Source organism: Sphingomonas sp. Leaf17, assembly GCF_001421505.1.
Lineage (GTDB): Bacteria > Pseudomonadota > Alphaproteobacteria > Sphingomonadales > Sphingomonadaceae > Sphingomonas.
Map to the genome: position 1 here is coordinate 55185 of NZ_LMKL01000009.1, position 56873 is coordinate 112057.

The 56873-nt window shown below is 69.1% G+C and carries 55 protein-coding genes (2 of these 55 cut by a window edge); 22 read left to right on the forward strand and 33 right to left on the reverse strand.

Annotated elements, in window-relative coordinates; all coding sequences use genetic code 11:
• Positions 1-979, forward strand: partial view of a histone deacetylase family protein gene (locus ASE75_RS14085; protein WP_055934706.1) — the 3' portion only. It extends 41 nt beyond the left edge of the window; 979 of the gene's 1020 nt are visible here — the last part of the coding sequence; its start codon lies beyond the left edge, outside the window; it ends in the stop codon at positions 977-979.
• A gap of 7 nt (positions 980-986) precedes the next feature.
• On the opposite strand, the gene ASE75_RS14090 is transcribed toward ASE75_RS14085, so the two are convergent.
• Together ASE75_RS14090 and ASE75_RS14095 are read right to left on the reverse strand one after the other, a co-directional pair.
• Positions 987-2222, reverse strand: coding sequence for a dipeptidase (locus ASE75_RS14090; RefSeq protein WP_055934708.1), 1236 nt, complete (start codon positions 2220-2222; stop codon positions 987-989).
• A gap of 203 nt (positions 2223-2425) precedes the next feature.
• Positions 2426-3130, reverse strand: coding sequence for a phytanoyl-CoA dioxygenase family protein (locus tag ASE75_RS14095; protein WP_443025353.1), 705 nt, complete (start codon positions 3128-3130; stop codon positions 2426-2428).
• Between the two features lie 87 nt (positions 3131-3217).
• On the opposite strand from ASE75_RS14095, the gene ASE75_RS14100 reads away from it, so the two are divergent.
• Positions 3218-4717 carry a M16 family metallopeptidase gene (locus tag ASE75_RS14100; RefSeq protein ID WP_162233749.1) on the forward strand — a complete coding sequence of 500 codons (1500 nt, stop codon included), beginning with the start codon at positions 3218-3220 and terminating at the stop codon, positions 4715-4717.
• Positions 4718-4791: 74 nt separating this feature from the next.
• Here the strand turns inward: ASE75_RS14100 and ASE75_RS14105 are convergent, their stop codons facing one another.
• The 3 genes from ASE75_RS14105 to sucC form a co-directional block, all read right to left on the reverse strand.
• A complete protein-coding gene (locus ASE75_RS14105) occupies positions 4792-5721 on the reverse strand; it encodes an electron transfer flavoprotein subunit alpha/FixB family protein (protein ID WP_055934711.1) in 930 nt (309 codons plus the stop codon).
• The gene (locus ASE75_RS14110) at positions 5718-6467 is read right to left on the reverse strand and encodes an electron transfer flavoprotein subunit beta/FixA family protein (protein ID WP_055934712.1); all 750 of its coding nucleotides are present in this window, start codon (positions 6465-6467) and stop codon (positions 5718-5720) included. Before ASE75_RS14110 ends, ASE75_RS14105 begins: the two co-directional genes overlap by 4 nt.
• A gap of 199 nt (positions 6468-6666) precedes the next feature.
• Positions 6667-7866, reverse strand: coding sequence for an ADP-forming succinate--CoA ligase subunit beta (gene sucC, locus ASE75_RS14115; RefSeq protein WP_055934715.1), 1200 nt, complete (start codon positions 7864-7866; stop codon positions 6667-6669).
• A gap of 178 nt (positions 7867-8044) precedes the next feature.
• On the opposite strand from sucC, the gene ASE75_RS14120 reads away from it, so the two are divergent.
• On the forward strand, positions 8045-8575 hold the full coding sequence (locus tag ASE75_RS14120; RefSeq protein WP_055934717.1) for a sterol desaturase family protein: 531 nt from the start codon (positions 8045-8047) through the stop codon (positions 8573-8575).
• A 24-nt stretch (positions 8576-8599) separates the two neighbouring features.
• Entirely contained in the window at positions 8600-8932 is a 333-nt protein-coding gene (locus ASE75_RS14125; protein WP_200922373.1) for a PilZ domain-containing protein, read from the forward strand.
• A gap of 399 nt (positions 8933-9331) precedes the next feature.
• On the opposite strand, the gene ASE75_RS14130 is transcribed toward ASE75_RS14125, so the two are convergent.
• Positions 9332-10267, reverse strand: a complete 936-nt coding sequence (locus tag ASE75_RS14130; RefSeq protein WP_055934720.1) for a ribose-phosphate pyrophosphokinase — start codon at positions 10265-10267, stop codon at positions 9332-9334.
• A 98-nt stretch (positions 10268-10365) separates the two neighbouring features.
• Here ASE75_RS14130 and ASE75_RS14135 point away from each other — a divergent pair, with 98 nt between their 5' ends.
• The 5 genes from ASE75_RS14135 to ASE75_RS14155 are packed head-to-tail and all read left to right on the forward strand — an operon-like array spanning position 10366 to position 14261.
• Positions 10366-11703: a glutamate--tRNA ligase gene (locus ASE75_RS14135; RefSeq protein ID WP_055934723.1), complete on the forward strand. Its 1338-nt coding sequence runs from the start codon at positions 10366-10368 to the stop codon at positions 11701-11703.
• On the forward strand, positions 11700-12104 hold the full coding sequence (locus ASE75_RS14140) for a DUF1810 domain-containing protein (RefSeq protein ID WP_055934725.1): 405 nt from the start codon (positions 11700-11702) through the stop codon (positions 12102-12104). The genes ASE75_RS14135 and ASE75_RS14140 overlap by 4 nt, the downstream gene beginning before the upstream one ends.
• Before the next feature lie 31 nt (positions 12105-12135).
• Positions 12136-12450, forward strand: coding sequence for an alkylphosphonate utilization protein (locus tag ASE75_RS14145; protein WP_055934727.1), 315 nt, complete (start codon positions 12136-12138; stop codon positions 12448-12450).
• A gap of 7 nt (positions 12451-12457) precedes the next feature.
• Positions 12458-13642, forward strand: coding sequence for an MFS transporter (locus tag ASE75_RS14150; protein ID WP_055934729.1), 1185 nt, complete (start codon positions 12458-12460; stop codon positions 13640-13642).
• A 25-nt stretch (positions 13643-13667) separates the two neighbouring features.
• On the forward strand, positions 13668-14261 hold the full coding sequence (locus tag ASE75_RS14155; RefSeq protein ID WP_055934731.1) for an NADPH-dependent FMN reductase: 594 nt from the start codon (positions 13668-13670) through the stop codon (positions 14259-14261).
• A 109-nt stretch (positions 14262-14370) separates the two neighbouring features.
• On the opposite strand, the gene ASE75_RS14160 is transcribed toward ASE75_RS14155, so the two are convergent.
• Both ASE75_RS14160 and ASE75_RS16085 read right to left on the reverse strand, forming a co-directional pair.
• Positions 14371-15159: a sulfite exporter TauE/SafE family protein gene (locus ASE75_RS14160; RefSeq protein ID WP_082464009.1), complete on the reverse strand. Its 789-nt coding sequence runs from the start codon at positions 15157-15159 to the stop codon at positions 14371-14373.
• A gap of 266 nt (positions 15160-15425) precedes the next feature.
• Positions 15426-15551 carry a hypothetical protein gene (locus ASE75_RS16085; protein ID WP_268796053.1) on the reverse strand — a complete coding sequence of 42 codons (126 nt, stop codon included), beginning with the start codon at positions 15549-15551 and terminating at the stop codon, positions 15426-15428.
• Positions 15552-15707: 156 nt separating this feature from the next.
• Between ASE75_RS16085 and ASE75_RS14165 the strand changes: the two genes are divergently transcribed.
• The 5 genes from ASE75_RS14165 (at position 15708) to ASE75_RS14185 (ending at position 22435) form a co-directional block, all read left to right on the forward strand.
• Positions 15708-16445, forward strand: a complete 738-nt coding sequence (locus tag ASE75_RS14165; protein WP_055934733.1) for an SDR family oxidoreductase — start codon at positions 15708-15710, stop codon at positions 16443-16445.
• Between the two features lie 2 nt (positions 16446-16447).
• On the forward strand, positions 16448-17752 hold the full coding sequence (locus ASE75_RS14170) for an L-fuconate dehydratase (protein ID WP_055934889.1): 1305 nt from the start codon (positions 16448-16450) through the stop codon (positions 17750-17752).
• Positions 17749-18525 (forward strand): SDR family oxidoreductase, encoded by a 777-nt coding sequence (locus tag ASE75_RS14175; protein ID WP_055934735.1) that lies wholly within the window; start codon positions 17749-17751, stop codon positions 18523-18525. The genes ASE75_RS14170 and ASE75_RS14175 overlap by 4 nt, the downstream gene beginning before the upstream one ends.
• A gap of 73 nt (positions 18526-18598) precedes the next feature.
• Positions 18599-19885 carry an L-fucose:H+ symporter permease gene (gene fucP / locus ASE75_RS14180; protein WP_055934737.1) on the forward strand — a complete coding sequence of 429 codons (1287 nt, stop codon included), beginning with the start codon at positions 18599-18601 and terminating at the stop codon, positions 19883-19885.
• A gap of 144 nt (positions 19886-20029) precedes the next feature.
• Positions 20030-22435, forward strand: a complete 2406-nt coding sequence (locus ASE75_RS14185; RefSeq protein WP_055934739.1) for a glycoside hydrolase family 95 protein — start codon at positions 20030-20032, stop codon at positions 22433-22435.
• A gap of 73 nt (positions 22436-22508) precedes the next feature.
• On the opposite strand, the gene ASE75_RS14190 is transcribed toward ASE75_RS14185, so the two are convergent.
• Positions 22509-23363, reverse strand: coding sequence for a fumarylacetoacetate hydrolase family protein (locus tag ASE75_RS14190; protein ID WP_055934741.1), 855 nt, complete (start codon positions 23361-23363; stop codon positions 22509-22511).
• Positions 23364-23505: 142 nt separating this feature from the next.
• On the opposite strand from ASE75_RS14190, the gene lldD reads away from it, so the two are divergent.
• From lldD to ASE75_RS14210, 4 genes are all read left to right on the forward strand, one after another.
• Positions 23506-24648 carry an FMN-dependent L-lactate dehydrogenase LldD gene (gene lldD / locus ASE75_RS14195; RefSeq protein ID WP_055934744.1) on the forward strand — a complete coding sequence of 381 codons (1143 nt, stop codon included), beginning with the start codon at positions 23506-23508 and terminating at the stop codon, positions 24646-24648.
• A 1-nt stretch (position 24649) separates the two neighbouring features.
• A complete protein-coding gene (locus ASE75_RS14200) occupies positions 24650-25480 on the forward strand; it encodes an amidohydrolase family protein (protein ID WP_055934746.1) in 831 nt (276 codons plus the stop codon).
• 74 nt (positions 25481-25554) lie between these two features.
• A complete protein-coding gene (locus ASE75_RS14205; protein WP_055934748.1) occupies positions 25555-26034 on the forward strand; it encodes a hemerythrin domain-containing protein in 480 nt (159 codons plus the stop codon).
• A gap of 20 nt (positions 26035-26054) precedes the next feature.
• Positions 26055-27464 (forward strand): UdgX family uracil-DNA binding protein, encoded by a 1410-nt coding sequence (locus ASE75_RS14210; protein WP_055934750.1) that lies wholly within the window; start codon positions 26055-26057, stop codon positions 27462-27464.
• A gap of 199 nt (positions 27465-27663) precedes the next feature.
• Here the strand turns inward: ASE75_RS14210 and ASE75_RS14215 are convergent, their stop codons facing one another.
• A complete protein-coding gene (locus tag ASE75_RS14215) occupies positions 27664-28458 on the reverse strand; it encodes an aldo/keto reductase (protein WP_055934753.1) in 795 nt (264 codons plus the stop codon).
• Positions 28459-28531: 73 nt separating this feature from the next.
• Here ASE75_RS14215 and ASE75_RS14220 point away from each other — a divergent pair, with 73 nt between their 5' ends.
• The gene (locus ASE75_RS14220; protein ID WP_055934755.1) at positions 28532-29167 is read left to right on the forward strand and encodes a DedA family protein; all 636 of its coding nucleotides are present in this window, start codon (positions 28532-28534) and stop codon (positions 29165-29167) included.
• Here ASE75_RS14220 and ASE75_RS14225 read toward each other — a convergent pair.
• From ASE75_RS14225 to ASE75_RS14260, 8 genes are all read right to left on the reverse strand, one after another.
• Entirely contained in the window at positions 29148-29840 is a 693-nt protein-coding gene (locus tag ASE75_RS14225) for a DJ-1/PfpI family protein (protein ID WP_055934757.1), read from the reverse strand. The genes ASE75_RS14220 and ASE75_RS14225 overlap by 20 nt on opposite strands.
• Positions 29837-31249: a hypothetical protein gene (locus tag ASE75_RS14230; protein ID WP_055934759.1), complete on the reverse strand. Its 1413-nt coding sequence runs from the start codon at positions 31247-31249 to the stop codon at positions 29837-29839. The genes ASE75_RS14225 and ASE75_RS14230 overlap by 4 nt, the downstream gene beginning before the upstream one ends.
• Positions 31250-31627: 378 nt before the next feature.
• Positions 31628-32095: a hypothetical protein gene (locus ASE75_RS14235; RefSeq protein ID WP_235512801.1), complete on the reverse strand. Its 468-nt coding sequence runs from the start codon at positions 32093-32095 to the stop codon at positions 31628-31630.
• An 8-nt stretch (positions 32096-32103) separates the two neighbouring features.
• Positions 32104-32655 carry a demethoxyubiquinone hydroxylase family protein gene (locus ASE75_RS14240; protein ID WP_235512802.1) on the reverse strand — a complete coding sequence of 184 codons (552 nt, stop codon included), beginning with the start codon at positions 32653-32655 and terminating at the stop codon, positions 32104-32106.
• The gene (locus ASE75_RS14245) at positions 32652-33155 is read right to left on the reverse strand and encodes a disulfide bond formation protein B (RefSeq protein ID WP_055934898.1); all 504 of its coding nucleotides are present in this window, start codon (positions 33153-33155) and stop codon (positions 32652-32654) included. The genes ASE75_RS14240 and ASE75_RS14245 overlap by 4 nt, the downstream gene beginning before the upstream one ends.
• Positions 33155-34531: a S41 family peptidase gene (locus tag ASE75_RS14250; protein ID WP_055934761.1), complete on the reverse strand. Its 1377-nt coding sequence runs from the start codon at positions 34529-34531 to the stop codon at positions 33155-33157. The genes ASE75_RS14245 and ASE75_RS14250 overlap by 1 nt, the downstream gene beginning before the upstream one ends.
• 99 nt (positions 34532-34630) lie before the next feature.
• The gene (locus tag ASE75_RS14255; RefSeq protein ID WP_235512804.1) at positions 34631-35797 is read right to left on the reverse strand and encodes a murein hydrolase activator EnvC family protein; all 1167 of its coding nucleotides are present in this window, start codon (positions 35795-35797) and stop codon (positions 34631-34633) included.
• A gap of 1 nt (position 35798) precedes the next feature.
• The gene (locus ASE75_RS14260) at positions 35799-36221 is read right to left on the reverse strand and encodes a 23S rRNA (pseudouridine(1915)-N(3))-methyltransferase RlmH (protein ID WP_055934764.1); all 423 of its coding nucleotides are present in this window, start codon (positions 36219-36221) and stop codon (positions 35799-35801) included.
• 150 nt (positions 36222-36371) lie between these two features.
• Between ASE75_RS14260 and ASE75_RS14265 the strand changes: the two genes are divergently transcribed.
• Entirely contained in the window at positions 36372-37424 is a 1053-nt protein-coding gene (locus tag ASE75_RS14265; protein WP_235512806.1) for a glycosyltransferase family 2 protein, read from the forward strand.
• Positions 37425-37476: 52 nt separating this feature from the next.
• Here the strand turns inward: ASE75_RS14265 and rsfS are convergent, their stop codons facing one another.
• Genes rsfS through ASE75_RS14290 form a run of 5 tightly spaced genes read right to left on the reverse strand, consistent with a single transcriptional unit; the run spans position 37477 to position 40324 of the window.
• Positions 37477-37881, reverse strand: coding sequence for a ribosome silencing factor (gene rsfS, locus ASE75_RS14270; RefSeq protein ID WP_055934768.1), 405 nt, complete (start codon positions 37879-37881; stop codon positions 37477-37479).
• Positions 37882-37889: 8 nt separating this feature from the next.
• A complete protein-coding gene (locus ASE75_RS14275; RefSeq protein WP_055934770.1) occupies positions 37890-38501 on the reverse strand; it encodes a nicotinate-nucleotide adenylyltransferase in 612 nt (203 codons plus the stop codon).
• A complete protein-coding gene (locus ASE75_RS14280) occupies positions 38498-38785 on the reverse strand; it encodes a type II toxin-antitoxin system RelE/ParE family toxin (RefSeq protein ID WP_055934772.1) in 288 nt (95 codons plus the stop codon). Before ASE75_RS14280 ends, ASE75_RS14275 begins: the two co-directional genes overlap by 4 nt.
• Entirely contained in the window at positions 38782-39036 is a 255-nt protein-coding gene (locus tag ASE75_RS14285) for a CopG family ribbon-helix-helix protein (protein WP_055934774.1), read from the reverse strand. The genes ASE75_RS14280 and ASE75_RS14285 overlap by 4 nt, the downstream gene beginning before the upstream one ends.
• Positions 39037-39067: 31 nt before the next feature.
• A complete protein-coding gene (locus ASE75_RS14290; protein ID WP_055934776.1) occupies positions 39068-40324 on the reverse strand; it encodes a glutamate-5-semialdehyde dehydrogenase in 1257 nt (418 codons plus the stop codon).
• 73 nt (positions 40325-40397) lie between these two features.
• On the opposite strand from ASE75_RS14290, the gene ASE75_RS14295 reads away from it, so the two are divergent.
• Complete coding sequence (locus tag ASE75_RS14295; protein ID WP_055934778.1) at positions 40398-41492, forward strand: DUF3667 domain-containing protein; 1095 nt, start codon at positions 40398-40400, stop codon at positions 41490-41492.
• Between the two features lie 16 nt (positions 41493-41508).
• Here ASE75_RS14295 and ASE75_RS14300 read toward each other — a convergent pair whose 3' ends face one another.
• The 9 genes from ASE75_RS14300 to ruvA all read right to left on the reverse strand — a co-directional run bounded on the left by ASE75_RS14300 (position 41509) and on the right by ruvA (position 51634).
• The gene (locus ASE75_RS14300) at positions 41509-41874 is read right to left on the reverse strand and encodes a hypothetical protein (protein WP_055934780.1); all 366 of its coding nucleotides are present in this window, start codon (positions 41872-41874) and stop codon (positions 41509-41511) included.
• Between the two features lie 126 nt (positions 41875-42000).
• Positions 42001-43956, reverse strand: a complete 1956-nt coding sequence (gene ftsH / locus ASE75_RS14305) for an ATP-dependent zinc metalloprotease FtsH (protein WP_055934782.1) — start codon at positions 43954-43956, stop codon at positions 42001-42003.
• Positions 43957-44099: 143 nt separating this feature from the next.
• Positions 44100-45095, reverse strand: a complete 996-nt coding sequence (gene tilS / locus ASE75_RS14310; protein WP_055934784.1) for a tRNA lysidine(34) synthetase TilS — start codon at positions 45093-45095, stop codon at positions 44100-44102.
• Between the two features lie 39 nt (positions 45096-45134).
• Positions 45135-46061, reverse strand: coding sequence for a tetratricopeptide repeat protein (locus ASE75_RS14315; RefSeq protein ID WP_055934786.1), 927 nt, complete (start codon positions 46059-46061; stop codon positions 45135-45137).
• Positions 46062-46195: 134 nt separating this feature from the next.
• On the reverse strand, positions 46196-47146 hold the full coding sequence (locus ASE75_RS14320; protein WP_082464016.1) for a helix-turn-helix domain-containing protein: 951 nt from the start codon (positions 47144-47146) through the stop codon (positions 46196-46198).
• A 113-nt stretch (positions 47147-47259) separates the two neighbouring features.
• A complete protein-coding gene (ptsP, locus tag ASE75_RS14325) occupies positions 47260-49536 on the reverse strand; it encodes a phosphoenolpyruvate--protein phosphotransferase (RefSeq protein WP_055934790.1) in 2277 nt (758 codons plus the stop codon).
• An 87-nt stretch (positions 49537-49623) separates the two neighbouring features.
• Complete coding sequence (gene ruvB / locus ASE75_RS14330; RefSeq protein WP_055934792.1) at positions 49624-50655, reverse strand: Holliday junction branch migration DNA helicase RuvB; 1032 nt, start codon at positions 50653-50655, stop codon at positions 49624-49626.
• Complete coding sequence (locus ASE75_RS14335; RefSeq protein ID WP_055934794.1) at positions 50652-51038, reverse strand: hypothetical protein; 387 nt, start codon at positions 51036-51038, stop codon at positions 50652-50654. The genes ruvB and ASE75_RS14335 overlap by 4 nt, the downstream gene beginning before the upstream one ends.
• Positions 51038-51634 carry a Holliday junction branch migration protein RuvA gene (gene ruvA / locus ASE75_RS14340; RefSeq protein ID WP_055934796.1) on the reverse strand — a complete coding sequence of 199 codons (597 nt, stop codon included), beginning with the start codon at positions 51632-51634 and terminating at the stop codon, positions 51038-51040. Before ruvA ends, ASE75_RS14335 begins: the two co-directional genes overlap by 1 nt.
• 216 nt (positions 51635-51850) lie before the next feature.
• On the opposite strand from ruvA, the gene ASE75_RS14345 reads away from it, so the two are divergent.
• Positions 51851-56527 carry a DUF3320 domain-containing protein gene (locus ASE75_RS14345; RefSeq protein WP_082464010.1) on the forward strand — a complete coding sequence of 1559 codons (4677 nt, stop codon included), beginning with the start codon at positions 51851-51853 and terminating at the stop codon, positions 56525-56527.
• Between the two features lie 27 nt (positions 56528-56554).
• Here ASE75_RS14345 and ASE75_RS14350 read toward each other — a convergent pair whose 3' ends face one another.
• Positions 56555-56873 carry the end of an AI-2E family transporter gene (locus ASE75_RS14350; protein WP_055934797.1) on the reverse strand. It continues 773 nt past the right edge of the window, so only the last 319 of its 1092 coding nucleotides appear in the window; the start codon falls outside the window, past its right edge — the gene reads right to left on this strand; it ends in the stop codon at positions 56555-56557.

Consider the following 56873-nt stretch of genomic DNA (forward strand, 5'->3'; position numbering starts at 1 on the left):
GGCGCGCGAGCTGCACAATGGCGGGTTCACCGCCTATGCCGAGACGCCGGCGCGGGTCGATGCGATGCTGGCCGCGATCGGCCCGACCGAGATGCCGGACGACCATGGCGAGGCCCCGATCCTGGCCGTCCACACCGCCGCCTATGTCGCGTTCCTGAAGACCGCGCCGGCTTTGTGGGCGGCGGCGGGGCGGCCCGGCGATGCGATCCCCTATGCCTTTCCGGTCATCGGGCGGCGGCCGCTGAAGCTCGACCGGATTGACGCGCTGATGGGCCAGCACAGTTTCGACGCGACGACGCCGATCACGCCCGACAGCTGGGCCGCCGCCTATGCCAGCGCCCAGAGCGCGGTCGCGGCGACCGCCGCGGTGCTCGCCGGCGAGGCCACCGCCTTCGCGCTGTGCCGCCCGCCGGGCCATCATGCCGGGGCGGATTATTGCGGCGGATACTGCCACCTGAACACCGCCGCGATCGCCGCGCAGGTCGCGCGCGACGGCGGGGTCGACCGGGTCGCGATCCTCGACATCGACTATCACCACGGCAACGGCACGCAGGATATTTTCTACGACCGGGCCGACGTCTTCTATGCCTCGGTCCATGCCGATCCGGCGTCCGACTACCCCTTCTTCTGGGGTCATGCCGACGAGCGCGGCGCGGGCGAGGGCGAGGGTACGACCCTCAACCTGCCGCTGCCGCACGGCACCACCCTGCCGGCGTTCCGCGCGGCGCAGACGACCGCGCTCGACGCCATCACCGCGTTCGACCCCGGCCTGCTGGTGGTCAGCTTCGGCGCGGATACCTGGGTCGGCGATCCCATTTCGCGGTTCGCGCTGGAGACGCCGGACTATGCGGTGCTGGCGGCGGACATCGCCGCGCGCGGCTGGCCGACCGTGATTGTCATGGAGGGCGGCTATGCCGTCGATGCGCTGGGCCACAATGTCGCGGCGTTCCTGAGCGGATTCGGGGGCGGCTCCGCCTGAGCCACCCCTATCGCACCGCCAGCGCATCCGTCGCGTCGATCGGCGGACGCCCTGCTTGCGCCGCCGCGACGCCCTCCACCCGCGCCATCACGCGCAGGATGTTGGCCTGCGTCAGTTTCGCCAGATCGGTGTCGCTCCACCCGCGCCGCGCCAGTTCGGCGAGCAGGCGCGGATAGCCGTCGACCCCCTCCATGCCGACCGGCGCGGTCCCCTGTATTCCGTCATAATCGCCGCCAAGCCCGACATGGTCGTGGCCCGCCACCTGCGCGATATGGTCGACATGATCGGCAACGGTGGCGACCGTCACGACCGGCATCGGATGCGCGGCGTCCCAGGCGACCAGCGGCGCGGGGCTGCGCGGGCCATAGACGTCGGCGGGCACACCGGCGGTCTTCGCGAACGCGCTGCGCTGCTGGTCCCAGGCCCGCCACGCGGCCGACAGGAACGCGGGGTAGCAATTGACCATCACCACCCCGCCATTGGCCGCGATCGCCCGCAACAGGTCGTCGGGAATGTTGCGCGGCGCATCGGCCAGCGCCCGCGCGCTGCTGTGCGAGGCGATGACCGGCGCGACCGTGGTGGCCAGCACCGCGCGCATCGTCGCGTCGGACACATGCGCCACGTCGACGATCATGCCGATGCGGTTCATCTCCGCCACCACCTGACGCCCGAACGCGGTCAGGCCGCCAGCGATCGGCGCATCGGTCGCGCTGTCGGCCCAGGGCAGGCTGCGGCCGTGCGTCAGCGTCATGTAGCCGACGCCGAGCGCGCGGTACTGGCGCAGCACCGAGAGTCGCCCGTCGATCTGATGGCCGCCCTCCACCCCGATCAGCGACGCGATCCGCCCCGCCTTCGTGATGCGGCGGATGTCGGCCGCGGTGGTCGCCAGCGCCAGGTTGCGCGGGTTGGCCGCGACCATTCGTCGGACGATGTCGATCTGCTCCAGCGTCGTCTCCACGGCTTGCGCACCGGTCGTGGTGGCCGGGATCCACACCGACCAGAATTGCGCGCCGACGCCGCCTTGGCGCAATCGCGGGATATCGGTCTGGAGCGGGTGCGGCAGTTTTGTCGTGTCGGCGTTCAGGTCGAGCGCCTCCGGGCCGGCGGCCAGCGTCGCGCGGATCTCCCATGCCAGGTCGTTATGCCCGTCGACCACCGGCGCGCGCGCGAGCAGCCGGTCGATTCGCGCCGGTATCGCGGGATCCGCCACGCTTGCGAACAACAGGGCGATGGCGAGCGTCACGACCGCGCGCTTTCGCGGCGGCGACCGAGGCGAAGTGGAGGATGTTGTGGTTCGTGACGCGCTCCCGCCAGTTCGCCGCAAGCCGTCGGCGACGATACGGAAACGGGGGCGGGATGATACGGTGGCATGGCGCCATCATGCACGGATGCGGCGTGTAGGACAGCCCCAATGCAAGCGCCGCGATACCGGCGGGGGAGACGACGCTAAACCCCCAGCCAGGCAAGATCGCCGGGTAGCCCGGATGCGCTGAAATCGACCTGGAGCACGCGTCGATGGCCTGCCCCGCTGGCGGCGGCCGACGCATGGAGGATCGGGGTCGCATAGGCCCAGATGTCGCCGGCGCGCGCGGTGCAGGCGACCGTGCCGCAGCGCGCGACCGTATCGGCGATCGCGCCCTCCGCGATACGTCCGAGCGTGTGCGAGCCGGGCGCGATCAGCAGCGGCGCATTGTCGTCGGGCACGTCGTCGAGATGGATGCGCACTGTCAGCATCGCCGCGATGATCGCAAACGGCGGCTCGACATGCTGGATGCCGGCCTTGACCGTCCACGGGCCAAAGCCCGGTGTTCCAACCCGCGCGCGCACCGCGATCGTCCGGTCCTGATGCCAGCCGAGCGCCCAGTTGGTCGCCGCCGTCTTGTCGAACAGGATCGCGCGCACCGGCCGCGCGGGCAAGCCCAGCACGGCCGCCGCGATCCGGCCGGGCGCATGACCGGGACCAAGCAGATCGGCCAGCAACGGGCGACCGTGGAGCCGCAGGCCAGCGCGATCGGCGGGCAGCGTGGCCACGAACCGGTCCAGCGCGGGCAGCATCGCACAGGCGGCCCCGCCGTACAGCGCCGCGCCGTGCGTCGTCAGGTCGAACGACGACGTCATCCCGCGCGCCCTGTCGGCATCGTCACACTGCATCAGCCACCTTCTCGCCGCAAACGCCGCCCACATCTTATCCCGGCGGGACTGGTCCGGCCAGCCGCCGACCGACAGGAGACGATCGCCTTGCCCCTGCGTACCCGATATGCCCGCGCCTTGCGGATGGTCGTCCTTGTCGCCGCCGCCGCCGCCACCACGGTCCGGGCCGATGATACCCCGGCCGCATCCGCCGCGTGGCGGCCGGTGGTCACCGGGCAGTTGAAGAACGGCGTGCGCTACGCGATCCTGCCACGCACCGGCAAGGAGCCGGGCATCGGCCTGCTCCTGCGCAACGCGGGCGGCTTCATCGCCGAGCGGCGGCCGGGCGAGCGCGGTCTGGCGCACCTGATCGAGCATATCGTCTTTGCCAGCCCGGTCCGGGCCGCGCCGGACGACCTGCACCATTTTCCGCGGATCGGCCTGCCGCTGACCTTTCCGGCCCCGACCGCAGGCTCGACGAGCTGGCGCGAATCGAATTATTTCCTGTCGACCCGGACGACCAGACCCGTCGACCTCGATACGCTGCTTGGTTTGTTTCGCGAGGCGGTCGGCGACCTCACTTTCCGTGCCGACGCGGTCGATGGCGAGCGGGCTTCGGTGATGCGCGAAATGGCCGACAAGAAATCCGGCAATGCCATCTTTGCCGATTATATCGCGGCGGTCGCGCCGGGATCGCCGAACGACGTGATCGACGCGCAGAACTCGGACGATGTACCGACCGCGAGCATCGCGACCCTCCGTGCGCTGTATCACCGGCTGTATCAGCCGCGCGCGACGATGATCGTGGTCGTCGGCAATGTCGACGTGGGCCAGACCCGAGCGCTGATCGAACGGCGGTTCGGTGACTGGACCGCGACCGGCCCCACCGCCGTGCCCGCGCCGCCGCCGATGATCCATGCCGACCGCATCGCCCCCGTCAGCGTTTCAAGCCAGGCAGGGGGCCGCCGCACCGCACTGGTCACCGTCACGATGCCGACCCCGGCCGTACCGCGCACTCGCCAGCGACAGGCGGAGGTGACGTTGATGGACCTGCTGGCGGTGCGCGCGGTCGGCGACCGGCTGGCCGCCGCGCAATCGGCATCTCCACCGGGCAAGGTCGGCGCGTTCATCGAGAATGGCGACCCCGGCTTCCGTCAGATCATGCTGTGGGACAATTTTACCGGCGATCAGTGGCGGCCGGCGCTGTCGGGGGTGCGCAGCCTGACGTGCCGGCTGGTCACCGTCGGGTTCTCCGCACCGGAATGGGCGGCCGCGCGGACGAACGTGATCCGCGATCTGGACCAGCGTAGCGCGAACATGGCCGACATGGCGAATGTCGAACTCGCCAAGGACCTGTCGCATGCGGTGGCGGACGGCCGCGACCTGATCCCGCCCGACGAACTGCTGCGTCATGCGCGAGCATGGTTGCCGACCGTGAGCGTGAAGGACGGCAACCGCTGGTGGCGTAGGCAGTGGCGGGCCGGCCCTGTGCATGTCCGGGTGGAGGGACCGGAACTGGCGGCGGTGCCGGACGCCGTGGGCGTCGTTCGGGCTGTTGCCGATCAGGCGGCTGACGATGCCGGTTGCGGCGGGACGACGCGGGGGTGAACCCCGCGTCGTCGGTCGCTGCTGTAGCCGCGCCGGCCGGTCGAAGTTGTAGATCTGCCGCTTTGCGGATTGCTCTACAACTTCGACGTCAGTTCCGGGACGATCTTGAACAGATCGCCGACGAGGCCGATGTCGGCGACCTGGAAGATCGGCGCGTCCTCGTCCTTGTTGATCGCGACGATGACCTTTGAGTCCTTCATGCCCGCGAGATGCTGGATCGCGCCGGAAATACCGACCGCGACATAAACTTCCGGCGCGACGATCTTGCCGGTCTGGCCGACCTGATAGTCGTTGGGGGCATAGCCCGCATCGACCGCCGCACGGCTGGCACCGACGCCCGCACCCAGCTTGTCGGCCAGCGGGTCGATCAGCGCGTGGAACTGCTCGCTTGATGCCAGCGCACGACCGCCCGAGACGATGATCTTGGCGCTGGTCAGCTCGGGCCGCTCGGACTTGGCGATCTCGGCACCCGCAAAGGTCGACAGGCCGGCGTCGCCGGTCGAGGCGACCGCCTCGATCGTACCCGCGCCACCCTCGGTCGCGGCCTTGGCGAAGGCAGTGCCACGCACGGTGATGACCTTCTTGGCATCCGACGACTGGACGGTGGCGATCGCGTTGCCGGCATAGATCGGCCGGGTGAACGTATCCGCGCTTTCGACCGACAGGATCTCGCTGATCTGCATCACGTCGAGCATCGCCGCGACGCGCGGGGCGATGTTCTTGGCGGTGGTGGTGGCCGGGGCCACGAACGCGTCGTGGTCGGCCATCAGCGCGACGACCAGCGGCGCGACATTCTCGGCCAGCGCATGGTCATAGGCCGCGTCGTCGGCGACATGGACCTTGCCGACGCCCGCGATCTTCGCGGCTTCGGCCGCGACCGCGTCGACCCCGTGCCCCGCGACCAGCAGATGGACCTCGCCAATCTGTCCGGCGGCCGTCACCGCCGACAGCGTGGCGTCCTTGACGGTCTTGCCGTCATGTTCGACCCAGACGAGCGTCTTCACTTGGTGACTCCCATTTCCTTGAGCTTGCCGACCAGCGCGTCGACATCGGCGACCTTGATCCCGGCGGTGCGCTTGGCCGGCTCGACCACCTTCAGCGTCGTCAGGCGCGGGGTCACGTCGACACCGAAATCGGCCGGCGTCTTGCTGGCCATCGGCTTCGACTTGGCCTTCATGATGTTGGGCAGGCTGGCGTAACGCGGCTCGTTCAGGCGCAGGTCGGTGGTGATGATCGCCGGCAGCGTCAGGCTCTCGGTTTCTGACCCGCCATCGACTTCACGCGTCACCACGGCCTTGCCGTCGGCGATCTCGACCTTCGACGCGAACGTGCCCTGACCCCAGTTCAGCAGGCCTGCCAGCATCTGGCCGGTCTGGTTGTTGTCGTCGTCGATCGCCTGCTTGCCCAGGATCACGAGGTCGGGCTTTTCCTCCTCGACGATCTTCGCCAGGATCTTGGCGACGCCCAGCGGCTCGACCTTGCTCTCGCTGACGACCAGGATCGCGCGGTCGGCCCCCATGGCGAGCGCGGTGCGCAGCGTTTCCTGGCTTTTCTGCTCGCCGATCGACACGACGACGATCTCGGTCACGCCGGCGCGGTCCTTCAGGCGGATCGCCTCCTCGACCGCGATCTCGTCGAACGGGTTCATGCTCATCTTGACGTTGGCGAGATCGACGCCCGTCCCGTCCGCCTTCACGCGGGGCTTCACATTGTAATCAAGCACACGCTTGACCGGCACCAGCACCTTCATCGAGGGTCCTTCCGCAATTGACTCGTTCTTACGCGATCGTCTCTGCCGCGTACTTGGCTACTTCACGTCGTTTTCGCAAGTCCGGTATGGAAAATCCGGGTTGCCGTAACGGCATTGCCCACCGGCCGTCCGCATCAACGAAAAAGGGCCCGGACGTTTCCGCCCGGACCCTTTGCGATTCGTCAGACGGGGCTGAAAATCAGGCCGCCTTCTGCACCTCGGCGACGATCTTGCGCGCCGCGTCGCCAAGGTCGTTGGCGGGAACGATGGCAAGGCCGGAGGTCGCGAGGATCTCCTTGCCCTTCTCGACATTCGTGCCCTCCAACCGGACGACCAGCGGCACCGACAGGTTCACTTCCTTCGCCGCAGCCACGATGCCCTCGGCGATGATGTCGCAGCGCATGATGCCGCCGAAGATGTTGACCAGGATGCCCTTCACATTGGGATCCTTCAGGATGATCTTGAACGCAGCCGTGACCTTTTCCTTGTTCGCGCCGCCGCCGACGTCGAGGAAGTTGGCCGGGAACATGCCGTTCAGCTTGATGATGTCCATCGTCGCCATGGCGAGGCCGGCACCGTTGACCATGCAGCCGATGTCACCGTCCAGCTTGATATAGGCCAGGTCGTACTTCGACGCTTCCAGCTCGGCCGGATCTTCCTCGGTCTCGTCGCGCAGTTCGAGCAGGTCCTTGTGGCGGAACAGCGCGTTGCCGTCGAACGCCACCTTCGCGTCGAGGACCATCAGCTTGCCGTCGTCGGTGACCGCGAGCGGGTTGATCTCGATCTGCTCGGCGTCGGTCCCGATGAAGGCGTCGTACAGCTTCGACGCGGTGTTCGCCGCCTGCTTGGCGAGGTCGCCGGTCAGTTCGAGCGCCGCGGCCACGGCGCGGCCGTGATGCGCCATGAAGCCGGTGGCCTGGTCGATGTCGATGCTGTGGATCTTTTCCGGCGTGTCGTGCGCGACGGTTTCGATGTCCATCCCGCCCTCGGTCGAGGCGACCATCGAGACGCGGCCCGTGGCGCGGTTGACGAGCAGCGCGAGGTAGAACTCCTTGGCGATGTCGACGCCGTCGGTGACATACAGGCGGTTGACCTGCTTGCCGGCGTCACCGGTCTGGATCGTCACCAGCGTGTTGCCGAGCATGTCGGTCGCGGCCGCGCGAACCTCGTCCTCGGTCTTGGCGAGGCGGACGCCGCCCTTGGCGTCGGGGCCGAGTTCGACGAACTTGCCCTTGCCGCGGCCGCCGGCGTGGATCTGCGCCTTGACGACATAGAGCGGTCCGGGGAGCTTCTTCGATGCCGCGACGGCCTCCTCGACGGTCAGCGCGGCAAAGCCGGCCGGAACGGGCACGCCGAACTTGGCGAGGAGTTCCTTGGCCTGATATTCGTGGATGTTCATGGGGAGTGTGCCCTTTCGTAAAGCCGTCGGGATATTTGCCGTGGCGTAGAGCACAGCGACCGCGAACAATCCACCCCTTACGGTATTGGTCTTGCGTCGCGTTCGCAACAGGCGCTTTTTGGCGGGATCATAACAAGGGTTTGATGACGGGGCGGCGCGCCCGCCCTATATACCTGTCATGTCCATCTGGTTCGGCATCGCCCTGTTCGTCGCCACCGTCATCGGCATGGAGGCGTTCGCCTATGCGGCGCACCGCTGGATCATGCACGGCTTCGGCTGGTTCCTGCACGAATCGCACCACCGGCCGCGCACCGGCAACTGGGAATTGAACGACCTGTACGCCGCGATCTTCGCGGTGCCGTCGTTCGTCCTGCTGCTGGGCGGCGTGCAGCTTGGCTGGTGGGAAGGCTGGGCGTGGATCGGCGCGGGGATCGCCGCCTATGGCGCGATCTATTTCGGGTTCCACGACATCATCGTCCACCGCCGCCTGCCGACCCGCTACCTGCCGAAATCGACCTACATGAAACGGATCGTGCAGGCGCACCGGCTGCATCATGTGGTGGAAACGCGCGAGGGCAATGTCAGCTTCGGTTTCCTCGTCGCCCCGCGGCCCGAGGATCTGAAGGCCGAGTTGAAGCGGCGTCAGCGTGCCGGGGTCAGGGCACCCGCCGCAACCGCATCGAATCACGGTGCGTTTGCCGAAAAGTAACGCTTTGGGGCGCAGGAAATGCCCATGACCTATTTCGCCCCGATCCCCCCCGCCGCGCCGACCGACAGCGACGACCACCGTCGTGCCCTGCGCAAGGCCGTGAAGATGCGCGCGCATCTGCGCGATCGGGGACAGACCCGGTTCGAGATCGACGTCGTGGACCTGTCGATGTCGGGCTTCCGGGCGGAAACCAGCTTTACCCTGTGGCCGGGCACCGTCGTCTGGCTCACCCTGCCCGGCCTCGCCCCGCTTGAGGCGGTCGTCGCGTGGCGCGAGAAGTACAAATATGGCTGCGCGTTCGCCAAGCCGCTGCATCCGGCGGTGTTCGATCACATTGTGGGCCTGAGCCAGCGGTAAGACCGGGCGCAGGCGCGGCCACGCCCGCGCCGATGCGCAAGGCGAAGCCGACGCGCAGCGCCCGGTCCGGCTGGCGGGTTGGCCAAAGGCCGAACCCGTCCGACGGCGGCTTTGCCGGCGTCCTTATATGTGGGACGGGGCAGGAATGAGTCCTGCGCTTACAAAAGCTGGACCACCCCGGATATATTTTCATTCGTCATTGCCAACGCAGCGAAGCAATGACGGGGGCAGAGTTACCTTGTCCTCACCACCGTAATTCTGACGACGAGCCAGTGTCGGGAGCAGATCGGACGCCGGCAAAGCCGTCGTCGGACGGGTTCGGCCTAGAGCCGACCCGTCGGCCGGGCGGTGCGCTGCGGCGTTGCCGCATTGGCGCGGGCGTGGCCGCGCCTGCGCCCCTTAATCAAACAGACTGCTCACGCTCGTTTCATCCGCGATCCGCTTGATCGCCTCGCCCAGCAGCGGGGCGATCGGCAGGTGACGGATGCGGTTGGTCGTGCCGATGCTGTCGCGGTTGCCGAGCGAATCGGTGATGACGAGTTCGCGCAGTTCTGACCCCGCGACCCGCGCCACCGCGCCGCCCGACAGGACGCCGTGGGTGACATAGGCGACGACATCCTCGGCCCCCGCCTCCTTCAGCGCGGCGGCGGCGTTGCAGAGCGTACCGGCCGAATCGACGATATCGTCGATCAGGATGCAGAAGCGGCCCTCGACCTCGCCGATAATGTTCATCACCTCCGATTCGCCGGCCCGCTCACGCCGCTTGTCGACGATGGCGAGCGGCGCGTTGTCGAGCCGCTTGGCCAGCACGCGGGCGCGCACCACGCCGCCGACGTCGGGCGAGACGACCATCAGGTTCTTGCCGGCAAAACGCGCCTGGATATCCGCCGACATGACCGGCGCGGCGTAGAGATTGTCGGTCGGGATATCGAAGAACCCTTGGATCTGCCCTGCGTGGAGGTCGACCGACAGGACACGGTCCGCGCCGGCGACCGTGATGAGGTTGGCGACCAGCTTGGCCGAGATCGGCGTGCGCGGGCCGGGTTTGCGATCCTGCCGGGCATAGCCGAAATAGGGGAGGACGGCCGTGATCCGCCGTGCCGACGCGCGCCGCAGCGCGTCGATCATGATGAGCAGTTCCATCAGATTGTCGTTGGCCGGGAAACCGGTCGACTGAAGCACGAACACGTCCTCGCCGCGCACGTTCTCATGAATCTCGACGAAGACCTCCTCGTCGGCGAAGCGGCGGACGCTGACCTCGGTCAGCGGGATTTCCATATAGGCGGCGACAGCCTGCGCCAGCGGCAGATTGGAATTGCCGGTCATCAGTTTCATCAGGGAGTCCCTCCGCCCGTGTTGCCACGCCCATAGTGACAGCGGCGTGACAGCGGAAGGGCTTTGCCCGCTTTGCCGCGCGGACTAAGGCTTGCCCCATGACCGCCATCGCCCCCATCACCACCCGTTTCGCCCCCTCGCCGACCGGCCGGCTGCATGTCGGCAACATTCGCACCGCGCTGCACAACTGGATGTTCGCGCGGAAGATGGGCGGGCGGTTCCTGCTGCGGATCGACGATACCGATGCGCAGCGCAGCGAGGAACGGTTCACGGACGCGATCCGCGCCGATCTCGACTGGCTGGGAATGACGCCGGATGCCGAGGTGCGGCAGTCGGACCGGTTCGCGTTGTACGAAGCGCGGTTTGCCGATCTGGTCGCGGCCGGGCGGATCTATCCGGCCTATGAAACCGCGCAGGAACTCGATCTGCGGCGAAAAGTGCTGGCCGGGCGCGGGTTGCCGCCGGTGTACGACCGGGCCGCACTGAAACTGACCGACGCGCAGAAGGCGGCGTTCGCGGAGGCCGGGGTCGCGCCGCACTGGCGCTTCAAACTTGACCATGACGCGCCGATCCACTGGGACGACCTAGTGCGCGGCCCGGCGACGTTCGACCCCGCCACGATGAGCGATCCCGTCATCCGCCGCGCGGACGAATCGTGGCTGTACATGCTGCCGTCCGCGATCGACGATATCGACATGGGCGTCACGCATGTGGTGCGCGGCGAGGATCATGTGTCCAACACCGCGCTGCAATTGCAGATGTTCGCCGCGATGGGCGCGACGCCGCCCGCCTTCGCGCATGCCGCGCTGCTGACCGGCGCGGAAGGCAAATTGTCGAAGCGGCTGGGGTCGCTTGGCACCGATCATTTCCGCGAGGTGGGCATCGAGCCGCAGGCGGTGCGCGCGCTGCTGGCGCGGATCGGCACCAGCGATCCCGTCGAGCCGATCGCCGAGCCTGAGCCGCTGATGGCGACGTTCGATTTCGGCCGGTTCGGACGCGCGCCGGCGCGGTTCGACGAGGCCGAGCTGGCGCAGCTGAACGCGCGCACCCTCCACACCCTGCCCTTCGCGGAGGTCGCCGACCGGTTGCCGGCGGGGATGGGCGAGAGCGAATGGCTGGCGGTGCGGCCGAACCTGACCGTGCTGGCCGATGCCGCCGACTGGTGGCGGGTGATCGAGGGGCCGGTCCGTGCGGACGTGGCGGACGAGGATCGCGACTTCCTGGCCAGCGCCACGCGGCTGGCGAGCGCGGTCGACTGGGCCGGCGACCCGTGGCACGCGCTGACGAACGCGCTGAAGGCCGAGACGGGGCGCAAGGGCAAGGCGCTGTTCCTGCCGCTGCGCCGCGCGCTGACGGGACGCGACCATGGACCGGAAATGGCCGCGCTGTTGCCGCTGATCGGGCGGGACCGGGCGGTCGAACGGCTGTCGGCATGAGTCTCGACCGGTTCGTCGCCGCGCAGGACGGGGTGTATCCGGCCGCGCTGGCGGAGTTGCGCGCCGGCCACAAGACCGGCCACTGGATGTGGTTCGTGTTCCCGCAGATCGCCGGGCTGGGGCAAAGCGCGATGGCGCGGACCTATGCCATCGCCGACGCGGGCGAGGCGCGGGCGTATCTCGCCCACCCGGTGCTGGGCGCGCGACTGGTCGAGGCGACGCTGGCGGTCGCCGCCGCGAATGGCAACTCTATTGCGATCCTCGGGCAGATTGACGCGGTCAAGCTGCGGTCGTCGATGACCCTCTTTGCGGCCGTGGCGGACGATCCGACACCGTACCGCGCCTGCGTCGACCGGTTTTTCGGCGGCGTGGACGATCCTGAAACGCTGCGTCGCCTGTGACGCCGCCGACACCATCATTGAGGACGACGACATGAGCGACGCGGACGATTTCGTCTATGACGAGGCAAGCGGCGAATGGATCAGCGCGGCCGATGCAGCGGCAAAGGCCGGGGGCGCGGCCGATGGCGACACGGTGGTCGTGCGCGATTCGGTCGGCAACGTGCTGGCCGATGGCGATCAGGTGACGCTTATCAAGGATCTGACGGTCAAGGGCGCGGGTCAGACGCTCAAGCGCGGCACGCTCATCAAATCCATCCGCCTGACCGGCGACGCGCAGGAAATCGATTGCCGGTTCGACGGGATCAAGGGCCTCGTCCTGCGCGCCGAGTTCGTGAAGAAGCGGTGACCGGGCGATGACCACGCCCGTATCCGACCCGCCCGTCATGGGTCGCGGCCTGACGCTGGCGATGGCGGTCGCCGCCGGTGTCGCGGTCGCCAACATCTATTACAACCAGCCGATGCTGGCGTTGATGGAGGCCGACCTGCCCGGCCGGACAGCCGCGCTGATCCCGACCGCGACCCAGATCGGCTATGCCGCCGGCCTGTTCCTGCTGGTGCCGCTGGGGGATCTGATCGAGCGCAAGCGGCTGATCGTCTGGCAGTTCGTGCTGCTGGCGCTCGCGCTGATCGCCACCGCACTGGCCCCCTCGGCGATGCTGGTGGTGATCGCCTCGCTCGCGGTCGGCGTGCTGGCGACGGTCGCGCAACAGGTCGTGCCGCTGGCCGCGCATCTGGCCGCGCCCGAACGGCGCGGCGCGACGGTCGGCACGGTGATGGCGGGCCTGCTGTGCGGCATCCTGCTCAGCCGGACGCTGGCCGGGTTCGTCGCGGCGCAAGCCGGGTGGCGGGCGATGTTCTGGCTGGGCGTGCCGCTGGCGCTGGGCATGGCGGCGGTGATGGCGTGGCGGTTGCCGCGCAGTCTGCCCGAGCGGACACCGGAAACCCGCAGCTATGGCGCGCTGATGGCGTCGCTGGTCGATCTGTGGCGGACCTTTCCCGCGCTGCGGCTGGCGGCGGTGACGCAAGGGTTGCTGTTCGCCGGATTCGGCGCGTTCTGGACGGTGCTGGTGTTCCGGCTGGCCGAGCCGCGCTTCGCGCTGGGGGCCGATATCGCCGGGTTGTTCGGCATCGTCGGCGCGGTCGGCATCCTCGCCGCGCCGATCGCCGGACGGCTGGCCGACGCGCGCGGACCACGGCTGGCGATCCTGATGGGGGTGGTGCTGGCGCTGGTCGCATGGGGCCTGTTCGGGCTGTGGACCGGGATCGCCGGGCTGGTGATCGGCGTGATCCTGCTCGACTTCGCGGTGCAGAGCGTGCTCGTGTCGAACCAGCACATCGTCTACGCGCTGCGCCCCGAAGCGCGGGCGCGGCTGAACACCATCTTCATGGGCGTGATGTTCCTCGGCGGGTCGGCCGGATCGAGCGGCGCGATGCTGGCGTGGCGCGGTGGCGGCTGGAGCGCGGTCGTCGGCTTCGGACTCGCCGTGACCGGGGCCGCGACCGCGATCCAGCTGGTCGCCGCGCGCCGACGCGCGTAACCCCGAGCGAGCAGGAGAGTATCGCATGGCCGCCGATTCCATTCTCGTCTTCTACGGCTCCTACCGGTCGGACCGGATGGGGATACGGCTTGCCCGCTTCATCGTCGACGGGCTGATCGCGCGGGGCAGCAACGCCGAACTGATCGACGCGCAGGCGATCGGCCTGCCGATGCTCGACCGGATGTACAAGGAACATGCCCCCGGCACCGCGCCGGCGGCGATGGAGACGCTCGCGGGCAAGATCCGCGCGGCGGATGCGTTCGTGTTCGTGACCGGCGAATATAACTGGGGCGTGCAGCCGGGGCTGAAGAACCTGACCGACCATTTCCTGGAGGAATGGTATTGGCGACCGGCGGCGGTGGCGAGCTATTCGGCGGGACGCCTGTCGGGTGCGCGCGCGAACGTGGCATGGCACGGGAGCCTCGCCGAAATGGGCATGGCGGTGGTGTCGAGCACGCTGACGGTCGGGCCGATCGGCGAGACGCTGGATGCGGACGCGAGGGCCACCGGACCGGCGGGAAACGCGCTGACCCGCGCGTTCGGGCGCTTCGCCGACGATCTGGCGTGGTGGACCGAGGCGGTGCAGGCCCAGCGCGCGCGGCGCGATCCGCCCTATTGAGGGGCAGAAAGTGGCGTAGGGGTTATCGTTCCATCCCCCCCCAGCGAAGGCCGGGGGGGGGATGGATTCGCGGGCGTTCTGCTTTTCCGAAAACTCTCGCAGCGCCCCCTCACCCTCCGCCGGTATGGCCGAGCGCGTCGACCAGCAGTTTGCACCCCAGCGCGACCATCAGCAGATAGACGAGGACGTAGAAGCGGCGCGGGTCCATCCGGCGGATGATCCAGACGCCGAGCAACGTGCTGCCGATCGCCAGCGGCAGCAGCGCGGCGGCGACGCTGAGCGTCGCCCCGCCGAACGCACCGAGCGCGACATAGGCCGGCACCTTGGCCCAGTTTACGATCGCGAACAGGACCGAGCTGGTGCCGACATAGGTCTGGTGCGGCAGGCGGCGCGGGGTGACCCACATCTGGAATGGGGGGCCGCCGGCATGCGCGATCTGGCTGGTGAAGCCGGTCGCCATGCCGAAGATGGTACCGACCCAGCCGGGCGAGCGCGAGGCCGCGACCTGTCGCCCGCCGCGCTCGATCCACAGCCGCCACAGCCCGAACCCGGTGGTGATGATCCCAAGCGCCGCCATGACCGCCACGACCGGCAGAATGGCGGCGAACGCCCAGCCGAGCGCAATGCCGATCAGCGCGCCCGGCAGCATCCAGCCGACGATCCACCGGTCCCAGCTATGCCGGAACGACCAGACGCTGACGACGTCCTGCACGATCAGGATCGGCAGCAGGATCGCCGCCGCCGTTACCGGGCTGACCACCTGCGCCAGGATCGGCGTGGCCAGCGCGCCCAGCCCCGACAGCCCGCCCTTGGCCAGCCCCAGCAGAACGACCGCCAGCGTGGCGGCGATCAGGAACCATGGATCGTGGAGCAGGGTGCTGGCGGTCGGGGTCGGCATCGGGTTCCGTCGGTTGGGGCTGGCCTGTTGCCGGGGCCTGATCGGACCGGGGTATGCTGGCGCGCGCTGTCCGGCAGGGAACACGTTTGCAACACGCCTTCTGTTCCCCCGCGCGGGCGGGGGTCCACGGCCCGGCGTATCACCGGCTATTATATGGCCTGGCCCTGGATCCCCGCCTGCGCGGGGAAACGAGAAGAAGGTGGCGCGTCGGCCACCTTCACCGCTCCCCGGCCTCCGCCGGGGAACACCATGTGCTGCGCCCGCCGTTACTTGATGGTCACGATTCCGACCGGGTTGCCCTTTTGCGTGGGGTTGGAGGCGTTGGCCTTGGGGGCCTTTTCGGCCTTGGGCTTGCGGACTTCGCGCGTCTTCTTCTGCTGGCCCTTGGCCATGACGGGTTCCTTGCGCGAGGGGCGGAGATGCCCTCGCAGACCATCAGCCTAGGCCGGTGGCCAGACCGCCGCAATGGCGACCGCCACCCCGTAGTTGAAAGTGGTTTTCATATATGACATCGTGACGCCACAAGTCGACGATGGGAGAGCGGGAACGTGCGATTGAGCGGCAAGACGGCGCTGGTGACGGCGGCCGGACAGGGCATCGGCCGGGCGATCGCCGAGGCGTTTCTGGCGGAGGGCGCGGTGGTCCATGCCTGCGACATCAACGAGTCCGCGCTGACGGGTCTTGCGGGCGCGTTCCGGCTCGACGTGACCGATGCGGCGGCGGTGGCCGCGCTGCCCGACCGGATCAGGCCGGTCGACATCCTCGTCAACGCGGCGGGCTATGTCCATGCCGGCACCATCCTGGATTGCGAGGAGGCGGACTGGGACCGGTCGTTCGGGTTGAACGCAACCGCGATGTACCGGCTGATCCGCGCGTTCCTGCCCGGCATGATCGCCGCCAAATCGGGCTCGATCGTCAACATCGCGTCCGTCGCGTCGTCGCTGATCGGCGTACCCAACCGCTTCGCGTACGGCGCGTCCAAGGCGGCGGTGATCGGCCTGACCAAGGCGGTCGCCGCCGATTTCGTCGGCCAGGGCATCCGCTGCAACGCGATCTGTCCGGGCACCGTCGAAAGCCCGTCGCTGCTGGAACGGATGCGCGCGCAGGCCGAGGCCGGGGCCGAGGATTTCGACGCGGTCCACGCCGCCTTTTCCGCGCGCCAGCCGGTCGGCCGGCTGGGCCGCCCACAGGAAATCGCGGCGCTCGCCGTGCATCTCGCCAGTGACGAAAGCGCGTTTACCACCGGCACGACCGCGGTGATCGACGGCGGATGGTCGGTGCTGTGACCATGACGAACCCCCTTCCCAATCCCCGCATCACCGGCCTGCGCACGGTCGACGTCCGTTTCCCGACCAGCCTGTCGCTCGACGGGTCGGATGCGATGAACCCGGATCCCGATTATTCCGCCGCCTATGTCGTGCTGGAAACCGATATGGGCGGGCTGGAGGGCCATGGCCTGACCTTCACCATCGGTCGCGGCAACGAGATCTGCATCGCCGCGATCGAGGCGTTGCGGGGCGTGGTCGTCGGGCTGGAGCTGGACTGGATCCGCGACAATCCGGGGCGGTTCTGGCGGCACATGACCGGCGACAGCCAGTTGCGCTGGATCGGCCCGGACAAGGGGGCGATCCATCTGGCGACCGGCGCGGTCGTCAACGCGGTGTGGGATCTGTGGGCCAGGGCGGCGGGCAAGCCGGTCTGGCGGCTGGTCGCGGAGATGACGCCCGAGGAGATCGTCCGCGCGATCGACTTCCGCTACATCACCGACTGCATCACGCCCGCCGAAGCGCTGGACCTGCTGACCACGCGGGCGGCGGGCAAGGCGGAGCGGATCGCGACGCTGGAGGCGCAGGGCTTCCCCTGCTACACCACGTCGGCCGGCTGGCTCGGCTATTCGGACGAGAAACTGCGGCGGCTGGCGCAGGAGGCGGTCGATGCCGGGTTCGACTATATCAAGCTGAAGGTCGGCCGCGATCTGGAGGACGACATCCGCCGGCTGCGTGTGGCGCGCGAGGTGCTGGGGCCGGACCGCAATCTGATGATCGACGCCAATCAGGTGTGGGACGTCGATCAGGCGATCGACTGGGTCAACGCGCTGGCGTTCGCGAAGCCGTGGTTCATCGAGGAGCCGACCAGCCCCGACGACGTGCTGGGCCATGCGAAGATCCGCGCGAATATCGGTGACGTGAAGGTCGCGACCGGCGAGATGTGCCAGAACCGCATCCTGTTCAAACAGTTCATCATGGGTGGCGGGATCGACGTCGTACAGATCGACGCCTGTCGCCTGGGCGGCGTGAACGAGGTGCTGGCGGTGCTGCTGATGGCGGCCAAACACGGCCTGCCGGTGTGTCCGCATGCCGGCGGCGTCGGCCTGTGCGAATATGTCCAGCATCTGTCGATGATCGACTATATCTGCTTTTCGGGCACCACCGAGGGACGGGTCATCGAATATGTCGACCATCTGCACGAGCATTTCGTGGACCCCTGCGTGATCCGCGACGCGGCGTACATGCCGCCGTCCGCGCCGGGCTTCTCGATCGAGATGAAGCCGCAGAGCCTTGTGGACTATCGGTTCGTGAAGGCGCGCCTGTGAACCTCGGGCTGGCGGGCAAGGTCGTCATCGTGAGCGGCGGCGGGGCGGGCATCGGCGGGGCAATCTCGTGCGTGCTGGCGGAGGAAGGCGCGATCCCCGTCATTCTCGGCCGCAGCCCGCTGACCCCCGATTTCGAGGCGGCGATCCGCGCGGTTCAGCCGGCCACCGTCTTTATCCACACCGAGATGACCGACGATGCCGCCTGCGCCTCGGCGGTCGAACAGGCGGCGGCGCTGGGGCGCGGTATTCACGGGCTGGTCAACAATGCCGGCGCGAACGATTCGGTCGGGCTGGACAAGGGGACGGCGGCGTTCCTCGCCTCGGTCACCGCCAATCTGGGGCATTATTACGGCATGGCGCATCACTGCCTGCCACATCTGAAGGCCGCGCGCGGGAGCATCGTCAACATATCGTCGAAGGTCGCGCTGACCGGGCAGGGCGCGACCAGCGGCTATGCGGCCGCCAAGGGCGCGCAGCTGGCGCTGACCCGCGAATGGGCGGCGGGGCTGGCCGGTGACGGCATCCGGGTGAACGCGGTGCTGCCGGCCGAGGTGATGACGCCGCTGTACCGCAACTGGATCGAGACGCAGGACGATCCCGACGCCAAGCTGGCGGCGATCACCGCGAAGATTCCGCTGGGCCAGCGGATGACGACCGATCGCGAGATCGCCGATACCGTCGTGTTCCTGATGTCCGATCGCGCCAGCCATACCACCGGCCAGTGGATCGTGCCCGATGGCGGCTATACGCATCTCGACCGGGCGCTGACCTGACCGCGACCTGACCGATACCCCACCGCGGACACGGCACAACGCCGGGCGCGTCTTTCACAATGAGGATGACCGAATGGCGCGCACGCGTTCGATGCTCTGGCCGCTGGTGCTGATTACCAGCCTGTTCTTCCTGTGGGGGATGGCCAACAACCTGAACGACATCCTGATCCAGCAGTTCCGCAAGGCGTTCACGCTCAGCGACCTGCAATCGGGGCTGGTCCAGTCGGCGTTCTACATGGGCTATTTCGTGCTGGCCCTGCCGGCCGGGCTGGTCAGCCGGCGGTTCGGGTACAAGGCGGGCGTGGTCGTCGGGCTGGTGCTGTACGCGGCCGGCGCGCTGTTGTTCTATCCGGCGGCGCAGGCGCAGACCTATGGCCTGTTCCTGCTCGCGCTGTTCGTGATCGCCAGCGGTCTTGCGTTCCTCGAAACATCGGCCAACCCGCTCATCACCGTGCTGGGTGACCCGGCGGGCAGCGCGCGGCGGCTGACGCTGGCGCAGGCGTTCAATCCGGTCGGGTCGGTGACGGGGTTGCTGATGGGCAAATACCTGATCCTGTCGGGCATCGAACATTCCGACGCGGCGCTTGCCGCGATGCCGGCGGCCGAGCGCGCGCGCTTCTACGCGACCGAGACGCAGGCGGTGCAGGGGCCGTATATCGCGATCGGCCTGTTCGTGCTGGCGTGGGCGCTGCTGGTCGCCTTCACCCGCTTTCCCGCGCAGGCGAGCGCGCCGGCGCGCGACGACGGCCCGCATATCGGCTGGCGACAGGCGATCGGCGGACTGTTTGCCAGGCGCCCCTTCCTGTTCGCGGTGGTCGCGCAGTTCTTCTACGTCGGCGCGCAGGTGGGAGTGTGGAGCTACACCATCCGCTATGCGCAGGAGGCGACCGGGATCGGCGAGCGCGGGGCGGCCGACTGGGTCATCGCGGCGACCATCCTGTTCCTGGTCGGGCGGTTCATCGGCGTCGCGCTGATGAGCCGGATCGACGCGGCGCGGCTGATGCTGGTCTTCGCGGTCCTCAACGTCGTGCTGGCGGTGATCGCGGCGAGCGTGTCGGGGATCGCCGGGCTGGTCGCGCTGACCGCGATCAGCGTGTTCATGTCGATCATGTTCCCGACGATCTTCGCGATCGGGGTGAAGGATCTGGGGCCGTATACGCAAACCGGATCTTCGATGATCGTCATGGCGATCATCGGCGGCGCGGTGCTGACGCCGATCATGGGCGCGGTATCGACCGCCGCGACGATCCATCTGGCGATGCTGGTCCCGGCGGCGTGTTTCGCGGTCGTCGCGCTGTTCGCGTGGAGCAGCGTTCGCACCGGGCGGACGGTGGCGGTGACGGCGGGTGGCGGGCATTGATGCAAATGTGCTGCCCCCACCCGTCATTGCGAGCGCAGCGAAGCAACCCAGGGTTGCCCGCTACGCCCTGGGTTGCTTCGCTGCGCTCGCAATGACGGACGAAGCTGATTTGACACTGGCATATCCCATAAAGGCGTACCGCGTATGACCGACATCACCCGCCGTTCGGCGCTGGCCGGACTGACCGCCAGCGGCCTGTTCGCCCTGCCCGCGCGCGGCATGGCCGCTGGCCCCGCCCCGCATGACGGGCGGCGGACGGCGACGCGGCTGTGGTTCGCACAGCCCGCGGCGAAGTGGCTGGAGGCGCTGCCGGTCGGCAACGGCCATGTCGGGGCGATGGTGTTCGGCGGGGTGGCGACCGAGCGGTTGCAGCTGAACCACCACGCTTTGTGGTCGGGGCGTCCATCGCAGACCGACCGGCCGGAAACGCTGGCGGCGCTGCCCGAGGTTCGCCGCCTGCTGTTCGCGGGCAAATATGCCGAGGCGAACGCGCTGGCACAGGCGCGGATGACGACCCCGTTCGACGGCGAGAGCTTCGGGTCGTACCAGATGCTCGGCGACCTGACGCTGGCGTTCGATCACGGCGACGCAGTTACCAACTACGTCCGCGAACTGGACATGGCCGGCGGCTGCGTGCGGGTCGGCTACCGGGTCGGCGCGGCGCGCTATAGCCGAACCGTGCTGGCGTCGTTTCCCGACAAGGCGCTGCTGGTGCGGCTGGAAACGACCGCGCCGGACGGGATGGCGTTCACCGCGACGCTGGCGCGCGGGCAGGATGCCGGCGTCGCGCGCAACGGCGACACGGTGGCGATGACCGGGCGGCCCAGGCCCTATGGCACCGCCTTCGCCGCGCATCTGGCCTGCACGGCAGAGGGTGGTCGTGTGACCGCGCAGGGCGACGGCTACCGCGTCGAGGGCGCGCGCAGCGTCGTACTGATGCTGACCGCCGCCACAGACCTGCACGCGCCCGATCCGGTCGGGCGGTCGCGCGCGGCGCTGACCGCGGTGCGGGGCAAGGCGTGGCCCGCGCTACTGGCCGCGCATGATGCCGATTACCGGCCGTTGTTCGACGCCGTGGCGCTGGAACTTGGGACCGACGCCGCCGACGCGGTGCCGGCGGATGCGCGGCTGGCGGCGATCCGCGAGGGTGCGCCCGACCCTGCGGTGGCGGAGGCGTATTTCAACTTCGGCCGCTATCTGCTGATCGCCTCGTCGCGCGCAGGGTCGCTGCCCGCCAATCTGCAGGGGATGTGGGCGGACGGGTTCAGCCCGCCGTGGAGCGCGGACTATCACATCAACATCAACCTCCAGATGAACTACTGGCCGGCGCAAGCCTGCGGGCTGGGCGCGCTGGCGATGCCGCTGTTCGATCATGCCGAAATGCTGCGCCCGCATGGCGAGCGGACCGCCCGCATCGCCTATGGCTGCGGCGGGGCGGTGGCGCATTATACCAGCAATCCGTGGGGCTATACCGCGCTGGACGGCGACCTGCTGTACGGCCTTTGGCCCGAGGGGCTGGCGTGGCTGAGCCTGCATTTCTGGGAGCATTGGCTCTACACCCGTGACGCCGCGTTCCTCGCCACGCGGGCCTATCCGATGCTGCGCGCCTGTGCCGACTTCACGCTGGACTGGCTGATCCCGCATCCGGTGACGGGCCGGCTGGTGGCGGGGCCGGCGACCTCGCCCGAAAACACCTATGTCCTGCCCGGCGGGAAAACCGGTGCGATCACGATGGGGCCGGCGATGTCGCAGTCGATCGCCTATGCGGTGCTGAGCCGCGCGGCGATGGCGGCGCGGGCGGCGGGGATCGACCCAGCGTTCCAGGCGCGCTGCGACGCGGCGGTCGCGCGGCTGCAACGGCTGCGGATCGGGGCCGACGGTCGCGTGATGGAATGGCCCGAACCGTTCGTGGAAGCGGAACCGGGCCACCGCCACATCTCGCACCTGTTCGGCCTGTTTCCGGGGTATGAAATCGACCCGCACGACACGCCCGATCTGGCCGATGCCGCGCGAAAGACGCTGAGTGCGCGGCTGGCCAAGGGCGGCGGGCAGACCGGGTGGAGTGCGGCGTGGCTGGCGATGTTCCGCGCGCGGCTGGGCGATGGCGATGCGGCCCATGCGATGCTCGACAAGCTGTTCCGCGAGGCGACCGCCGCCAACTGGTTCGACACCCACCCCAGCGGCCAGCCCGAACCGCTGTTCCAGATCGACGGCAATTTCGGCGCGACCGCGGCGATCGTGGAAATGCTGATGCAGAGCCACAACGACTCGCTGCGCTTCCTGCCCGCGCTGCCCGCCGCCTGGCCGGACGGCCGGGTCCGTCGCCTGAAGGCACGGGGTGGGGTAGAGGTGGATCTGGACTGGCAGGGAGGCCGCGCGGTGCAGGCGGTGCTGCGAACCACGCAGGACGTGGACTACCGGCTGGTCGCGCCGCCGGGACAGCGCGTGGCGAGCTTGGACGGGCGTGCGGTGACGGGGGATGCGCCGACGCGGTTGCGCAGCGGGCGGCGGTATGTGGTGCGGTTCGCTGCCCCGTCATTGCGCGGGTAAGCGCGGCGATCCAGGGTAGCCCGCCACGCTCTGGATTGCCGCGCTTGCGCGCGCAACGACGGATGCTCCCCCATCACCCCAGGCTGAACGGCACGACCGTCTGCTGCTGTTCGCCCAGGCCCTGTACGCCGAGGCGCATCGTGTCGCCGGCCTTCAGGAAGATCGCGGTCGGCTTCTGCCCCTCGCCCACGCCCGGGGGCGTGCCGGTGATGAGCAGGTCGCCGGGGTGCAGCGTGATGAAGCGGCTGACATAGGCGATGCATTCGGCGACCGGGAAGATCATCGTGGCGGTATTGCCGGTCTGGCGGCGGATACCGTTGACGTCGAGGAACATGTCCAGCGCCTGCACGTCGCCGACCTCGTCCGGGGTCACCAGCCATGGCCCCGTGGGACCGAAGGTGTCGCAGCCCTTGCCCTTGTCCCACTGGCTGCCCAGTTCCTTCTGGAACGCGCGTTCGGACACGTCGTTTACCAGTACATAGCCGGCGACATGATCCAGCGCGTCGGCCTGTTCGACATAGCGGCAGGTGGTGCCGATCACGATGCCAAGCTCGACCTCCCAGTCGGTCTTCTGCGATCCTTTCGGCAGCATGACGGGGTCGTTCGGCCCGGTCAGGCAGGAAATCGCCTTGGTGAAGAAGATCGGTTCGGGCGGGACGGGCAAACCGGCCTCCGCCGCGTGGTCGGCATAGTTCAGCCCGACGGCGATGAACTTGCCGATGCCGTTCACCGGCACGCCGTAGCGCGGCGTGCCCTCGACCAGCGGCAGCGTGGCCGGGTCGATCGCCGCGATCCGCGCGATCGCCTCGGGCGTGACCGTCGCCGGCGTCAGGTCGGCGATGTGGGCGGACAGGTCGCGGATCCGGCCATCGGCATCGACCAGGCCGGGCTTTTCGGCCCCCGCGGTTCCAAAACGGCAAAGCTTCATCGCCACGCTCCTCGTTGCCCGATCGCCTGCCGGGCGGTGTTTCATATATACAAGTTGTTTTCGCGAAGTGAGGCGCTAACCCATGGCCGGTAACGGGTCAATCGCGCCGCAAGCGTGGGACCGGCAGGAGGAGGTTAGGCCGATGAAGGCTGCATCGACGCTGGATTATCGCGATATCGCCAGGGCCAGGCTGCCCCGTTTCCTGTTCGAATATTATGATGGCGGATCGTATGCCGAGGTGACGTTGCGCCGCAACATCGCCGATCTGGAGGCGATCGCGCTGCGCCAGCGGGTGCTGACCGACGTATCGACGATCAACCTGTCGACGACGCTGTTCGGCCAGCCCCAGGCGATGCCGATCGCGCTCGCGCCGATCGGGCTGGCGGGGCTTGGCGCGCGGCGGGGCGAGGTGCAGGCGGCGCGCGCGGCGGAAGCCGCCGGGATCCCGTTCTGCCTGTCGACCGTATCGGCCTGCCCGATCGACGAGGTGGTGGCGGGCACGACGAAGCCGTTCTGGTTCCAGCTGTACATGATCCGCGACCGCGCGTTCATGCGCGACCTGCTGGCCAAGGCGCGGGCGGCGGGGTGCAGCGCGCTGATCTTCACCGTCGACATGCCGGTGCCGGGATCGCGTTACCGCGACTATCGTTCGGGACTGGCGGGCGCGCCGGGCTTTGCCGGCAACATGCGCCGCGTGATGCAGGCGGTGGCGCGGCCGCGCTGGGCGTGGGATGTCGGCGTGCACGGCCGGCCGCACCATCTGGGCAACGTCGCGCCGGCGCTCGGCAAGAACAGCGGGTTGGAGGATTTCTTCGCCTGGATGGGCGGCAATTTCGATGCCAGCGTGGGTTGGGACGACCTGGACTTCCTGCGATCCGAATGGGACGGGCCGATCGTCATCAAGGGCATTCTGGACGTGGAGGATGCGCGCGAGGCGGCGCGGCGCGGGGTCGACGGAATCGTCGTGTCGAACCATGGCGGCCGCCAGCTGGACGGCGTGCCCTCCACCGCGGTCGCGCTGCCGCCGATCGCCGATGCGGTCGGCGACGCGCTGACCGTGCTGGTCGATGGCGGCATCCGCTCCGGGCTGGACGTGGTGCGGATGCTGGCGCTGGGCGCGAAGGGCGTGCTGCTCGGCCGCGCCTGGGCGTTCGCGCTGGCGGGCGGCGGGCAGAAGGGCGTCGCCCACATGCTGCGGCTGATGGAGGCGGAAATGCGCGTCGCGATGGCGCTGACCGCGCGGACCAGCATCGCCGCGATCGACCGGTCGATCCTGGTCCGCTGACATGCGGATCGACGCGCATCATCACCTGTGGGATCCGGGGCGCGGCGATTATGGCTGGCTGACCCCCGTTATGGGCGGGCTGTACCGGACGTTTTCGGCCGATGACCTCTCCCCGTTGCTGGCGGCGGCCGGGATCGACGGCACGCTGCTGGTGCAGGCCGCGCCGACCGAGGCGGAAACCGACTGGCTGCTCGATATCGCGCGCGCGACGCCGTGGATCGCGGGCGTCGTCGGCTGGCTCGATCTGGAGGCAGCGGACATCACCGGCCGAATCGCGGCGCGCGCGGCCGATCCGCTGTTCGTCGGGGTCCGACCGATGTTGCAGGATCTGGCGCAGCGCGACTGGATTCTGCGCGCGGGCCTGACGCCTGCGTTGGCCGCACTGGCAGCGCACGGACTGGTGTTCGATGCGCTGATCGCGGTCGACCAGATCGACGTCGTCGTCACGCTGGCGGCGCGACACCCGGACCTGACGATCGTGATCGACCATGCGGCCAAGCCGCTGATCGGCGATGCGGCGGGGTGGTCGCCCTGGGCCGACGGCATGGACCGGCTGGCCGCACGTCCCAACGTCGCGTGCAAGCTGTCGGGGCTGCTGACCGAGGCCCCGGCCGGGGCGGATACGGAAATGCTGCACCCTTATGCTGCACATCTGCTTGCAGCATTCGGGGCGGACCGGCTGGTCTGGGGCAGCGACTGGCCGGTGCTGACGACGACGGCCAGCTATGCCGACTGGTGGCGGATCGCCGCCGCCCTGATCCCCGCCGCCGACCATCAGGCGGTGTTCGGCGGCAATGCCGTGCGGCTCTATCGGCTGCGACCCGGCGGGTGAGAGTGAATCGCAGGTGAAACCCGCACGGTCCCCGGACGGTTTGCTGCCCTGACGACATGCAAGGATCGCACGCCATGGCCGAAGCCCGTATTTTTGAAGACCTGAAGGCGGATCACGACCGTCACCGCGACCTGCTGGAGCAGATCGGCACCAGCGATGCGGGTGAGCGCAAGGCGTTGTTCGAGACGTTTCGCGTAGAGGTCAGCGCCCATGCCGCCGCCGAGGAGGAATCGCTGTACGCGACGATGCTGGCCAAGCCGGACCTGCGCGACGACGCACGCCATTCGGTCAGTGAGCATAAGGAAATCGACGATTTTCTGGGTGAGCTGGCGGATATCGACATCGCATCGGACGACTGGATGACCAAGTTCGCCGAGATGCGCCACCGCTATGAGCATCACATCGAGGAGGAGGAGGAGGAGATGTTCCCCGCCGCCGCCGATGGCCTGAGCGATGCGGAGGAGGCCAGGCTGGCCGAGACGTTCGAGGCGCGCAAGCCGGCCGAGCTGGAACGCGCCGAGGCGAACCCGCCGGGTGGCGACGAGCGCGAATGAACCGAAGCGCGACCGCCTGAATGCAGGTCGTCACCCTCGACCGGCCCGATGACTTCGACGGCTGGCGCGCTGCCGCGCGCCGGCTTGTGCTGGCCGGTGTCGCACCCGATGCGGTGACATGGCAGGTCGGCAGCGAGGGCGGCGACCTGTTCGCGCTGACCGGCGATACGCCGCTCGCGGGCAGCGATGCACCGGAGGCGGGCGGCGATACGCCCGCCTTTTCCGTGCCGCGCGCGTTCGTCGATATCGCGGGCAAGGCGGCATTGTCGTCCGACCCGGCGCGGTTCGCCCTGCTGTACACATTGCTGCACCGGTTGCGGACGACGCCGAAGCTGATGGAGGACCACGCCGATCCGCTGGTGCGCTGGGTGGACCTGCTGGCCAAGGACGTGCGCCGCGACATCCACAAGATGCGCGCGTTCGTCCGATTCCGCGAAGTGACCGACGACGACGGCGCGCGCTTCGTCGCGTGGTTCGAGCCGGATCATCATATCGTCCGCGCCAATGCGACGTTTTTCGTCAACCGCTTCGCCAGCATGCGCTGGTCGATCCTGACACCCGAGCTGTCGATCCACTGGGACGGCACGACGCTGGTCGAAGGACCGCCCGCGACCCGGGCGGATGCGCCCGATGGCGACCCGACCGAGGCGGTCTGGAAAACCTATTACGCATCGACCTTCAATCCCGCGCGCGTAAAGATCGGCGCGATGCTGAAGGAGATGCCGCGCAAATACTGGAAGAACATGCCCGAAACCGCGCTCGTTCCCGGGCTGCTGGCGGCGGCACAGGCACGGGAGAGCGGGATGATCGCAAGAGCGCGCGACACGGTGGGCGGCAACAGCATGATCGCGTGGGAGGCCCTGCGCGACGAGGCGACGGGCTGTACCCGATGCCCGCTGTACCAGCCGGCGACGCAGACCGTGTTCGGCGAGGGACCGGTCGACGCCGCGCTGATGTTCGTCGGCGAACAGCCCGGCGATCAGGAGGATCTGGCCGGTCGCCCGTTCGTGGGGCCTGCGGGGCAGGTGTTCGACCGGGCGATGGCGGCGGCGGGGATCGACCGCGCGACGGCCTATGTCACCAACGCGGTCAAGCATTTCAAGTTCGAGCCGCGCGGCAAGCGGCGCATCCACGCGAAGCCCGATACCGGCGAGATCGACGCCTGCCGCTGGTGGGTCGATCAGGAGCGGTTGCTGATCCGGCCCAAGGTCACCGTCGCGCTGGGCGCGACGGCCGCACGGTCACTGACCGGCAAGACCGTCACGATTTCGCGCGAACGCGGCCGACCGCTGACGCTCGCCGATGGCGGGACGGCGTTCATCACCGTGCATCCGAGCTATATCCTTCGGATCCCCGATGCGGCGGCGGCGGACGCGGAGTTTGCGCGATTTGTCGAGGATCTGAAGCTGGCCGCCGGGGCGGTGGGGTAACGCTGTCCCGTCATTGCGAGCGCAGCGAAGCCATCCAGAGCGTGGCGGACGACCCTGGATGGCTTCGCTGCGCTCATAATGACGGAATAGAGCGGGTCAATCTCGCCCCGCACCCTTCGCCGCCTTCGGTCCCCGCCCTCTCCCAACGGGAGCAGGACGGAGGCGCACGGCCCCCCGGCAGGGTGAGGACGACCCGGGGTCAGAACGCCGCGGGATCCGGGCCGATACGCCCGTCGGCATCGTCCAGCGCGTCGATCGCCGCAATGTCCTCGGCCGACAGCGCCACATCCGCCGAGGCCGCATTGTCGCTCAGATGGTCCGCATCCGCCGCCTTCGGGATCACCGACAGGCCATGCGCCAGATGCCAGGCGATCACGACCTGCGCCGTGCTGCGCCCGATCCGGTCGGCGATGGCGACGATCGCCGGATCCTTCAGGACATCGCCCTGCCCCAGCGGGCTCCAGCTCTGCGTGATGATGCCGTGCGCCGTGTTATACGCCTGCAGGTCGCGCTGCTGAAACTTCGGGTGCAGTTCGATCTGGTTAACCGCAGGCGTGACGCCGGTGGCGGCGACGATTGCGTCGATATGCTCGGGCAGGAAGTTCGACACGCCGATCGACCGGGCCTTGCCGGCATCGCGCAAGGCGATCAACGCCCTCCACGCATCGACATACCGGTCCTGCCCGGGCTTCGGCCAATGGATGAGATACAGGTCGACCGCGTCGACACCCAGCAGCGCAAGGCTTTCTTCCAGCGCGGCCGCCGCATCGTCGTGCCGGTCGTTCCACAATTTGGTGGTCAGGAACGCGTCCGATCCCTTGTACCCGTCGCCGACACCGCGCTCGTTGTCATAGATCGCGGCGGTATCGACCAGCCGGATGCCGAGGTCTAGCCCGCGCCTGACGACGTGACCGACCTGTGCGTCGGGGATGAGGTAGGTGCCCATGCCAAGCGCGGGCATGGTGCGGCCATCGTTCAGGGTAAGATCGTGCATCGGGGTTCAACCGATGCGATGCGCGTGTGGTTCCGGTTGACCCCGACCACGCCATCGCGCACATCGCGGCCCCATGTTCGAAAAGATCCTCAGCGTCCTGGCGACCTTCACCATCGCGGTCATTTCCGGCGGCGGCTACATCGGCATCGCGCTGCTGATGGCGATCGAAAGCGCCTGCATCCCGCTGCCGTCCGAGATCATCATGCCGTTCGCGGGCTATCTGGTGTCGACCGGGCAGTTCGACCTGTATCTGGCGGCGACCGCCGGGGCGATCGGCTGCAACCTGGGGTCGATCGTCGCCTATGAGGTCGGCAAGCGCGGCGGGCGGCCGATGGCGGAACGCTGGGGCCGGTATCTGCTGATCGGTGCGGACGAACTGGACAAGGCGGACCGGTTCTTCGACCGCTGGGGCAGTCTGGCGGTGCTGATCGGGCGGCTGCTGCCGGTCATCCGTTCGTTCATCGCGTTTCCGGCCGGGGTCGCGCGGATGCGGCTGGTGCCGTTCCACGTCTATACCTTCATCGGGTCGTGGCCGTGGTGCTTCGGGCTGGCCTGGGTCGGCATGAAGCTGGGCGACAAGTGGAATAGCGATCCGCGCGTGAAGGCGGCGTTCCACCAGGCGGATCTGGCGATCGGGCTGATCCTGGTCGCGCTGGTCGCGCTCTACATCTGGCACCGCGTCAACGGGATCAAGAAAAACCGCGCCTGACCGCCGCGGCGCGCAAGTCCGCCGCGCGGGTCGGGGCCAGCGTATCCATCCGCCGGCGATAGGCCGCCACCCGCTCCGGCCCCGCCTGTTCGGGCGAGCCGGCGGCAAAGGGCGGCTGCGGGTCGTATTCGAAGCCCAGCTGCACCATCCGCGCATGCGCCTCCCCGCGCAGCGCCGCCGTCAGCGTCAGCGCAAAGTCGATGCCCGCCGTCACGCCGCCGCCGGTAACGCGGTTCCGATCCGTGACGGTTCGCGCCCGCACCGGCTGCGCGCCGAACAGCGCCAGATGCTCGTGCCACGCCCAGTGCGTCGTCGCACGATAGCCGCGCAACAGCCGCGCCGCGCCAAGGATCAGCGATCCGGTACACACGCTGGTCACCCACGCCGCCTTCCCGCCGATCGCCGCGACCCAGTCCATTGCCGCATCGTCGGCCATGACGTCGGTCACGCCGATGCCGCCGGGGACGCACAGGACGTCGGCGGCGGGCACATCGTCGAAGGTCGCGGTCGGCAGGATCGCAAAGCCCGCATCGGTCATCACCGGATCGCGCGTCGCCCAGACGAGATCGAGTTTTACGTTGCCCAGCCGCGACAGGATCTGCGCCGGCCCGGTCAGATCGAGCTGCGTGACGTTCGGGAACAGCAGGAAGGCGAGATGCAGGGGTGTGGTCATGGTCGATCGCTCCGGCGGGCATGGTGGACGATCAGCGCCAGCAGGGGCGCGGCGATGGCGCAGTACAGCCCCAGCCCGGCCCAGGGCGACCAGCCGAACCATTCGCCTGGCAATGTCTGCAACTGGCCCGCGCTGAACCGGACTTTCCAGACAAGGCTCCAGACCGGCCAGTCATAGTCGGGGGGCGCAAAGATGTCGGCGCTGGCGATCATCAGGTTCATCGCCATGGCGAGGCCGAGCAGCGCCGCCAATCCGGCCCGTGCGGCACGGCGCGACAGGCTGGCCCACCACGGGGCCAGACCGATCGCGGCGAGGCCGACCAGCGGTATCGCATGACGCGGACCGGTGGAATTGCCGCCATCCCAGTAGAAATAGGCCGCGTTGACGAGCAGCGCCACGGCAACCCCGGTCGCGGCCATGATCGCCAGCGCGCGCGTGGGCCGGGTATCCGCCAGCCGCGCAAGGCCGAACGGCGCGAACAGCACCAGCGCCGGCGCGACCCACACCAACCCGCGATGCGAGCCGAACAGGATCGCCCACAGCACCGATGGTCGCGGCACGCCGAGGCCGAACAGTCCCTGGTTCATCCCCTCGAACCCGACCACGTCCTGATAGCCGAGATGGAACGCGGTGCCGTACGCGAGCAGGTTGTAGAGGCCGAGCGGCACCAGCGCGACGAAGCCGCCCAGCGCGGCGACGCCGATCATCCGCCAGCGCCGAGGGTGCGGCCACCAGTGCGTCACCGCCCAGATCGCGACGACGCCGCCGACCAGCGCCGCCTGATATTCGACCACCACCGCCCAGCCGAGCGCCAGCCCGACCAGCAGCGCGCGCGGCCATAGCCCACGCGCGGTCCACGTCGACCACAGCGCGATCACCAGCAGCGCGGCGACCGGCGCATGGCCCAGCAAGGTGGTCGACCAGCCCCAGACCGGCGTGGCCAGCGCGAACCCCAGGGCCGCGAACACACCCGCCCCCGCGCGACCGGTCAGCGCCAGCCCCAGGTCGTAGAGCAGCGCGGCGGCCAGCGCGGTCAGCAGCGCCGGGCCGATCGCCACCGCGATCCGCTGGCGCAACCGCAGATAGCGCGTGAAGTGCGGCTCGCCGGCCAGCAGGATCTGGTCCGCCGCCGTCTCCCCGGTCGCCATATGGGCGATCGCGACCGCCGGCATCGCCATCAGCGTCATGCCCGGTGCCTTGTCGAGATAGGCGTGTCCGGCAAACCGCGCCTTGTCGATCGTCAGGTCCGCGAATTCGTCGATCGTCGCGTCGCCATCCTCGACCAGGCTGATCGCCGCGAACAGGCGGGTCGCGTTGTTGGGATTGAACTCCCACGATCCGAACCATGCGCAGGACAGCCAGACGAGCGCGAAGATCAGAATGGGCAGGCGACGGCCGGGTCGGGTCATCGTTGCTGTCTGCCCCAGCGAGGGTGGCGTGGGAAGGGCATGTGTGTCGCGCGGCGAGGACTGCCCTCCCCTCGCATGCGATCCCGGATTGCTCCGGTCCTACGGCAGGCAGATTCACCGTGTCCCACGCGACGTGGGGGGCGTATGCACCGACGGCACGCGATCAGCAACAGCGGGGCGGCCAACGACGGTCACCGTGTCGCGACCGTCGCCACGATCGTCACCCCGGATCACGGGCGAATCAGGCACGGGGGGGGGTCATGAGGGCTGGCTGCCGCGCCCGCTGGTTCCGGTCCGGTCGCCCTTACTTCGTGACACCCTCTCCCGATGGGAGAGGGAGGGAGGCGCAAAGCGCCGGAATGGTGAGGGTGTCCCCCATTACGGCAGGACCGGCGCCTGCGACGCCCGCGCCGCGTTCTCGCGCTTGGATTCGCGTACGCGCTGGGCGAAGCAGCCGGTCTGGCCGCCGGCGCCGATCGTCGAGCAGCTGCCGATGCTGTTCGTACCGACGCCGGTCGACAGCGTGCTGTCCGCGCGCGCGGCCCAGCTTTCGTTTTCGGGGGTGATCTGAAGCTCGCGCAGCTCCTTGGGCACGCGAAACTGTTCCTGCGCGCTGCGGCGTTCGCAGATGACGATCTCGTCGCCATCGGTGTTGGTCGGGCAGCGTTCGTTGCCGTACAGCACCAGCACGCCGTTGATCGGCGCGCGCTTCGCGACCTCGCCGGGAGCCTCGATCCGCTTTGCCGCCGGGGCCCCGGGCATCGCCGCCTGTTGCGCGCCGGCCGTTCCGGGCAGGAGCGACAGGGCGGCGGCCATCCCGGGCAACACGAACGGGTTGATCTTCATGACGTCTCCTAAATCCGCTTCGCAGCGGCGATCGCGACCTTGCAGCCCATGCGGATGATCCCGCTCAAAACCGGATAGCCAAACGTCGCCTCCGCGCCATTGGCCAGCGCGTGGTCGCGGTGCTCGACCTCCTCGGCCTGGAAATCGGCGATCGCGGCGGACAGCTCGGGATCGCTGTCGCCCAGTTCGACCAGTTGTTCGGCATAATGCTTGTCGATCTCGGTCTCGACCGCGGCGGTGCAGGCCATCGCCGCGTTCGGCCCCATCGCCGCCGTCACCGCGCCCAGCGCGAAGCCCGCCACGTCCCAGAAGGGTTGCAGTACGGTCGGCCGGACGCCGCGTTCGACGATCATCCGGTCGAAGAACAGCCGGTGCCGTTCCTCCTGCTGCGCCATGTGATGGATCGCGCGCGCGGTCGGATGGCGATCGCCGAAAATGGCGAGCTGGCCCGCATAGATGCGGGTCGCGCCATATTCCCCGGCCTGATCGACGCGGATCATCGCATCGCTGGCGCGGGGCCGGTCGCCGGGCTTCCAGCGGGTCATCGCCCTGGCCGTCATCGCATCGTCCTTCTGTCCGTTCGCATCGTCATCAGGATCACCAACGCGCCACCCAGCGAAAGGATCGCATTATAGCCGGCGAGCGAAATGCCGAACAACCGCCACTGCGCCACGTCGCAGCGGATCAGCGGCGCGTTCAGGATCGAGCGCAGCCGGTCCGCCGCCGTCGCGCCCGACAGGTCGACGGTCGAGGTGCAGGCGGTGAACCCCTGCCACCAGCCATATTCGACGCCCGCATGCGCCACGCCGATCACGCCGCTGACCGCGACCAGCAGCGCGGCCACCACCACCAGCGCGTTCGACAGCCGGCGCGGCATGAGGAACGCCAGCAGCGCCACGACGACCGCCGCATAATGCGGCCAGCGTTGCCAGTGGCACATCTCGCACGGGTACAGCCCGCCGATCAGCTGCGCCCCCCACGCGCCGCCGAGCAACGCGGCGGGCAACAGCAGCGCGATCCAGCGCGCGCGGATCTCGCCCCGGGTCGCGCGGCGGCCGATCACTTGGCCGGTGCCGGCGTCGGCTTCACGACCGGCCGGGTCGCGGCGGCGACCTGCACCGGCCCGCCCAGCCGGGCGACGGTCTTCAGCGCGTAGTAAAGCTGGAAGTCGTCGACGCCCTGTTTCTTCAACTGTTCGGGCGTCATCGCGAAGCGCGGATCGGTCTTGGTATCCTCCTCCAGCACCTTGTTGTCGGCCTTGACCTCGTTGATGAGATGACGGCGCAGATCGGCCTCGCGGAAGACGGGGCGCGTCTTGTAATCCTCGTCGGTCAGCTGCGGCACGGCGATGTCGGGTTCGATCCCGCCCTCCTGCACCGACCGGCCCGACGGCGTGTAGTAGCGCGCGGTCGTCAGGCGCAGCGCGGTCTGCGGCCCGATCTGGAGCAGGGTCTGGACCGATCCCTTGCCGAAGGTCCGCTCGCCCATCACCAGCGCGCGGTGATGATCCTGCAATGCGCCGGCGACGATCTCGGAGGCGGAGGCCGTACCCGAATCGGTCAGCACCACGACCGGCAGGCCGTGCGCGTCGTCGCCGGGCTTGGCATAATAGCGTTCGATGTCGTTCTTCTCGCGCCCGCGCTGCGACACGATCTCGCCACGATCGAGGAACGCGTCCGACACCGCGATCGCCTGCGTCAGCAACCCGCCGCCATTCTCGCGCAGGTCGACGACGTAACCGAGCGGCCGGTGGCCCAGCGACTTGTCGATCGCCATGATCGCCGCGCGCGTGTCGGCGCCGGTGCTTTCGGAGAAGGTGTTGATGTTGATATAGCCGACATCGCCGCGCACTTCCCATTTCACGGGGCGCTGGACGATGACTTCGCGCATCATCGTCACCTCGACCGGCTTGTCGCGGCCGGGACGAACCAGCGTCAGCGAAATCTTGGTGCCGGGCTTGCCGCGCATCAGGCCGATCGATTCGTCCAGCGTGTCGCCGTAGATCAGCTTGCCGTCGATATGCGTGATATAATCGCCCGACTTCACGCCCGCGCGCGCCGCCGGGGTATCCTCCTGCGGGGCGACGACCTTGACCGCGCCGTCCTCCATCTGCACCGTCAGGCCGAGGCCGCCGTAATTGCCCTCGGTCTGGATCCGCAGGTTTTCGTAATCGAGCGCATCGACATAGGAGCTGTGCGGGTCGAGCGCCGCCAGCATCCCCTGGATCGCGCCCTTGATGAGCGTCTTGTCGTCGACCTTGTCGACATAGTCCGCCTTCACCCGGTTGTAGACGTCGAGCAATTGGTCGAACTCGCGATAGGTGTCGGTATCGGCGGCCACCGCCGCGGTCGCGATGCCGACCAGCCCGAGGATCGCGGTCGCGGTAGTCAGTTTGGAACGGGCAGACTTTGGACGGGCAGACTGGGGACGGGTCATCGCGGATCCTGGCATTCGAGAAGTCATGTCACTCTAGCGGCTTCCCCGGCCGTTATCAAAGCAACGATATGGTGAACCGGGGCTGACCCGCCAGGCAGGTCACCCAAGCAGCGCGACGATATCGACCGGGCGACCGCGCCGGCGCAGCTCGACCGTCACCTGTGGATCGTCGCCGGTCGCGGCCAGCCCGACGGCCGCCCCCGCCGTCACCGCCTGCCCCGACTCCACCGACGCGCGCGACAGGCCGGTGAGCAAGGTCGTCCAGCCATCGCCATGGTCGATCACGACGATCACGCCATAGCCGCGAAACGTGCGGGCAAAGCGCACCACGCCCCCCGCCGGCGCGACGACGCGCGCGCCCGGTGCCACCGCGAAACTCAGGCCGCGCGCCCGCACTCCGGCCGCCGACACTTCGTCCAGCCCGGTCACCAGCCGCCCGGCGACGGGCAGGCGATAGGCGGCCGGCGGCATCGGCGGCGGCACGGTGCCGGCGCGCAACGGGCGCGGAATCGGCCCGGGCAGGCGCACGAGGTCGGCGGCGGTCGCGCTCTGGCTGCCGGTCAGGGCCAGCGCATCGACCAGGTCGCGGGCGCGCTCCCCCATCGCCAGCGCACGGTCGGATTCGCTCATCGCCCCGCGCCCCAGCCGCTCGGCGCTTTGCCGGTGCGCCGCCTCGGTCCGCGCCAGCGCCAGCCGATCCGCCTCCAGCCGCGCCCGGCGGCGGCGCAGCGTGGCGGCGGCGGCGGCGGCGGCGGCGTGCAGCCGCTCGATCCGCGCGACCTCGCCGCGCAGCTGGGCGGTGCGCGCGCGGACCACCGGCAGCACGCCGCCCAGCACCGCCCGCACATGCACCAGATCGTCGACCGAACCCGGCTGGACGATCGCGGCCACGGCCGGCCGGCGCGCCAGCGATTGTAACGCCGCGAGCAGCCGCGCGACCGGCGCCTGTCCCTGTCCCAGCCCGGCGCGACGATCGGCCAGCAGCCGGTCGACCATCGCCGCCCGCGCCGCCGCCGCCGCCACGCGCGCCTGTGCGGCGGCGACCTGACCGGCCAGCGCGCGTTCCTCGGCCTGGGCGCGGCCCGCCGCCGTGCGTTCGCGCCGCGCGGCCTGCGTCAACGCGGCGGCGCGGGCGGTGGCGGCGTTCGCGGCCCGGCGCGCCTCCGTCAGCCGCGCCTGCTGATCGGCCAGCGTCGGCGCTTGCGCGGCGGCGTTCGCGGTCAGCAGCACCGCCGCCGTCACCGCCAGCAGGACACCGCGCGTCACCTCACCCTTCGCGGTGATAGGGATGGTTGGCGAGGATGGCGGTCGCGCGGAACAGCTGCTCGGCCAGCATCGCCCGCGCCAGCATGTGCGGCCAGGTCGCGCGGCCGAAGGAAACCAGCAAGTCGGCCTCCCCGCGCGCGGCGTCGTCGAACCCGTCGGCCGCGCCGATCTCGAACCGGCATTCGCGCACCCCGTCGTCGCGCCACCGCCCCAGTTTCTGCGCGAACGCCGTCGATGCCAGCACCTCGCCCTTTTCGTCCAGCAGGATGCGTTTCGTCTGCGGCATCATGTCCGGCACGCGGCCACCGGTGTCGGGCAGTTCGGTGACGCGCGTCGGCCAGACGATCCGCTTCAGATAGCGATCGACCAGATCGGCCTCAGGCGATCGACCGATCCGGCCACGCGCGACGATGTGCAGGAGCATGAATGGTCCGGGATGGAGAAAGGAACGTCTGCCGGACCCTAGCCGCGCGAGCGACGTGCGCGCTACGACCAATCACCGCCATGGTTAACGATTTGTTGGCAGCATGACCGCGATACCCGTCGGCATGACCCCCGCCCGACCGCGCCGACCGTGACGACCAGCCGTGATGCCATGCCCCAGGGCGGGTTGGCGGCCGTGCTGATCGTGCGGGACGAGGCCCGCTGCATCGTCCGCTGTCTGGACAGCGTCCGCCCCTGGGTCGACCGGATCGTCGTGCTCGACACCGGATCGTCCGACGACACGCCCGCGCTGGCCGCCGCCTGCGGGGCGTTGGTGCATCACACCGACTGGACGCACGATTTTTCGGCCGCGCGCAACCGGGCGCTCGATCTCGCCGACGCCGACTGGGCAATGATTCTCGACGCCGACGAATGGATCGAATCGGGTGGCGAACACCTGCGGCCCTGGTGTTCGGCCCCGCCCCGCCTTGGCACCGTGTGTATCCACAGCGGCTATGATCCGGTCGGCGCAGTCGCCACCGGTGCGCCGCCCGCGTCGAACCGCAGCTGGATCACCCGCCTGCTGCCGCGCGGCGTCCGCTATCGGGGCCGCGTCCACGAACAGCCCGTCTCCCCCCTGCCCCGCGCGCGGATCGACCTGCACATCGGCCATGACGGCTATTTCGACACGCAGATGGCGGGCAAGATCGGCCGCAACGCCCCGCTCCTGCTACGCGAACTCGGCGAGCGGCCCGACGATCCGTATCTCCACTATCAACTCGGCACGGATGCGGAGAGCCGCCACGATCACGCGACCGCGTGCGACCGGTACGCCACCGCGCTGGCGCTGACGCCGCCGGCCGCGAACTGGCGACACGAACTGGTCGTCCGGTATCTGCACTGTCTGGGCGAGGCCGGGCGGATCGACGCCGCGCTGACGCTGGCCGAGGCGGAGATGCCGGTATGGGCGGAGTCGCCGGATTTCTTCTTCGTGCTGGGCGACCTGCTGCTGGAACGCGCGATGGCCGATCCGTCGCGGGCGGTCGGGCAATGGCTGCCGCTGGCCGGATCGGCGTGGGAACGCTGTCTCGCGATCGGCGAGCGTCCGGATCTGGAGGGCAGCGTGCAGGGACGCGGAAGCCATTTGGCGGCGCATAATCTGGCGTTGCTGCGATCGCAGCTGGCGATGCTGGGGTCCGCCTAGCCGTCGCCCGATCAGTCCCGCGCGGCCAACCGGCCGGCACGGGACCGGCCGATCACTCGCCGTAGGCGTTGGGCATCGCCGGCGGGGTCGGCGCGTCGCCGAACGCCCACATGCGTTCCAGATTGTAGAAACTGCGCACTTCGGGACGGAACAGGTGAACGATCACGTCACCCGCGTCGATGAGCACCCAGTCGGCGGTCGGCAGGCCCTCGATCCGGGTCAGGCGGCCGAGTTCGCCCTTGATCTTTTCCGCCAGCTTGGCCGCCATCGACGCGACCTGCCGCGTCGACCGGCCGCTGGCGATGACCATGTGGTCAGCGATCGACGACTTGCCCTCCAGCGGGATCGTGATCGTGTCGACCGCCTGATCGTCGTCGAGCGATGCGAGGATCAGCCGGTGCAGCGCCTCGACCTCTTGCGGGTCGGATGCGCGCGGGGCGGTAGAGGGAACGGCCAAGAGAACTCCTAAACTTCATCAAACGGGGGTGCGGCGGCTCGACGGTGCCAGTCGGGATCGGCCGCCCGCAAGCGGGTGGCGGATGTCGGGTCGGGTCGGAACCGCAACAGCACCAGCGCCGGCAACTCCCACGTCGTCCAGTCCTTCGCGCTGGTCGCGGGCCGTCGAAAACGCCGCAACCAACCCATCGCAGGACCTGCAAGGGCGTTGCCTTCATAGCCCGGACGCGCAACGACCGCAATCGGAACCTCACGCGCGATCCCGCGCCAGTCGCGCCAGCTGTGAAACTGCGCCAGATTGTCCGCGCCCATGATCCAGACGAACCGCGTTTTCGGATAGCGCCGCTTCAGCGCGCGGATCGTGTCGCGGGTATAGCGCGTGCCCAGCCGCGTCTCGATATCGGTCGCGCGGATCGGCGCATGGGCGGCGACCCTGCGCGCCGACGCGAGCCGCGCCGCGATCGGCGCCATGTCGGTCGCGGCATCCTTCAACGGGTTGCCGGGTGACACCAGCCACCATGCCTCGTCCAGCGCCAGCGCGCGGATCGCCCCCAGCGTGATCCGGCGATGCCCCCGATGCGCGGGATTGAACGATCCACCAAGCAGGCCGATGCGGGTCATGGCAGCAGAAACCAGTCCTCGCGTTCGTGGCGAACGCGGGCAATCGCGATACCCGGCGGTGTCGATTCATAGATCAGGATATAGGGGGTGCCGCGAACGCGCCACTTGCGCCACGACCGATAGGAGAGTGGCGTGCCCATCGCTGGATAGTCCTGTATCAGGCCCGTGGATCGAATAATGGTTTGCAGGACGCCCTGCGCCAGCGCCGGATCAATATCCGACAGATAATCACGAATGGCGGCAAGATCGTCCGTCGCGGATTGCGACCACAGGACACGGTTCATGCGGCATCACGCCGTATCCCTTCGCCCAGAAACATCGCCTCGACCTGATCCTGCGTGTACACCCGGCCGGCCGCGATATCGGCCTCCCCCGCCTGGATGAAGGCGCGATAATCGCTTTCGCTTTCGGCTATGCGGCGGATCGCCTCGGCGGCAAACTGCGGACTCGTCATGCCGCGCTCCAACGCCAACCGCTCGACCAGCGCCAGCGTGTCCGCATCAAGATCCGTCGTGATCGACGTGCGCGCGTTCATCGCCCGATCCTATGCCCCTCGCCCACCGGCATCAACCCCGCACCTGCCCGGTTCCGCGACCGATCCATTTGTAGGTCGTCAGCCCCTCCAGCGCGACCGGCCCGCGCGCGTGCAGCCGGCCGGTGGCGATGCCGATTTCCGCGCCCAGCCCGAACTCGCCGCCATCGGCGAACTGGGTGGAGGCGTTCCACAGCACGATCGCGCTGTCGACGGCGGCCAGGAACCGTTCGGCGACGGCTTCGTCGGCGGCGACGATCGCGTCGGTATGGTGCGATCCGTGGGCGGCGATATGCGCGATCGCCCCCTCGACCCCGTCGACCAGCGCGACCGAGGCGATCGCGTCGAGATATTCGGTGTCCCAGTCGGCCTCATCCGCCGGCTCGGTGCCGGGCACCAGCGCGCAGATACGTCCGTCGCCCAGCACATGACAGCCCGTCGCCGCCAGTGCCCGCACCAGCGCCGCGGTGTCGGGATAGGCAGCGTCGATCAGCAACGTCTCCATCGCGCCGCACACGCCGGTGCGGCGCATCTTGGCGTCGCACACCACGGCCCGCGCCATCGCCGGGTCGGCCGACGCATCGACATAGACGTGGTTGATCCCGTCCAGATGCGCCAGCACCGGCACCCGCGCCTCCGCCTGAACGCGCGCGACCAGACTCTTGCCGCCGCGCGGGATGATGAGGTCGATCGCGCCGTCCGCCGCCAGCATCGCGCCGACCGCCGCCCGGTCCGTCGTCGGCACCAGTTGCACCGCCGCCTCGGGCAACCCCGCCGCCGCCAGTCCGCGGACAAAGGCGGCATGGATCGCCCGGTTGCTGTGCACCGCTTCCGACCCGCCGCGCAGGATCGCGGCGTTGCCCGCCATGACGCACAGCGCGGCGGCATCGGCGGTGACGTTGGGCCGGCTTTCATAGACGATGCCGATGACGCCGATCGGCACGCGGACACGCGACAGCCGCAACCCATTCGGCCGCTCGCTGGCGTCGATCACCTGCCCGACCGGATCGGCCAGCCCGGCCACCGCCTCGACGCCGGCCGCCATCGCCGCCACGCGCGCTTCGTCCAGCCGCAGCCGGTCGAGCATCGCGCCCGATAGGCCATTGGCGGTCGCCTGCGCCATGTCGCCGGCATTGGCTTCAAGGATCAGCGCGGAGTCGTCGCGCAGCATCGCAGCCGCCGCACGAAGCGCACTGGCTTTGGTCGCGGTCGGCGATGCGGACAGCGTCTGTGCGGTGGTTCGCGCGGCACGGCCCATGCGGGCGATCAGGGTGGTCGGGGTATCGGTCATGGGCGTAACGATACAGGCGGTCCCGCGCCAAAGCCACTCGCGCCTGATGATTCGCGCTGATAGGGTCGCCGCCATGACGGGGGACATCGACGCCGCTGGCGGCATCATCACGGGGGCGTTGCTGGCCGGCACGCTGGACCCGCATGCGCGCGGCATGGCGCATGTAGGGGCGCAGAATGTGGCGGGGGCGCAGGACGCGGCGGGGGCGTTGTGCCTGAACTGCGGCACGCGACTGATCGGTCCGCACTGCCATGCCTGCGGGCAGTCAGGCCATGTCCACCGAACGCTGGGCGCGATCGGCCACGACCTGCTGCACGGCGTGTTCCATTTCGAAGGCCGGATCTGGCGCACCCTGCCGATGCTGGTGCGTCACCCCGGTGCGCTGACCCGCCGCTACATCGCCGGCGAGCGTGCCCGGTTCGTGTCGCCGCTGGCGCTGTTCCTGTTCACGGTGTTCCTGACATTCGCCTTGTTCGGCGCACTCGGCCCCGGCGACCTTGGCGAAGGGATGCGGGCGCTGATGGACGGAACGCGCGCCGAAATGGCGGAAGGGCTGGCGCGCGGCGAAACCCGGATCGCGGCGCTGGAGAAACAACGCGCGATCGCGGTCGCGGCGCGAACGCCAACCACCGACATCGACCAGGCCATCACAGTCACGCGGCGCAACGTGGAGGCGCTGGCCGGAAGTCGGGCCGAACTCGACGCCGATCGCGCGCGCCATCCCGTCCGAACCGGCTGGCCATGGCTCGACCGTGCCATCGTCCAGATGCAGACCAATCCCGGCCTCGTGGCCTACAAGGTCCAATCGAGCGCCTATAAATACAGCTGGGCGCTGATCCTGCTGTCGACGCCCTTCGTCGCCTTGCTGTTCGCGTGGCGGCGCCGATTCCACCTGTACGACCACGCGATTTTCGTGACCTATTCGATCAGCTTCATGTCCCTGCTCGCGATCATGCTGGAGGTCGGACTGGCGATCGGCATCGCCACCGGGCTGATCTGGACGATCTTCTGGCTGGCCCCGCCGGTCCATCTGTTCGCCCAGCTGCGCGGTGCCTATGGCCTGTCACGGCCGTCCGCGTTGTGGCGGACGGTGTGCCTGCTCGTGTTCGCCGCGGTCGTACTCACCCTGTTCGTCGCCGGCCTTGTCGCGATGGGGGTGTCGCACTGAGCCGTGCAACGCGACATCAGGGACAGGGATTGCGCCGGGCGATGACCCGCAGGAAACCGTCCTTCAGCGACATGCCGCGCTGCGCCGCCGGAATTTCCTGCAGGCCGGCGATCATTTCGTCCGACGACATCTTCTTACCCTCGGGCGAGCAATAGAGCGGCGGCTGGCCGGCCTTGGCCCGCGCCTTCTTTTCCGCGTCGATCTGGGTCACCGCCGCGCCGGCCTCGCGCTTCAACAGGCCGATATCGGATGAAAACAGCGCGCGCATGCCCTTCGCCTTGAGCGCCGCGACCTTGGTCAGGAAGGTGTTCACGTCCATCGCCGCGTTGGCGGGACTGGCGAGCGTGACGGTCAGCGCCACCGCCATCAGGATTGTCTTCATGCCGCCACTCCGTCGACCGGAAGGGTCGCGGAGCGATGGTATACGACCCCACCCAAGGTCGCCAGATGCAAAAACGGCGCGGATGGACGAACCATCCGCGCCGCGTGGACCACCGGTCCGATGGCGTCAGGCACCGAGCGGACTCGGCGCACCGAACGGGCCGCCGGGCCGCCGCGTCTTGGGGATCGATGTGCCGGCACGCGGCACGTTCACCGTCATCTTGCCCTTGTCCTGCCGGTCGAGATCCTCACCCGCGATCAGGCGCTTGATCTCGTCGCCGGTCAGCGTCTCATATTCGAGCAGCGCACCGGCGACCGTGTGCAGCTGGTCGATATGCTCGCCCAGCACATGCTTGGCGCGTTCCAGCCCGCCCTCGACGATCCGCTTGATCTCGTCGTCGATCAGTTGCGCGGTCTGGTTCGACATGCGCGCCGGGCGACTGGAGGAATAGCCAAGGAAGCTCTCCCCCTCCGGCTCGCCATATTCCAGCGGGCCGACCGCGTCGGACATGCCCCAGCGGGTGACCATGTCGCGGGCCAGACCGGTCGCATACTGGATGTCGCCGCTCGCGCCGCTCGACACCTTGTCATAGCCGAAGATCACTTCCTCGGCGACGCGCCCGCCCATCGACACGGCAAGGTTCGCGTACATCTTGTCGCGGTGATAGCTGTACGAATCGCGTTCCGGCAGGCGCATGACCATGCCCAGCGCGCGACCGCGCGGAATGATCGTCGCCTTGTGGATCGGGTCCGACGCCGGCTCGTGCATTGCGACCACGGCATGGCCCGCTTCGTGATAGGCGGTCATCCGCTTCTCGTCGTCGGTCATCACCATGCTGCGACGCTCCGCGCCCATCATGACCTTGTCCTTGGCTTCCTCGAACTCGGCCATCGCGACCAGCCGCTTGCCCTTGCGCGCCGCGTGCAGCGCGGCTTCGTTGACGAGGTTGGCGAGGTCGGCACCCGAGAAGCCCGGCGTGCCGCGCGCGATGACGCGGGCATCGACGTCGGGCGCCAGCGGCACCTTCTTCATGTGGACTTCGAGGATCTTGATCCGCCCCTCGATATCCGGGCGGGGCACGACGACCTGGCGATCGAAGCGGCCCGGCCGCAGCAGCGCGGGGTCGAGCACGTCGGGGCGGTTGGTCGCGGCGATGATGATGATGCCCTCGTTCGCCTCGAACCCGTCCATCTCGACCAGCAGCTGGTTCAGCGTCTGTTCGCGCTCGTCATTGCCATTGCCCAGCCCGGCACCACGATGGCGACCGACCGCGTCGATCTCGTCGATGAAGACGATGCACGGTGCCGACTTCTTCGCCTGCTCGAACATGTCGCGGACGCGGCTTGCGCCGACGCCGACGAACATCTCGACAAAGTCCGACCCGGAAATCGTGAAGAAAGGGACGCCCGCCTCACCCGCGATCGCGCGGGCGAGCAGCGTCTTGCCGGTACCGGGCGACCCGACCAGCAGCGCGCCCTTCGGGATCTTGCCGCCAAGGCGGGCGAATTTCGTCGGATCCTTCAGGAACTCGACGATTTCCTCCAGCTCCTCGCGCGCCTCGTCGATGCCGGCGACGTCGTCGAAGGTCACGCGGCCCTCCTTCTGCGTCAGCATCTTCGCACGGCTCTTGCCGAAACCCATCGCGCCCGAACCGGAGTTCTTCTGCATCTGCTTCAGGACGAAGAACGCGATACCCATGAACAGCAGGAACGGCAGCGCCTGCATCAGCAGATACTGCCAGATCGGTGCGCCGTCCTCGGGCTTGGCCGAGATCGTCACGCCCTTTTCACGCAGCTTGGGCACCAGCGTCGAATCCTGGATCGGATAGACGCGGATCGCCTCGCCATTGCTCAGCGTGCCGGTGATGACGTCGCGCGAGATGCTGACGTCCTTCACGGTGCCTTCGTCGACCTTGTCGAGAAACGCCGAGTAGGGCAGCGTGTTGCTGGCCGTGCTTGCCGATCGCCCGTCGATCAACGTCACGAACAAGGCCAGCGTCACCAGGATCGCCACCCAGACGAGCAGGCTCTTCATCCAGGGGTTGGGACCGCCGCTTTCCGGCTGCTTCTCATTGTCGTTCATGGGTCGCGCGTACCTTTCGATCCCAAGATAAGCGCGCCGGGGTTAATGGCAATGGAACAAGATGCGCTTTGCCGCGATCGAAGCCCGTTTGGAAACGCGCCGGCGACATCAAACACGCGCGAGCGCATTTCTAAGGAGACTCATCAGCCCGTCCGACGCGGCGGAGCCACGCGAAAGCGCCAGCGCCCGGCGCGCACCGACGCCACGATCCCCGCCTGGGTCGCGCGCCGTCCATCGGTCAGCGCATCGAGCAGCGATTCGATGTTCGCGCCCTCCGACCAGTCGGGGCGCGTGACGCCGATGGCATCGCGAACCTCGCCGATCGCCCGCCGCGCAAGCCGGCGGCAGACCTCGCGCGGCAGGTCGGTGACATCGACCCACGCCTCGCCGTCCGCAATCACGGCGCGCGCACGCCAGAGCCAGTCGACGACCGCGCGCATGTCGGCATCCGCCTCCGCCAGATAGGTGCCCGACCGGGCGATGCCGGCCGCGTCGAGCCATTCGTGATCGTGCAGCAGCCGGCGATAGCGGGTGCGGTCGTGGCGGTCGTCGGCATTGCTTGGGTCGTCGACGAACGCCAGTTCGCGGCGGCGGACGATCGCGCGCAACTCCGCACGCCGCCAGTCCAGCAGCGGACGGACGACGCGGATCCCGGCGATCTGCGTCACCGGCCGCACCCCGGCCAGTCCCGACAGGCCGCACCCGCGCGCGGCACGCATCAGGAACGTCTCCGCCTGATCGTCGGCATGATGCCCGGTCGCCAGTTGCGCCGCCCCCGCCGCCTGCGCCCAGCCCGCCAGCAGGTCGTAACGCGCGGTTCGCGCCTGCGCCTGGATGCTGGCCCCGGCGATCGGCGTCGTCGGACGCAATGTCGCATGGCGCACGTCCAGCGCGGCGCACATTTCGGCGACCATCGCCGCCTCCGCCGCGGCATCGGCGCGCAGGCCGTGATCGACCGTCGCCGCCAGCACCAGACCCGGCATCGCCTCCGCCGCCAGCGCCAGCATCGCCATGCTGTCGGCCCCGCCCGACACGGCAAGCGCCAGCGGCGCGGCCGGATCCCCGCCGGCCCGCGCCAGATCCGCCGCGAACCGGTCGGCATCGCTGCGTACCGGCACGACGCGCGGTTTCGTTACCATGACCGTCTCATCGTGGCTGGCCTTACGCCCGCAGGCGCGTCACGAACATTTCGCGGCCGTGCGCCCCTTGGCGATATCCGCCTTCATCGCCGGCCCGATCTTCGCACCATAGACGTCGGTCAGCTCGGTATAGACCTTGCACGCGTCCGCCGGCTTGTTCAGCTTCGTCAGCGCCTGGCCGAGAAACAACAGGCTGTCGGGCGCGCGTTCGCCATCGGGCATCTTCTTGTAATTGTCGTAGAACGCGATCGAGGCGAGCGACGGCTTGCCCTCATCCAGATAGGCGCGACCCAGCAGGTTCTGGGCATAGCTGGCGCGCTTGTGCTTGGGATATTTGGCGACGACCGATTTCAGCTGCGCCTCGGCCTGCGGATATTTCTTGGCCGCCCACAGGCGGTATCCGTACATATATTCGTCCTCGCCCGCATCGCCGGTCGACGGCTTCTCGATGCCCGCGACCGCACCGGGGCCGGCGGTGGAGGCGGGTGTCGTCGTCGGCCTGGCGACGGGTCGTGCCGGCGAGGTATCGTCGGACACGTCCGAATCGCTGGTGTCGCCGGCCTCGGCCGCGGTCGGGGCCGGACGGGCCGCCCCCTCCAGCGCCTTCAGCCGCTCGTCGGTGGCACGCTTGTAGGCGGCAAAGGATTCCTCGATCTGCCGGGCGCGGAACTGGTTCTGTTCGATCTGCCCGGTCATCGTCGCCAGCTGCTGCTCCAGCGAGGACACGCGCTGCGTCAGGTCGGTCACCGCACTGGTCGCGGGCACGCCCGGACCGGGGCCGGCGGGGGTCGGGGTCGCGACGATATCCGGCAGGACCAGTTGACCGCCGCCGTTTGGGAAGACCTTGCGCTGAACCGCGCGCATTTCGCTTTCCAGCTTGCCGACGCGTCCCTCAACCGATTGCGCCTGTGCGGCCGCCGGCATCATCGCGGCCGAGGCCAGCAGAGCGATCAGGAACGTCTTCACAGGCACACACCCCGATATGGTTCGATGGACGGGACCAGCATAGCGGAACCACCCATGGTGTCGCCAGCGTTAAGCATTCGGCGGCCCCGCGCGCCGAAACGTCAGGCCGCCAAGGAGCCTAGAACACCATGGACTCAGGGCGCACTGCTGTTGCCGGTCGCCGCCGGCTGTACGGCGCGATTGGCCTGTGCGGTTTCATCGGCCTGGGTCGTCACGCTGGCTGGTCGCTCGCGACGCGACGTCACCCGACGCTCGGTCCGGGATCCGGTCGCCCGCGACGGGGCCGCAGGCGATGGCGTCGCGGCGGGCGTCGTCCCGTTCAGCCGCGCGGCCAGCGCCTCGGCCCCGATCCGCACATCCTTGATCGCCCGGCTGCCGTCACCCAGCGGGGGTACGGCCGACCCGTTCAGCGTGATGGTCAGCTTGTCGGGACGGCCGACGTTGATCATCGGGTTGTTTGCACCGGCCGGCACGTCGAATGCCTGCCCCGGCTTCATCGTGTCCATGTACAGCGTCTCGCCGTCGGCGTCGTAGACCCGCATCCAGACCTCGTCGGTCGCGGCCAGCCGGACCTGGCCGCCGCTGGCCGACGGCGTCGCCACCGGCACCGCCGCGACAACGGTGGCAGGCGGGGTTTCGGTCACCGGCACGCTGCCCGGCGTACCGCCGCGCAACAGGTCGGTCGCATACCACAGGCCGACCAGCACCAGCACCGCCAGCGCAATGCCAAGCGCGGTCAGCGTCACCCCGCGCGAGGGGACGCGTGACGGATCGGCCACCTCATAGGGCGTGAACTCCGGCGTGCGCGGCCCGATCCGGTCGACCTCGGTCCGGACCGCCTGCGCCGCCGCGACCTCGTCGATACCGACCGCGCGGGCATAGGCCTTGGCAAAACCGACCGCATAAGTCGGCGAGGGCAGGCCGGCATATTGCGACAGCTCGATCGCCTCCAGATGCCGCAGCGGGATGCGCGTCCGCGCCGCCACATCGGCCAGACTGAGGCCGTGGGCCTCGCGCGCCGTGCGCAGGATGTCGCCCGCCTTGCCAGCGGCCGCACCGCTCGTGCCGGCGTCACCCTCGGTCATCATTGTCTCCGGCATCGCGGGGCACGACGGTCGCACCCCCTGTCAGGTCCGTACACCGTCTCTCAGACCACCCGGCCCAAGTCAACGCAGGCCAACATGGATTGGTCTGCCGCTCAGGCCAGTTCGACGCCCTGCGCCGCCGCCCAGTCGAGCAGGTCGCCGCGCACGGTGCGCGGGGCCAGCGCCAGCAACCGTTCCGTTTCCGCAACGATCGCGGCGTGATCGAGCGATCGGACCATCGCCTTGATCGGCCCGACCGCCGCCGGGGTGATCGACAGGCGGTCGATACCGATGCCGATCAGCGCCATCGCCTCCAGCGGGCGGCCGCCCATTTCGCCGCACACCGCGATCGGCACGCCCGCCGCCTTCGCCTGCCCGGCCACCCGTTTCAGGAAGCGCAGGATCGACGGGCTGAGCCAGTCATAGCGTTCGGCGAGCTTCGGATTGGCGCGATCGGCCGCGAACAGGAACTGGGTCAGGTCGTTGGTGCCGACCGACAGGAAATCGAGCCGCGGTAGCAGCATGTCGAGTTGTTCGGCCAGCGCCGGCACCTCCAGCATCGCGCCGTAGCGGATCTCGGTCGGCAACCGGCGGCCGCGCCCGGCGACCCAGGCGCGCTGCGCCTCGAACAGCGCCCGGGCCTCGTCGAACTCCCACGGTTCGCTGACCATCGGGAACATCACGTTCAGCGTGCGCCCCGCCGCCGCCTCCAGCAGCGCGCGCGCCTGTACCTTCATCAGGCCGTCGCGCTCAAGCGACAGGCGGAGCGCGCGCCAGCCCATCGCCGGGTTTTCCTCGTCGCCCTCGTCGTCCTTCAGATAGGGGAGCGCCTTGTCGCCGCCGATGTCGATCGTGCGGAAGATGACCGGGCGGTCGCCGGCACCGTCCAGCACCTCCTTGTACAATCGCTGCTGGCGCTCGCGCTGCGGCAGGGTCGCCGACACCAGAAACTGGAACTCGGTGCGGAACAAACCGATCCCGTCCGCGCCGGTCAGGTCCAGCGCCGCCACGTCGTCGCGCAGCCCGGCATTGACCATCACCGTCACCCGGTGACCGTCGGTCGTAACCGGCGGCACATCGCGCAGCGCGGCAAACGCCGCCTTGCGCTTCTGCCGCAGGACCAGTTTCGCGCCGAACGCCTCCTCCATCGCCGCCGACGGCCGCGCGAAGACGTTGGCCCCGGTCACGTCGAGCAACAGCATGTCGCCCTCGCCGATCAGCCGGCGCACGTCGCGCACGCGCCCCAGCACCGGCACGCCCATGGCGCGGGCGACGATGGTGACATGCGCGGTCAGCGACCCTTCCTCCAGGATCACCCCCTTCAGCCGCCGCCGGTCATATTCCAGCAATTCGGCCGGCCCCAGGTTGCGCGCGATCAGGATCGTATCCTGCCGCAGCCCCAGTTGCGCCGCCGTCCCCATCTGACCCGACACGATCCGCAGCAGCCGGTTGGACAGGTCCTCCAGGTCGTGCATCCTATCGGCGAGCAGCGGATCGTCGATCTGCCGCATCCGTTGCCGCGTGCGCTGCTGCACCCGCTCGATCGCCGCCTCGGCCGTCAGGCCGCTGTCGATCGCCTCGTTGATCCGCCGCGCCCAGCCCTCGTCATAGGCGAACATCTTGTAGGTCGCGATGACCTCGACGTGTTCGCCGCCGACGCCGAACTCCGCCTCGCGCGCGATGCCGTCGATCTGCGCGCGCATCTTGTCGAACGCGGCATAGACGCGGTGGCGCTCCGCCTCGGTATCCTCGGCAACGGTGTGTTCGATGGTGATTCGCGGCTGGTGATAGACCGCGCAGCCCGACGCCATCCCGTCGACCAGCTTCAGGCCCGCAATCCGCATCGGCGCGGTCGTCTGGATCCGGTCGGTGCCGCCGCCCGACGCCTCGTCGATCAGTCCGGCGTTGGCGATCAGTTCGCTCAGCACCATCGCAACCGTCTGCAACGCCTCGATCTCGACATCGGCATAGCGGCGGACGTCGCCATGCTGGACCGCCAGCACGCCCACCGCGCGTTCGCGGCGAATGATCGGCACGCCGGCGAAGCTGTGGAACTTGTCCTCGCCGGTTTCGGGCTTGTAGGCGAAATCGGGATGGCTGGCGGCTTCGTCCAGGTTCAGCACCTCGACATTCTGCGCGATCGTGCCGATCAGCCCCTCGCCCGGTGCCAGCTTGGTGACGTGGACCGCCTCCTGCGACAGGCCGCGCGTGGCGAACAGTTCCAGCACGCCTTCGCGCAGCAGGTAGATCGAGCAGACCTCGCTGCCGATCGCCTCGGCGATGATGCCGACGACGCTGTTCAGCTTCGCCTGCGCAGGGGTACGGGCCGCCATTACGTCATGCAGGCGGACAAGGATTTCGCGGGCGGAGGCGACGGCCGAAACGGGCATGGCCTGTGGCTATCAGATCGACCGCGCCGGTGCCATGCCGCAATTGCCGGGTGTACAAACTGATGAATGCAGCGGCGCGGCCCGCGCCTAGCTGACCGCGCCGTCGAACAGCCCGTCCTGCGATCCGGCCGGCGGGTTCAGCCCCAGATGCTTCCACCCGCCCGCGTTCAGCATCCGGCCGCGCGCGGTGCGGGCGATCAGCCCCATCTGGATCAGATAGGGTTCGATCACTTCCTCCACCGTGTCGCGCGGTTCGCTGAGGCCCGCCGCCAGCGTCTCGACGCCGACCGGGCCGCCGCGATAGATATCGGCGATCATCGTCAGATAGCGCCGGTCCATCGCGTCCAGCCCCAGCGCGTCGACCTCCAGCCGGTTGAGCGCGGAATCCGCCGCCGCCCGGTCGACGACCGCATGGCCCGCGACATCGGCGAAATCGCGCACCCGACGCAGCAGCCGCCCGGCGATTCGCGGCGTCCCCCGCGCCCGCCTCGCGATCTCGACCGCGCCATCGGGCGCGATGGCAAGGCCGAGCAGCCCGGCGGCGCGCGTCACGACCCGCTCCAGTTCCTCGACCGTGTAGAATTGCAGCCGCACCGGGATGCCGAAGCGGTCGCGAAGCGGCGTCGTCAACAGCCCCTGCCGCGTGGTCGCGCCGACCAGCGTGAAGCGCGGCAGGTCGATCCGGACGCTGCGCGCGGACGGCCCCTCGCCGATCATCAGGTCGAGCGCGCGGTCCTCCATCGCCGGATACAGCACCTCCTCGACCGCCGGCTGCAACCGGTGAATCTCGTCGATGAACAGGACGTCGCCATCCTCCAGATTGGTCAGCAGCGCGGCGAGGTCGCCCGACTTGGCGATGACCGGGCCGGACGTCGCACGAAAGCCCACCCCCATCTCGCGCGCGACGATCTGCGCCAGCGTGGTCTTGCCAAGCCCCGGCGGGCCGAAGAACAGGACATGGTCGAGCGCGTCGCCGCGATTCTTCGCCGCCTGGATGAAGATGCGCAGGTTTTCGCGCGCCGCCCGCTGGCCGACGAAGTCGTCGAGATTCTTGGGGCGCAGCGCGGCGTCGATATCCTCGCTCTTGCGCGCGGTGGTGACGAGGCGATCGTCGGTCACGTACGCCGCCCGAACAGCAAATTGAGCAGCAGGCAGCCGATCAGCACGCCGACGAACAGCAGCAGTTCGATGGCGGGGATAAAGGCCAGCCGCGCGGCCTCGGCCGGCGACGGATCGGCAAACCCCTCGCGGACCAGGAATACCGCGAACAATGCGGTGGCGACGCTGAACACCACCATCGGATAACGGAACACCGGCCGGCTGGCGGCAAAGGCGATGAGCAACGCAGGGACGATCGGCACCATCAGCGACAGCGGCGTCGTCAGGATCGCGATCCCGCCACCGGGCAGGCCCAGGATCAACGCCTCGACCAGCAGGATCACGGCCAGCGCGGCGGCGGCGGCCAGCCCCAGTTTGAAGCGGCGACGGCTGAGCGGTTCCATTACTTCGCCGCCTTGCGCAGCGCGAGGCGGACCAGCGCGTCGAGCGTGGCCCCCGACCCCAGTTCCTCGTCGGCGGAAGCGACCGCACTCGCCGCCTCGGCCGGGCGGAAACCCAGGTTCAGCATCGCCGATACCGCGTCCGCCGTCGCGCCGGCCAGCGGCACCGACGACAGGCCATCCGCCGGAATGGGCAGGCCGCCGACCTTGTCCTTCAATTCCATCACGATCCTTTGCGCCAGTTTCGGCCCGACGCCATTGGCCCGCGCGACCATCGCCTTGTCGCCGCCGGCGATCGCGCGCGACAGATCCCCCGGTTCCAGCGCCGACAGGATAGCCAGCGCCACTCGAGCGCCGACGCCCTGCACCCCGGTCAACAACCGGAACCAGTCGCGTTCGGCCGCACTGGCGAACCCGACCAGCCGTATGAAATCCTCCGCCACCAGCATTTCGGTATGCAGCATCGCGGCCTCACCCACCGGCCCCAGCGAGGCGAGCGTGCGCGACGACGCGCCGACCAGATAACCGACGCCGCCGACGTCGATGACGGCATGGTCGATGCCGGTGGAGTCCAGCCGTCCTTTGAGATGCGCGATCATGGCGCACAGCGGTAGAACAAAGCGGGAGCGGCGTCATCCCGGGAAAACGGGCCAAAGACCATGGACTGACCTGCAACCGGCATCACGCCGTGAAATCACGCGGCGAATCAAAGGGGGAGGCTTGGCATCGTTCCCGCTTTGTCCGATACCGGCCCGGCAGGGCACCGAACGCGTCGGTCCGCCACCCATCGCCACTACCGGGCCGAACAGCACATCATGACCAAAATCCAGAGTCCGACCGACGCCACCGAACCGCGGGGCGACCTGCAACGCCTGTTCGACGCGACCCGCAAGCGGCTCGTCGACACCGGAACCCGCAACCGGCTGGTCCATGTCAACCGCGACAATGTGCGCGGCAATGTCGTGGCGATCGTCAACGAACGGTCGGACGCGGTCTGGTCGATCCTGTCGGCGGGCCGGACGATGCGGTTCCGCGCGCTGGGGCATGATGGCCCGCGCGATCCGGCGCAGATGACCGAGGTCGTGTTCGCCGATACCGCCGACATCGCCGAACGGCAGGCCGACCTGCTGCTGGAAACCCGCCTTGGCCCCGATGCGCTGGCCAGGAAGCTGCTGGGCATCGCACGCGAGGCACGGACCGCGGAGGAGGAGCAGGGGATCAACATTCTCTACCTCGCGCTTGGGTTCCTGACCTGGTTCGAGGACAAGACATCGCGCGTGGCGCGCGAGGCACCGCTCGTGCTGCTGCCGGTCGAGCTGGTCCGCAACGCGCGCACCTCCACCTACGACCTGCGATTGCGTGACGAGGATCTCATCACCAACCTGCCGCTGCAACAGCGGCTGGCCGACGATTTCGGTATCGCCCTGCCGCCGCTTGAGGTCGGCGATGGCTGGACGCCGGGCGCCTATTTCGCGCAGGTCGAGGGCGTCGTCGCCGACCGCACCGGCTGGCGCGTCGAGCGCGATGCGATGCAGCTTGGCTTCTTCTCGTTCGCCAAGCTGCTGATGTACCGCGACCTTGCGCTGGACGCCTGGCCCGACGGCGCGCTGGAGGCACACGGCCTGACACGCGGGCTGCTGTATGACGGGTTCGCCGCCGAACCGCCGCTGTTTGCGCCCGACGACCGGCTGGACGTCGTGCTGCCGCCGGACAGGCTGTTCCACGTCGTCGATGCCGATGCCAGCCAGGCGCGCGTGATCGAGGAGGTGCGCGCCGGTCGCAACCTGGTGGTGCAGGGACCGCCCGGCACCGGCAAGAGCCAGACCATCACCAACATCATCGCCGCCGCCGCGCGCGAGGGAAAAACGGTGCTGTTCGTCGCGGAAAAGATGGCGGCGCTGTCGGTCGTCCACGACCGGCTGGTGAAGACCGGCCTGCGCGACATCTGCCTCGAACTCCATTCGCGCACCGCCAGCAAGAAGGTGGTACTGGAGGAGGTCGCGCGGACGCTGGCCGCGGCGCAGATGGTGCCGGCGATGCCCGGCGCGCCCGTGGCACTGACCGAGGTGCGCGACCGGCTGAACGCGATCGCAGGCCAGTTGCACGCACCCATTGGCGACACCGGCGAAACCCCGTTTTCGGTGCTGGGGCGTCAGGCGCGCTATATCGGTGCGGGCGCGCCGACGCCGATGCTGGAGACCGAGGCGCTGGCGACGATGAGCCGTGCGACGCTCGACACGCTGACCGAACAGGTGCTGGCGCTTGGCACCGCGCTGGACATCGCGGGACCGGTCGATGCGCATCCGTTCGCGGGCGTCGGTGCGCTGCACCTGCAACCGGTCGCGGTGGCGCGGCTTGCCGGCCTGCTGGCTGAGGCGGCGGAGCAGGCGTCCGCGTTGCGCGCGGCGATCGACGCAGCCCTGACCGCGTTCGGCCTGCCGCTGCCCCGTGCGTTTGCCAGCGCCCCAGCGGTCGCGGACATGCTCGCCCGGCTCGACGATCGGCCGGACGGTGACCCGGCCCTGATCCGCGCGCTGCTGACCGCCGCCGACCCGGCGCGACTGGCGCAGGGACTGGACGCCGCGCGCCGCTGGCGCGCGTTGCGTGATGCCGAGCAGGCGACCTTCGCCGATGCCGCGTTCGACAGCGATCCCGCGCCATGGCGCGCGCCGATCGTCGGTGGCACCGGATCGTTCTTCGCGCGCTGGGGATCGGCCTATCGCGCCGCGTCGCGCGCGCTTGCATCGGTGCTGCCGAACGCCCTGCCGCGCACCGCCGACGACCGGCTCGCGCTGGTCGACCGGTTGCTCGACGTAGCGCGGTTGCGACGCGCATGGGGGGAGGACGAGGCGTTTCTGGCCGCGACGCTTGGGGCCGCGTGGCGCGGCGAACGGACCGATTTCGCGCGCATCGCGGCCATTGCCGACTGGGCCGCGCAAGTACGCGCCGGGCCGCTGACGCTCGATCCCGACCGGGTGATCGCGGTCGCCGCCGATCCGGCGCGCGCGGCCATGGCCACGGCGCTGGACCGCACGCTGCCACCGGCACGGACGTCGATCGACACGGCAATATCCACGCTGATGCTCGACCCCGGCCTGTTCGATGGCGGTATCGACGGCACTGACCTCACGCAGATCGCCGACCGGCTGGCGACGATGGCCCGCCAGACCGATCGCTACGCGGAGTGGACCCGCCTGCGCCGGATCGAACGCCGGCTGGACGAGGCCGGGCTGGCCGCACTGACGGACGCGATGCGCGCGCGGACGTTCGACGGACAGGCGGCAGTCACCGAACTGACCTTCGCGCGCGCGGAACGGTTGTGGCGCGACGCGATCGCCGCATCGCCCGATCTTGCCACCTTCGCCGACCTCGACCGCCATGCGCTCGCCGCCCGGTTCGCGCAGCTTGAACGCGCGGCGCTGGCCGATAACGTCACCGCGATCCTCGCCACGCATCTGGCACAGGTGCCGCAGGGCGCGCAGGGCGAGATGGCGGTGGTGCGCGGCGAGATCGGCAAGAAGCGCGCGCACATGGCGATCCGCCAGCTTTTCCGGCGCGCGCCGGCGGCGTTGCAGCGGATCAAGCCGGTGCTGCTGATGAGTCCGATCTCGGTCGCGCAATATCTGACCCCGGGTGCGCTCGACTTCGACCTGCTGGTCATCGACGAGGCGAGCCAGGTCCGGCCAGAGGATGCGCTGGGTGCCGTCGCCCGCGCGAACCAGATCGTCGTGGTCGGCGACCAGAAGCAGTTGCCGCCATCGTCCTTCTTCGACCGTCTGGTCGCCGACGACGATCCCGACGATGCGCCGGACGACGGCGACACGCCGGACCTGCTCGGCGGTGCGGCGGCGCTCGGTTCGCTCGAAAGCATCCTGTCCCTGTGCGAGGCGCGCGGCCTGTCGTCGCGGATGCTGCAATGGCATTACCGGTCGCGCGATCCGTCACTGATCCGCGTGTCGAACCGCGAATTCTACCGCGACGCGCTGATCCTGCCGCCCTCCCCGCTGGAACACGACCCCGCCTATGGCCTGATCTTCACCCGCGTCGACGGCGTGTACGACAAGGGCGGCAAGCGCGACAACCGGCTGGAGGGCGACGCGATCGTCGCGCGGGTCGCGGAACACGCCCGTGCGCATCCCGACCTGTCGCTGGGCATCGTCACCTTCTCGTCGGCGCAGCGCAACACCATCACCGAACTGCTGGACTATGCCCGCCGCACCGATACCGCGCTCGACGCCTTCCTGCGCGAGGGACAGTCGGAGGACGTGTTCGTCAAGAACATCGAAAACGTGCAGGGCGACGAACGCGACGTCATCCTGGTGAGTGTGGGCTACGGCCCGACCATCCCCGGCGGGCGGCTGACCAGCATGACCTTCGGCCCCGTCAACAGCGAGGGCGGCGAGCGGCGGCTGAACGTGCTGTTCACCCGCGCCCGACTGCGCTGCGAGGTGTTCGCCTCGTTCGATCCGGGCGACATCGACATCGCCCGCGTCGCGCGGGAGGGGCCGCGTATCCTGAAACGGTTCCTCGATTACGCGCAGTCGGGGCGGATCGAGGAAGCGACCGTCACCGGCCGCGCCGCCGATTCCCCGTTCGAGGAGGATGTCGCCGACGTGATCCGCAGCCTTGGCTATCTGGCCGATCCGCAGGTCGGCTCGGCCGGGTTCCGCATCGACCTGGGCATACGCCATCCCGACACGCCAGGCACCTATGTGCTGGCGGTCGAATGCGACGGCGCGACCTATCACTCGGCGCTGTGGGCGCGCGAGCGCGACCGGTTGCGGCAGGATGTGCTGGAGCATCTCGGCTGGCGCTTCCACCGGATCTGGAGCACCGACTGGTTCCATGACCGCGCGGCCGAGATCGCGCGGTTGCAGGCAGCCCTGGCCGAGGCGCGCACTGCCACCGCGCACGGCGTGACGCTGGACGGGGCCAATGCGCGGCGGGGCGGGACGACCGACGCGCCGCCGCCCGCGCATCTGGTGGTGATGCCCGAGGCTCCGGTGCGGGTCATGCCGGCCTATGTCCGCGCCGACTTCACGGTCGACACCGACGCCGAACCCCACATGGTCGCCGTGGCGGAACTGGCCGCACTGGCCCGTGCGATCGTCGAAGTCGAGGGTCCGGTCCATGTCGAGGAAATCGCCCGCCGGATCGCCGCCAGTTTCGGCCGCGACAAGGCGGGCCGGCGCGTGCTGGTTGCGACGCAGGAGGCGCTGGCCGCGACCGACCTGCAAAAGGACGGCGACTTCTGGTTCACGCCTGCGCAAGGCATAAATCCGCCGGTGCGCGACCGGTCGGCGGAGACGGGCGCGACCGTGAAGGCGGATGCGCTGTCCGACCTGGAGATCCGCGCCGCGCTGGCCATCGCGCGCGCCGACAATGCGGGCGGCAGCGACGACGACCTGATCCGCACCGCCGCCCGGCTGATGGGCTTTCGCCGGGTCCGCGCGGACCTGCAGGCGCGGATCGGAAGCGGGCTGGCCGGCTGACGGTCGCGTGGCCAGTCGGTCGCGCGGTTAATCGGTGGCGCGGTCGTCGGACACCGCGTCACCCGGCGCGGTGCGCTCCTCGGTCAGGATCTGCCAGCCGGTCAGGAACAGCGCGCCGGCCAGCGGCCCGACGACGATACCGCTGAGGCCGACCAGATTGATGCCGCCCAGCGTCGTCACCAGCACCATCCAGTCGGGGATCCCCGAATCGCGCCCGACCAGGATCGGCCGCAGGATGTTGTCGGCCAGGCCGATGACCATCACGCCCGCGCCGACGACGACCGCCGCCTGCCAGATCGCGCCGGTCGCCAGCAGATAGACCGCCACCGGTGCCCAGATGATCGCC

Bases quoted from the DNA above. Each gene is read 5' to 3' on its own strand.
- ASE75_RS14225 (WP_055934757.1), bottom strand. From the start codon at position 29,840: ATGACCACACCCCTGCATCTCGCCTTCCTGCTGTTCCCGAACGTCACG.
- ASE75_RS14140 (WP_055934725.1), top strand. From the start codon at position 11,700: ATGAGTCTCGACCGGTTCGTCGCCGCGCAGGACGGGGTGTATCCGGCC.
- ASE75_RS14280 (WP_055934772.1), bottom strand. From the start codon at position 38,785: ATGAACCGTGTCCTGTGGTCGCAATCCGCGACGGACGATCTTGCCGCC.
- ASE75_RS14240 (WP_235512802.1), bottom strand. From the start codon at position 32,655: ATGACGGCCAGGGCGATGACCCGCTGGAAGCCCGGCGACCGGCCCCGC.
- ASE75_RS14320 (WP_082464016.1), bottom strand. From the start codon at position 47,146: ATGACCGAGGGTGACGCCGGCACGAGCGGTGCGGCCGCTGGCAAGGCG.
- ASE75_RS14230 (WP_055934759.1), bottom strand. From the start codon at position 31,249: ATGACCCGACCCGGCCGTCGCCTGCCCATTCTGATCTTCGCGCTCGTC.
- ASE75_RS14285 (WP_055934774.1), bottom strand. From the start codon at position 39,036: ATGAACGCGCGCACGTCGATCACGACGGATCTTGATGCGGACACGCTG.
- ASE75_RS14155 (WP_055934731.1), top strand. From the start codon at position 13,668: ATGGCCGCCGATTCCATTCTCGTCTTCTACGGCTCCTACCGGTCGGAC.
- ASE75_RS14215 (WP_055934753.1), bottom strand. From the start codon at position 28,458: ATGCACGATCTTACCCTGAACGATGGCCGCACCATGCCCGCGCTTGGC.
- ASE75_RS14135 (WP_055934723.1), top strand. From the start codon at position 10,366: ATGACCGCCATCGCCCCCATCACCACCCGTTTCGCCCCCTCGCCGACC.
- ASE75_RS14145 (WP_055934727.1), top strand. From the start codon at position 12,136: ATGAGCGACGCGGACGATTTCGTCTATGACGAGGCAAGCGGCGAATGG.
- ptsP (WP_055934790.1), bottom strand. From the start codon at position 49,536: ATGCCCGTTTCGGCCGTCGCCTCCGCCCGCGAAATCCTTGTCCGCCTG.
- ASE75_RS14160 (WP_082464009.1), bottom strand. From the start codon at position 15,159: ATGCCGACCCCGACCGCCAGCACCCTGCTCCACGATCCATGGTTCCTG.
- ASE75_RS14220 (WP_055934755.1), top strand. From the start codon at position 28,532: ATGTTCGAAAAGATCCTCAGCGTCCTGGCGACCTTCACCATCGCGGTC.
- ASE75_RS14260 (WP_055934764.1), bottom strand. From the start codon at position 36,221: ATGCTCCTGCACATCGTCGCGCGTGGCCGGATCGGTCGATCGCCTGAG.
- ASE75_RS14125 (WP_200922373.1), top strand. From the start codon at position 8,600: ATGACCTATTTCGCCCCGATCCCCCCCGCCGCGCCGACCGACAGCGAC.
- ASE75_RS14290 (WP_055934776.1), bottom strand. From the start codon at position 40,324: ATGACCGATACCCCGACCACCCTGATCGCCCGCATGGGCCGTGCCGCG.
- fucP (WP_055934737.1), top strand. From the start codon at position 18,599: ATGGCGCGCACGCGTTCGATGCTCTGGCCGCTGGTGCTGATTACCAGC.
- ASE75_RS14185 (WP_055934739.1), top strand. From the start codon at position 20,030: ATGACCGACATCACCCGCCGTTCGGCGCTGGCCGGACTGACCGCCAGC.
- ASE75_RS14275 (WP_055934770.1), bottom strand. From the start codon at position 38,501: ATGACCCGCATCGGCCTGCTTGGTGGATCGTTCAATCCCGCGCATCGG.
- ASE75_RS14250 (WP_055934761.1), bottom strand. From the start codon at position 34,531: ATGACCCGTCCCCAGTCTGCCCGTCCAAAGTCTGCCCGTTCCAAACTG.
- ASE75_RS14110 (WP_055934712.1), bottom strand. From the start codon at position 6,467: ATGAAGGTGCTGGTGCCGGTCAAGCGTGTGCTTGATTACAATGTGAAG.
- ASE75_RS14210 (WP_055934750.1), top strand. From the start codon at position 26,055: ATGCAGGTCGTCACCCTCGACCGGCCCGATGACTTCGACGGCTGGCGC.
- sucC (WP_055934715.1), bottom strand. From the start codon at position 7,866: ATGAACATCCACGAATATCAGGCCAAGGAACTCCTCGCCAAGTTCGGC.
- ASE75_RS14095 (WP_443025353.1), bottom strand. From the start codon at position 3,130: ATGCAGTGTGACGATGCCGACAGGGCGCGCGGGATGACGTCGTCGTTC.
- ASE75_RS14235 (WP_235512801.1), bottom strand. From the start codon at position 32,095: ATGAAGATCAACCCGTTCGTGTTGCCCGGGATGGCCGCCGCCCTGTCG.
- ASE75_RS14295 (WP_055934778.1), top strand. From the start codon at position 40,398: ATGACGGGGGACATCGACGCCGCTGGCGGCATCATCACGGGGGCGTTG.
- ftsH (WP_055934782.1), bottom strand. From the start codon at position 43,956: ATGAACGACAATGAGAAGCAGCCGGAAAGCGGCGGTCCCAACCCCTGG.
- ASE75_RS14205 (WP_055934748.1), top strand. From the start codon at position 25,555: ATGGCCGAAGCCCGTATTTTTGAAGACCTGAAGGCGGATCACGACCGT.
- lldD (WP_055934744.1), top strand. From the start codon at position 23,506: ATGAAGGCTGCATCGACGCTGGATTATCGCGATATCGCCAGGGCCAGG.
- ASE75_RS16085 (WP_268796053.1), bottom strand. From the start codon at position 15,551: ATGGCCAAGGGCCAGCAGAAGAAGACGCGCGAAGTCCGCAAGCCCAAG.
- ASE75_RS14300 (WP_055934780.1), bottom strand. From the start codon at position 41,874: ATGAAGACAATCCTGATGGCGGTGGCGCTGACCGTCACGCTCGCCAGT.
- tilS (WP_055934784.1), bottom strand. From the start codon at position 45,095: ATGGTAACGAAACCGCGCGTCGTGCCGGTACGCAGCGATGCCGACCGG.
- ASE75_RS14150 (WP_055934729.1), top strand. From the start codon at position 12,458: ATGACCACGCCCGTATCCGACCCGCCCGTCATGGGTCGCGGCCTGACG.
- ASE75_RS14335 (WP_055934794.1), bottom strand. From the start codon at position 51,038: ATGGAACCGCTCAGCCGTCGCCGCTTCAAACTGGGGCTGGCCGCCGCC.
- ruvA (WP_055934796.1), bottom strand. From the start codon at position 51,634: ATGATCGCGCATCTCAAAGGACGGCTGGACTCCACCGGCATCGACCAT.
- ASE75_RS14120 (WP_055934717.1), top strand. From the start codon at position 8,045: ATGTCCATCTGGTTCGGCATCGCCCTGTTCGTCGCCACCGTCATCGGC.
- ASE75_RS14170 (WP_055934889.1), top strand. From the start codon at position 16,448: ATGACGAACCCCCTTCCCAATCCCCGCATCACCGGCCTGCGCACGGTC.
- ASE75_RS14345 (WP_082464010.1), top strand. From the start codon at position 51,851: ATGACCAAAATCCAGAGTCCGACCGACGCCACCGAACCGCGGGGCGAC.
- ASE75_RS14130 (WP_055934720.1), bottom strand. From the start codon at position 10,267: ATGAAACTGATGACCGGCAATTCCAATCTGCCGCTGGCGCAGGCTGTC.
- ASE75_RS14190 (WP_055934741.1), bottom strand. From the start codon at position 23,363: ATGAAGCTTTGCCGTTTTGGAACCGCGGGGGCCGAAAAGCCCGGCCTG.
- ASE75_RS14200 (WP_055934746.1), top strand. From the start codon at position 24,650: ATGCGGATCGACGCGCATCATCACCTGTGGGATCCGGGGCGCGGCGAT.